The organism is Hyphomicrobiales bacterium (assembly GCA_039973685.1).
Taxonomy (GTDB): Bacteria; Pseudomonadota; Alphaproteobacteria; order Rhizobiales; family JACESI01; genus JACESI01.
In genome coordinates, this window is the sequence record JBDWKL010000011.1 from 1 (window position 1) to 57,671 (window position 57,671).

The 57,671-nt window shown below is 48.6% G+C and carries 50 protein-coding genes (1 of these 50 running past the window's edge); 26 read left to right on the top strand and 24 right to left on the bottom strand.

From position 1 onward, the window contains the following. The coding region (locus tag ABJO30_01830) for a sigma-54 dependent transcriptional regulator (GenBank protein MEP3231549.1) at nucleotides 1-1,204 on the top strand (1,204 nt) is incomplete at its 5' end. Here the strand turns inward: ABJO30_01830 and ABJO30_01835 are convergent. Genes ABJO30_01835 through ABJO30_01870 form a run of 8 tightly spaced genes read right to left on the bottom strand, consistent with a single transcriptional unit; the run spans nucleotide 1,148 to nucleotide 12,923 of the window. Continuing rightward, nucleotides 1,148-2,854 carry a hypothetical protein gene (locus ABJO30_01835; protein ID MEP3231550.1) on the bottom strand — a complete coding sequence of 569 codons (1,707 nt, stop codon included), beginning with the start codon at nucleotides 2,852-2,854 and terminating at the stop codon, nucleotides 1,148-1,150. The two genes, ABJO30_01830 and ABJO30_01835, sit on opposite strands and share 57 nt — an antisense overlap. 47 nt (nucleotides 2,855-2,901) lie before the next feature. Continuing rightward, a complete protein-coding gene (locus tag ABJO30_01840) occupies nucleotides 2,902-4,266 on the bottom strand; it encodes a hypothetical protein (protein ID MEP3231551.1) in 1,365 nt (454 codons plus the stop codon). Between the two features lie 26 nt (nucleotides 4,267-4,292). Next, nucleotides 4,293-6,740 carry a hypothetical protein gene (locus ABJO30_01845; GenBank protein ID MEP3231552.1) on the bottom strand — a complete coding sequence of 816 codons (2,448 nt, stop codon included), beginning with the start codon at nucleotides 6,738-6,740 and terminating at the stop codon, nucleotides 4,293-4,295. Continuing rightward, nucleotides 6,737-7,873, bottom strand: a complete 1,137-nt coding sequence (locus ABJO30_01850) for a glycosyltransferase (GenBank protein ID MEP3231553.1) — start codon at nucleotides 7,871-7,873, stop codon at nucleotides 6,737-6,739. Before ABJO30_01850 ends, ABJO30_01845 begins: the two co-directional genes overlap by 4 nt. Then, a complete protein-coding gene (locus ABJO30_01855; protein ID MEP3231554.1) occupies nucleotides 7,873-8,628 on the bottom strand; it encodes an acyltransferase in 756 nt (251 codons plus the stop codon). The genes ABJO30_01850 and ABJO30_01855 overlap by 1 nt, the downstream gene beginning before the upstream one ends. Next, nucleotides 8,625-10,214 (bottom strand): O-antigen ligase family protein, encoded by a 1,590-nt coding sequence (locus ABJO30_01860; protein ID MEP3231555.1) that lies wholly within the window; start codon nucleotides 10,212-10,214, stop codon nucleotides 8,625-8,627. The genes ABJO30_01855 and ABJO30_01860 overlap by 4 nt, the downstream gene beginning before the upstream one ends. Further along, the gene (locus ABJO30_01865; protein ID MEP3231556.1) at nucleotides 10,211-11,674 is read right to left on the bottom strand and encodes a lipopolysaccharide biosynthesis protein; all 1,464 of its coding nucleotides are present in this window, start codon (nucleotides 11,672-11,674) and stop codon (nucleotides 10,211-10,213) included. Before ABJO30_01865 ends, ABJO30_01860 begins: the two co-directional genes overlap by 4 nt. Beyond that, complete coding sequence (locus ABJO30_01870; protein MEP3231557.1) at nucleotides 11,667-12,923, bottom strand: glycosyltransferase; 1,257 nt, start codon at nucleotides 12,921-12,923, stop codon at nucleotides 11,667-11,669. The genes ABJO30_01865 and ABJO30_01870 overlap by 8 nt, the downstream gene beginning before the upstream one ends. Before the next feature lie 135 nt (nucleotides 12,924-13,058). Here ABJO30_01870 and ABJO30_01875 point away from each other — a divergent pair, with 135 nt between their 5' ends. Both ABJO30_01875 and ABJO30_01880 read left to right on the top strand, forming a co-directional pair. Beyond that, nucleotides 13,059-14,006, top strand: coding sequence for a glycosyltransferase family 2 protein (locus ABJO30_01875; protein ID MEP3231558.1), 948 nt, complete (start codon nucleotides 13,059-13,061; stop codon nucleotides 14,004-14,006). A 24-nt stretch (nucleotides 14,007-14,030) separates the two neighbouring features. Beyond that, nucleotides 14,031-15,554, top strand: a complete 1,524-nt coding sequence (locus ABJO30_01880) for a SpoIIE family protein phosphatase (GenBank protein ID MEP3231559.1) — start codon at nucleotides 14,031-14,033, stop codon at nucleotides 15,552-15,554. Between the two features lie 35 nt (nucleotides 15,555-15,589). Here ABJO30_01880 and ABJO30_01885 read toward each other — a convergent pair whose 3' ends face one another. Beyond that, nucleotides 15,590-16,639, bottom strand: coding sequence for a glycosyltransferase family 4 protein (locus ABJO30_01885; protein MEP3231560.1), 1,050 nt, complete (start codon nucleotides 16,637-16,639; stop codon nucleotides 15,590-15,592). Between the two features lie 298 nt (nucleotides 16,640-16,937). Between ABJO30_01885 and ABJO30_01890 the strand changes: the two genes are divergently transcribed. From ABJO30_01890 to ABJO30_01920, 7 genes are all read left to right on the top strand, one after another. Then, nucleotides 16,938-18,206 carry a glycosyltransferase gene (locus tag ABJO30_01890; protein MEP3231561.1) on the top strand — a complete coding sequence of 423 codons (1,269 nt, stop codon included), beginning with the start codon at nucleotides 16,938-16,940 and terminating at the stop codon, nucleotides 18,204-18,206. Between the two features lie 65 nt (nucleotides 18,207-18,271). Next, on the top strand, nucleotides 18,272-19,045 hold the full coding sequence (locus ABJO30_01895) for an FCD domain-containing protein (GenBank protein MEP3231562.1): 774 nt from the start codon (nucleotides 18,272-18,274) through the stop codon (nucleotides 19,043-19,045). Next, complete coding sequence (locus ABJO30_01900) at nucleotides 19,042-19,635, top strand: 2-hydroxychromene-2-carboxylate isomerase (GenBank protein ID MEP3231563.1); 594 nt, start codon at nucleotides 19,042-19,044, stop codon at nucleotides 19,633-19,635. Before ABJO30_01895 ends, ABJO30_01900 begins: the two co-directional genes overlap by 4 nt. A gap of 118 nt (nucleotides 19,636-19,753) precedes the next feature. After that, nucleotides 19,754-20,728: a zinc ABC transporter substrate-binding protein gene (locus ABJO30_01905; GenBank protein MEP3231564.1), complete on the top strand. Its 975-nt coding sequence runs from the start codon at nucleotides 19,754-19,756 to the stop codon at nucleotides 20,726-20,728. A 9-nt stretch (nucleotides 20,729-20,737) separates the two neighbouring features. Then, nucleotides 20,738-21,562, top strand: a complete 825-nt coding sequence (locus tag ABJO30_01910; protein ID MEP3231565.1) for a metal ABC transporter ATP-binding protein — start codon at nucleotides 20,738-20,740, stop codon at nucleotides 21,560-21,562. Between the two features lie 22 nt (nucleotides 21,563-21,584). Next, entirely contained in the window at nucleotides 21,585-22,823 is a 1,239-nt protein-coding gene (locus ABJO30_01915) for a metal ABC transporter permease (protein ID MEP3231566.1), read from the top strand. Beyond that, nucleotides 22,823-23,785, top strand: coding sequence for a metal ABC transporter permease (locus tag ABJO30_01920; GenBank protein MEP3231567.1), 963 nt, complete (start codon nucleotides 22,823-22,825; stop codon nucleotides 23,783-23,785). The genes ABJO30_01915 and ABJO30_01920 overlap by 1 nt, the downstream gene beginning before the upstream one ends. On the opposite strand, the gene ABJO30_01925 is transcribed toward ABJO30_01920, so the two are convergent. Beyond that, nucleotides 23,749-24,255 carry an N-acetyltransferase gene (locus tag ABJO30_01925; GenBank protein ID MEP3231568.1) on the bottom strand — a complete coding sequence of 169 codons (507 nt, stop codon included), beginning with the start codon at nucleotides 24,253-24,255 and terminating at the stop codon, nucleotides 23,749-23,751. The two genes, ABJO30_01920 and ABJO30_01925, sit on opposite strands and share 37 nt — an antisense overlap. 292 nt (nucleotides 24,256-24,547) lie before the next feature. On the opposite strand from ABJO30_01925, the gene ABJO30_01930 reads away from it, so the two are divergent. Then, nucleotides 24,548-25,534, top strand: coding sequence for a glutathione S-transferase family protein (locus tag ABJO30_01930; GenBank protein MEP3231569.1), 987 nt, complete (start codon nucleotides 24,548-24,550; stop codon nucleotides 25,532-25,534). A gap of 68 nt (nucleotides 25,535-25,602) precedes the next feature. Further along, complete coding sequence (locus ABJO30_01935; GenBank protein MEP3231570.1) at nucleotides 25,603-26,280, top strand: hypothetical protein; 678 nt, start codon at nucleotides 25,603-25,605, stop codon at nucleotides 26,278-26,280. Nucleotides 26,281-26,282: 2 nt separating this feature from the next. On the opposite strand, the gene ABJO30_01940 is transcribed toward ABJO30_01935, so the two are convergent. Further along, nucleotides 26,283-26,741, bottom strand: a complete 459-nt coding sequence (locus ABJO30_01940) for an NUDIX domain-containing protein (GenBank protein ID MEP3231571.1) — start codon at nucleotides 26,739-26,741, stop codon at nucleotides 26,283-26,285. 41 nt (nucleotides 26,742-26,782) lie between these two features. Between ABJO30_01940 and ABJO30_01945 the strand changes: the two genes are divergently transcribed. After that, on the top strand, nucleotides 26,783-27,685 hold the full coding sequence (locus ABJO30_01945) for a metallophosphoesterase (GenBank protein MEP3231572.1): 903 nt from the start codon (nucleotides 26,783-26,785) through the stop codon (nucleotides 27,683-27,685). 12 nt (nucleotides 27,686-27,697) lie between these two features. Here the strand turns inward: ABJO30_01945 and ABJO30_01950 are convergent, their stop codons facing one another. Continuing rightward, entirely contained in the window at nucleotides 27,698-28,465 is a 768-nt protein-coding gene (locus ABJO30_01950) for a hypothetical protein (GenBank protein ID MEP3231573.1), read from the bottom strand. 299 nt (nucleotides 28,466-28,764) lie between these two features. On the opposite strand from ABJO30_01950, the gene ABJO30_01955 reads away from it, so the two are divergent. Both ABJO30_01955 and ABJO30_01960 read left to right on the top strand, forming a co-directional pair. Further along, complete coding sequence (locus tag ABJO30_01955; GenBank protein MEP3231574.1) at nucleotides 28,765-29,805, top strand: GTP-binding protein; 1,041 nt, start codon at nucleotides 28,765-28,767, stop codon at nucleotides 29,803-29,805. Next, on the top strand, nucleotides 29,802-30,830 hold the full coding sequence (locus ABJO30_01960; protein ID MEP3231575.1) for a WD40 repeat domain-containing protein: 1,029 nt from the start codon (nucleotides 29,802-29,804) through the stop codon (nucleotides 30,828-30,830). Before ABJO30_01955 ends, ABJO30_01960 begins: the two co-directional genes overlap by 4 nt. Here the strand turns inward: ABJO30_01960 and ABJO30_01965 are convergent. From ABJO30_01965 to ABJO30_01980, 4 genes are read right to left on the bottom strand one after another with little or no spacing between them, the layout of a single operon-like run. After that, on the bottom strand, nucleotides 30,827-32,920 hold the full coding sequence (locus tag ABJO30_01965; GenBank protein MEP3231576.1) for a hypothetical protein: 2,094 nt from the start codon (nucleotides 32,918-32,920) through the stop codon (nucleotides 30,827-30,829). The genes ABJO30_01960 and ABJO30_01965 overlap by 4 nt on opposite strands. Further along, complete coding sequence (locus ABJO30_01970) at nucleotides 32,920-35,736, bottom strand: DUF4159 domain-containing protein (protein MEP3231577.1); 2,817 nt, start codon at nucleotides 35,734-35,736, stop codon at nucleotides 32,920-32,922. Before ABJO30_01970 ends, ABJO30_01965 begins: the two co-directional genes overlap by 1 nt. Next, entirely contained in the window at nucleotides 35,736-36,647 is a 912-nt protein-coding gene (locus ABJO30_01975; protein MEP3231578.1) for a DUF58 domain-containing protein, read from the bottom strand. The genes ABJO30_01970 and ABJO30_01975 overlap by 1 nt, the downstream gene beginning before the upstream one ends. Next, nucleotides 36,647-37,663: a MoxR family ATPase gene (locus tag ABJO30_01980; GenBank protein ID MEP3231579.1), complete on the bottom strand. Its 1,017-nt coding sequence runs from the start codon at nucleotides 37,661-37,663 to the stop codon at nucleotides 36,647-36,649. Before ABJO30_01980 ends, ABJO30_01975 begins: the two co-directional genes overlap by 1 nt. 293 nt (nucleotides 37,664-37,956) lie before the next feature. Between ABJO30_01980 and ABJO30_01985 the strand changes: the two genes are divergently transcribed. The 3 genes from ABJO30_01985 to ABJO30_01995 are packed head-to-tail and all read left to right on the top strand — an operon-like array spanning nucleotide 37,957 to nucleotide 40,449. After that, a complete protein-coding gene (locus tag ABJO30_01985; GenBank protein ID MEP3231580.1) occupies nucleotides 37,957-38,547 on the top strand; it encodes a DUF1285 domain-containing protein in 591 nt (196 codons plus the stop codon). Between the two features lie 6 nt (nucleotides 38,548-38,553). Next, a complete protein-coding gene (locus tag ABJO30_01990) occupies nucleotides 38,554-39,216 on the top strand; it encodes a CoA pyrophosphatase (GenBank protein MEP3231581.1) in 663 nt (220 codons plus the stop codon). Nucleotides 39,217-39,219: 3 nt separating this feature from the next. Beyond that, nucleotides 39,220-40,449 (top strand): CCA tRNA nucleotidyltransferase, encoded by a 1,230-nt coding sequence (locus tag ABJO30_01995; GenBank protein ID MEP3231582.1) that lies wholly within the window; start codon nucleotides 39,220-39,222, stop codon nucleotides 40,447-40,449. Here ABJO30_01995 and ABJO30_02000 read toward each other — a convergent pair. The 5 genes from ABJO30_02000 to ABJO30_02020 form a co-directional block, all read right to left on the bottom strand. Then, nucleotides 40,446-41,828, bottom strand: coding sequence for a cytochrome P450 (locus tag ABJO30_02000; protein MEP3231583.1), 1,383 nt, complete (start codon nucleotides 41,826-41,828; stop codon nucleotides 40,446-40,448). The genes ABJO30_01995 and ABJO30_02000 overlap by 4 nt on opposite strands. Nucleotides 41,829-41,835: 7 nt before the next feature. Next, nucleotides 41,836-43,068 (bottom strand): hypothetical protein, encoded by a 1,233-nt coding sequence (locus ABJO30_02005; GenBank protein MEP3231584.1) that lies wholly within the window; start codon nucleotides 43,066-43,068, stop codon nucleotides 41,836-41,838. A gap of 39 nt (nucleotides 43,069-43,107) precedes the next feature. Next, the gene (gene hemF / locus ABJO30_02010) at nucleotides 43,108-44,019 is read right to left on the bottom strand and encodes an oxygen-dependent coproporphyrinogen oxidase (GenBank protein ID MEP3231585.1); all 912 of its coding nucleotides are present in this window, start codon (nucleotides 44,017-44,019) and stop codon (nucleotides 43,108-43,110) included. A gap of 88 nt (nucleotides 44,020-44,107) precedes the next feature. Next, nucleotides 44,108-44,587, bottom strand: coding sequence for a tRNA (cytidine(34)-2'-O)-methyltransferase (locus ABJO30_02015; protein ID MEP3231586.1), 480 nt, complete (start codon nucleotides 44,585-44,587; stop codon nucleotides 44,108-44,110). Continuing rightward, nucleotides 44,575-45,261, bottom strand: a complete 687-nt coding sequence (locus ABJO30_02020; GenBank protein MEP3231587.1) for an RluA family pseudouridine synthase — start codon at nucleotides 45,259-45,261, stop codon at nucleotides 44,575-44,577. The genes ABJO30_02015 and ABJO30_02020 overlap by 13 nt, the downstream gene beginning before the upstream one ends. 128 nt (nucleotides 45,262-45,389) lie before the next feature. Between ABJO30_02020 and ABJO30_02025 the strand changes: the two genes are divergently transcribed. After that, nucleotides 45,390-47,234, top strand: coding sequence for an ABC transporter ATP-binding protein (locus ABJO30_02025; protein ID MEP3231588.1), 1,845 nt, complete (start codon nucleotides 45,390-45,392; stop codon nucleotides 47,232-47,234). Nucleotides 47,235-47,327: 93 nt separating this feature from the next. On the opposite strand, the gene ABJO30_02030 is transcribed toward ABJO30_02025, so the two are convergent. Next, nucleotides 47,328-47,537: a cold-shock protein gene (locus ABJO30_02030; protein ID MEP3231589.1), complete on the bottom strand. Its 210-nt coding sequence runs from the start codon at nucleotides 47,535-47,537 to the stop codon at nucleotides 47,328-47,330. 621 nt (nucleotides 47,538-48,158) lie between these two features. Here ABJO30_02030 and ABJO30_02035 point away from each other — a divergent pair. Continuing rightward, nucleotides 48,159-49,073 (top strand): hypothetical protein, encoded by a 915-nt coding sequence (locus ABJO30_02035; GenBank protein MEP3231590.1) that lies wholly within the window; start codon nucleotides 48,159-48,161, stop codon nucleotides 49,071-49,073. A 69-nt stretch (nucleotides 49,074-49,142) separates the two neighbouring features. Here the strand turns inward: ABJO30_02035 and ABJO30_02040 are convergent, their stop codons facing one another. Then, the gene (locus ABJO30_02040; protein MEP3231591.1) at nucleotides 49,143-50,447 is read right to left on the bottom strand and encodes a mechanosensitive ion channel domain-containing protein; all 1,305 of its coding nucleotides are present in this window, start codon (nucleotides 50,445-50,447) and stop codon (nucleotides 49,143-49,145) included. 74 nt (nucleotides 50,448-50,521) lie between these two features. Here ABJO30_02040 and ABJO30_02045 point away from each other — a divergent pair, with 74 nt between their 5' ends. From ABJO30_02045 to ABJO30_02070, 6 genes are all read left to right on the top strand, one after another. Then, complete coding sequence (locus ABJO30_02045) at nucleotides 50,522-52,396, top strand: ABC transporter ATP-binding protein (protein MEP3231592.1); 1,875 nt, start codon at nucleotides 50,522-50,524, stop codon at nucleotides 52,394-52,396. 224 nt (nucleotides 52,397-52,620) lie between these two features. Next, nucleotides 52,621-53,187 (top strand): ubiquinol-cytochrome c reductase iron-sulfur subunit, encoded by a 567-nt coding sequence (gene petA / locus ABJO30_02050; protein ID MEP3231593.1) that lies wholly within the window; start codon nucleotides 52,621-52,623, stop codon nucleotides 53,185-53,187. Nucleotides 53,188-53,207: 20 nt separating this feature from the next. Beyond that, the gene (locus ABJO30_02055; GenBank protein MEP3231594.1) at nucleotides 53,208-54,482 is read left to right on the top strand and encodes a cytochrome b/b6; all 1,275 of its coding nucleotides are present in this window, start codon (nucleotides 53,208-53,210) and stop codon (nucleotides 54,480-54,482) included. 46 nt (nucleotides 54,483-54,528) lie between these two features. Beyond that, nucleotides 54,529-55,374, top strand: a complete 846-nt coding sequence (locus tag ABJO30_02060; protein MEP3231595.1) for a cytochrome c1 — start codon at nucleotides 54,529-54,531, stop codon at nucleotides 55,372-55,374. A 165-nt stretch (nucleotides 55,375-55,539) separates the two neighbouring features. Further along, nucleotides 55,540-56,784, top strand: coding sequence for an acyltransferase (locus tag ABJO30_02065; protein ID MEP3231596.1), 1,245 nt, complete (start codon nucleotides 55,540-55,542; stop codon nucleotides 56,782-56,784). Nucleotides 56,785-56,978: 194 nt separating this feature from the next. After that, complete coding sequence (locus ABJO30_02070) at nucleotides 56,979-57,524, top strand: adenine phosphoribosyltransferase (GenBank protein ID MEP3231597.1); 546 nt, start codon at nucleotides 56,979-56,981, stop codon at nucleotides 57,522-57,524. Here the strand turns inward: ABJO30_02070 and ABJO30_02075 are convergent. After that, nucleotides 57,521-57,671: the end of a hypothetical protein gene (locus ABJO30_02075; protein ID MEP3231598.1), read on the bottom strand. Its footprint extends 347 nt past the window's final position; only the last 151 of its 498 coding nucleotides appear in the window; its start codon lies beyond the right edge, outside the window — the gene reads right to left on this strand; the stop codon is at nucleotides 57,521-57,523. The genes ABJO30_02070 and ABJO30_02075 overlap by 4 nt on opposite strands.

A 57,671-nucleotide genomic window follows, 5' to 3' on the forward strand; every position in this document is an offset into this window, starting at 1 on the left:
GGGTAAAGAGCTTTGCGCTGAGGCATTGCATAAGCTCTCGCCGCGCAAAAATGGGCCGCATGTCACATTGAACTGTGCAGCTATCCCGCGTGATTTGCTTGAAAGTGAAATTTTTGGTCATGTGAAGGGCGCCTTTACGGGTGCCACTCGTGATCGCAAGGGTGCAGCCATGCGCGCCAATGGCGGTACGTTGTTCCTTGATGAGATTTGCGAGATGGATTTGTCTTTGCAATCGAAGCTTTTGCGCTTCTTGCAAGAGCGGACCATCCAGCGTGTGGGTGATGATGTTATCCATGCCAGCGATGTGCGTATTGTATGCGCGACGAACCGTGATCCGATGGCCGAAGTTCGGGCAGGGCGGTTCCGCGAAGATTTGTTTTACCGCCTCCATGTTGTGCCATTGATATTACCGCCACTGCGTGACCGTGGTGACGATGTAATGCTGATTTCAGAATATTTCTTGCAACAATTTTCTGAAGAAGACGGCAAAGAATTTACTGGCTTTGATGAAGAAGCACGACAAGCGCTTATGGCTTATGGATGGCCTGGCAATGTGAGGCAATTGCAAAATGTAATTCGCAATATTGTTGTTATGAACGCGGGAGGCTTAGTGTCTCGTGTCATGTTGCCTGCAGAATTATCAACGCTTGGCCAATCAGCTGGTCCATCTGCGGCGCATCTAAGCAATCCAATGTTGCAAACTGATGTTTATGCAAGTGCAGAAACTCAGGTATGGCCTTCCCATATTGCGCCAACGGGTTTGCCTTCTGGCGGTTTGCCTCCAGCTGACCTACCAATGCACATGCCGCCGCAACCAATGTCAGCGAACTATGATCACGCGGCACCCGCCCCAACTAACAATCATTTTGGAACGGGAAATCCTGTTGCAGATCAATTGATTGGTAACGCTTACCCAGCGCAAGCTTCAAGTGCTGCACCAGTTGATCATCATGCGCCACAGCCTTCGTTGCCGGTTGAAATGCCTTCGACGTCACCTTCAGTTGTAAAAACACGAGAAGACATAAAGGCGTTGGATAGCGTGATCAGAGAAACCATCGAAGAAGCAATTTCCATCTGTGATGGATCGGTACCAAAAGCTGCAAGGGCGCTTGATGTTAGTCCGTCGACACTTTATCGACGGTTACAATCATGGGCGGCCGCTGACGCCAAACTTCGCGAACGCAACGGTGATCAAGCGGCTTAGCGCAGGGATAACAATCTTCCATATTGTTGCGATGGTTTTCTCAACAATTGGTAGAGTGACGTCCAAGAACTTCTTCGAAAAGATGAACCCATGTGTCAGCAACCATGTTGCTTTTTCTCGCTTGGTTCCCATGCCCCTGCCGATGGTATTGGGGCGCATGGCTGGCCCAGCCGGATCTATGGCGCCGTCTGTTGTTGAAGAACTAACATCATCCAGTTGGATATAAGATACCCTCGACAATAATGGCAGTTCCAAACGATGCGCAAGTTCACGAGCAGAACGCACGGTCGGGTCCAGTATTTCAGTAATTGTTGCAAGGCCAATACCCATCACAATGCCACCGATGATACCACCAAGGATGAAGATGATCCGTCCTGGTGTGTCTGGTGAATGTGGATCTTGAGGTGCATCAATAATTTTCACCCGCTCTGGTGCTTCAAAACGACCAAGTGCGCCGGTAACACGCGCCATTTCATAGCGCTGCATTAGTTTTTCATGGAGTTGTTGCGCAATGCGAATATTGCGTTCCAACGCTTGCATTTTGCGCTCGATAGGACCGAAGCGTGCAATGCCATTGTTGAGCTGTTTGATTTTGATGCTGATTTGCTCGACCTCTTTTTCGAGCGCTGTTTTGTTCGATTGCGCATCTTGAAGGCGAAGCATTTGTGAGACCAAGAATGGGCTTTGACCATTTTCGTCGAAGCCGCCTGATTGGCCCATTGCAATGTTGAATAAGCGATCCAACTCATCGTCAGAAACTTCTGTCGATACGCTCAAAAGTTGAGAACGTTCTGCGCGAAGTCGTGCAAGTTTCGTCTCTGCGTTGCGAACCTTTGAATGGTTATCAGTATAACGCGCTTGTAACGAGACAAGCTCGCTTGAAAGGCTGACGATTTTTTCTTCGAGGTTACCAATCAACGGATTGGTGCCTGATAATCGTTTTCGAAGATCTTGCAGGGAACGTTTAGCCGCTGACAATTCAATGACTTTTGTATCGTAAAGGTCTTGCAGTGTGGTCAAACGTCCAATGTTGGATTGATAAATTTCCGGCAGATTTGCTGCGTTTTCAACCTTAAATGACACAAGCCGCGCCTCAGCTTGTTGGAGCTGTTCAGCGCGTCCAATCATTTGCGCACGAAGGAATTTTTCGCTGCCTTCAACAGAAGAACGTTCCGGCGCTACGATGCGCTCGATGAAGTGTTTTGCGACCGCTGATAGGCGGTTTGCCAAGCCTTCGCTTTTCGGCCCTGTGATGGTCAGCTTGATAACTTCCTTACCAATAAGCCGAGAATTGATGGAGCTTGCAAGCTCACGCACTTTTTTTAATTTTTCACGCGGTGTTGTGTTTTCATCAAATTCACCAAGATCGGTCAAAACGTCACTTAAGACGTGCTCACTTTTCAACAACGCTTTTAGCGGCGCCATTCGTTCTTTCAAATTCGGACTAAGCGCGAAATCTTCAAGGAACGGGTTCAATGCAGCCGGTTCTTGAATCAAGATCGACATGCCAGTGGAATAGCTTTTGCTGACTTTATCAGACGCAAAATAGGCAATCGGTGGCAATAACAGCATAGGGATCACAAGCAAATACCTGCGTCTCCATGCTGCATTGAGCACCAAATATATGATGTCACCTAAGTTGCGGATCAAGAGTTCAATTCCTTACGCTTTTGCGTTTTTCTAGTTTCGTGTTCTGGTTAGCTTTTGACACTCAGCCTGATCGTGTTTGGCTGAAGCTCCGGTTTTATTTGTTGGTCTGCCGCTCTTATGGCGGGTGATTGGTTGGCAAGTGATTTGAGACGAGCTTGCGCTTTCGCGAGCCGCTCAAATGTGTTGCCTTCATTGCCAAGTCCAGCTTCAATTTTGAGCGGCTTACCTTTGTGAGCTGCTAAAAATTGTGAGAACTGATCTCGTTGTGACGCTGACAAATTCGTTGCACCTGAGGCCAAAACCAAGGTGGTCGTTGTTGGCGTTGCAGGTTGTGTGCGTGAAACAAGGGCGCGGGCACGTTCAAGAAGCGCATTATTGGATGCCTTCTCAGTCGTTGCTCTTGTACTGTTTGCTTTGTTTCTCGCATTTAATGCTTTTGAACGCGCCAATACCTCAGACGGGTCTATTTTAGGCGTATCAATTCTTGGCTGTGTCGCTACTGATTGCGGGTTTTGCTTTGCAATGCGCTGGGCTGCTTTAAACACAGTCGAAGCATCTTGCTCATAGGTTGCTTCGCGCGAAGCTTCTTGCAATTGACGCTCATAATCGCGTTCGTTGGAGATGCGCGACCTTGTTTTGTTCAAGTACTGGGAAAAACGAACATCTGCTGATGCATCACCACGCAAAACTGCTTCAGTTTCTGCGCCATTGTTGCCGAAATCATCGTCGAAACCATCAATTGGGAGGCCGGCCAAATCGTCCGGGCCAGTTTCTACCCAACCTTTTGCAATTTCAGCATTAGTCAGCCCACCGTCACCGGCACGCTGATTGTTCGAGGTGACACGCAAATTGTTACGTGTTTTTGTTTTTGTTTTACGTACTGGTTGTTCGCTTGCATTATCGAATTTTTCGCGGATTGCGTCTGCTTGTTTTGCAAAACGCGACGCGCTTGGATCAGTCTGCGCTTTCGACTTTTTGACAGTCGAAACGCTCGCTGTGCTAATTGTATCGACACTGGACGTTTTTGCGAGAACCGTATTTGGCTCAGCCGTTTGCTCTTCTAAAAATGCAGCGATTGCATCCTTGTCTGTCTTCAGATTAAGAGAGGCCGTTTCAACTGGCTGGAAAACTGGAGATGGGTTCTTTTTCTTTCTCTTGAAGATTGAAGCGAATTTGCCACGGGTTTTGGCAACAATGGTCTGGCCGCCATTGTCTTCTTCCTCTTCGCGAGCAGATGTAAGGATATCGTTGACCGATACTTTCTTGTCTTTCGCATCTTCTGCTGTAATTGAGGCACGCAAGCTCGCAGGGACCAAAGATAGGCCCGACGACGAACACGCACTCATCACGCCAAGCATGATGAGTAACGCGACCGTCGTTGCGGTTCTTTTTGTGTTTCTGGTTGTCGCCATTTTCATGACCCTGTTTTTCGTCTTTTTTATTTGTTGCTACTTACATTCAAGTTCAATGCCAGTTTTGCGATTGCAATTCGCAACGATTTTAGCTCTTGGTTGCTAATTCCAGTAATTAATTCCCAATCACCACGATGCTTTTTGCGAATTGAGGTCGCAAGTTTGATCGCTTCTGGGCTTGTTTGCATTGAGAGCCAAAGAAGATGGCGCTGATCTGCCAATCCATTTGCCATATCGAGGAAGAACTCATGGACATCTGGTTGTTTGGCACAAAGGGTTGGCATTGGCGGGAACATAGATACATCGCCTTCACGCCCATCTGTTGGATCAAAAGGATGACCGAGTGGTAACCGTGCATGCCATTGCAAATATCTATCCGCACCCGTTGTCCAAAGCCAAAGACCTGCTGTTAGGCGTGGTTGGCCTGTATTGTATAGCCAAGGCTTAATATTGCGTTTTTTCAACCACTTAATGTCTTTTTTATCGATACCAAAGCCTTGGTTGATAATCGCAACGTCGAAGAAATGGAGATACTCATAATCCTTCGGGTTGTTTAAGTGTCCTGCTAATTTTGCCTCAGGAGCAGCCTTTTTAACGGCGGCGACCCATTGAGGCATGTCGCGTGCTGATTGAGATGCTGCGTTGCCTGGTTCGTCCGCCATGCTCCAAACGGGAGCGGGCAGGCCGTTCTCTTTTAAGGCTTTTAAAGCGCGCGCCATTGCTTGTGCGCCTTTTTCGATACCGAGCTGATGATACAGGCCAAACGATGCATTATAGGCAAGCCAAGGCGAACTCGTTGCATTTTGCAAAGCTTGTTGCGTATCGCGAATAAAAGCGGGCTTACCATTGATGTGAGGGATGTGCAGAGAGGGAGAATTTCCTCGAATGCCAAACTTTGAGAGGAAGGCAAGGTCGCAAGCATTTTGTTCTGCGTTATCTTTTGCCAAATCGCGATGCCAGCTTAAATGTGGCGCATGCAACATATAAAAACCTGCATCAGAGGCTACTTTTGGTAGCGTAATTGGCGGAACGATCAAAGAAAGCGGTAGCTCTTGAACACGCGTGCCAGATTTTACGGTCAAAACGCCTTTATGTGTTCCTACTGGAAGCATGTCGGTTGGTTGCAACCAAAATGAATAACGACGCGGTGTATTGGCGTAAAGCGGGAAGGTTTCAACATCCGATCTGAGTTGGGTCGAACGCGGGGTGAAAAGATTGCCACCTGTTCTAATCCGTTCCAATCGGCGTTGACCGGCCCAAACCATTGGATCGATCATCCCTTCAAGACTGTTATTTTCCCAAGAAATTTTGAATGTTGGTGCTGAAGCTTCTTGCGCGCTACTAACTGACAAGGAAAGGCTTGTGCCTGTTTCGTTTGTCATTGCGAGTTCGAGCGGCTTGAAACGAACAATTTTGTTCAAGTTGATGTCGCGGTCCGCAGTTTGTAGCTCACCAATTGTCGGATCAACTTTCCACTTGTTGTTGAACCAAGTTTTACGGCGTTGCTCGATAGCGGCTAGTGCTTTTGAATCTGGTTTTTCAATCAATGCAGCAGAAATATAAAGGGCGTTTCTTCCTGCTCCTGCAAATTCGATATCAATTTTATTGTCTTTGCCAACATCAACGTCGAAGCTTAAGCGTCCTCCGCGGTGTTTGCCGTACATGTTCCAAATATCGTTGTCTTTTCCCACTTCACGATCGCGTCCAGACATATAAATTGTTTGGTTCCATTCGCGCGGCGTGTATGTCTCGTGACGAACGATCTTGCCATTCACTTTAATGCGTCGATTGGTGAAGCCGCGAAGCTCTTGCCATGCACTGGTCTCTTCTGTCCAAATTGTTAGGCGTTGTTTGCCACTTGGTGCGGGAAGCGTGATCCGCTCTACACCGTTGACCCCACTTGAAAGCAGAGGATCGGAGCCAGGCCGGAGTATTTCGAGCAGGTTTTTGCCGCCGAGCATGGAGCTTGAGGCTGAAACTCTTTTAAAGCCTTCAAAAACCGGACTATCGCTTTTGCCAAAACTGAAACCGACTGCATTGTCAGGCAATGTGATTGCTTCTTCGATGGCGTAATGTTCAATAACAGTACGGTCCGTGTCTGTTGGCTCAAAAAGAATGATGTTATGGATGCTATTCACATCTATCGGTCGTTTACCCGTGGTCTTCAGACCCGTGAGTGGAAGTCGTATTGAAAATGGGCCAGGCGGAAGTGTGCGGCCCATATTGTAGCGGCTTGAATAATTGCGAGACTTTGCATCATCAATGCGTAAAGCGATTGTGACGTTTTCATCACCTAATACGTTACCACGGATCACGATCACGCCTTCACGTGAGGCTTCCGTTTTCAGAACGGAACCCGCACGAATTGGTAGACTGCCGCTTCTGAATTTATGGAATACTTCGCCAGCAAACACTGTCGTTGCAGACAGTGTCACAAGAGCGGCAGCTATGATTGATGATGCTTGTTTTCTCATAGTGTAGCAATAACGCTCTCAATTTTTGCAGCTTGTGCATCCCAGCTTTCACCAGCGACAAATTCGCGGCGAAGATGATTATGCTTCTTGTCGTGAAGAGCCATTTCGATCGCTTTTGGAAAGTCGACATCATCTTCTGCAACGCGAACCAATTGCTCATAACGCTTCAACGCTTTGAAACGAGTGGAGGCAATTGGCGTACCTGCTGCGAAATATTCGCGTAGTTTTAGCGGGTTGCTGGCATCCATGTCTGGCCCTTGGCGGAAGGGTAGCAAAGAGACATCCCAATTTTGGACATAGCCTGCAAGAACGCTGTGATCGCGTTCGCCTAAGAAGATAACATTTGAGCAAGCCTGAAGGCGTGAGCAATCTGTTTGAACGGGGCCGATCATCACGAAATACCAATGCGGCATTTTCTCCGCAGCATCTGCTATTGCATCAACGTGGATACGGTCGCCAATAGTGCCAAAGAAGCCTGCAACAGGTCTATCATCTGGCATGTCATGTGGGCGAGGGGCTGGTGTGCCGAAGATGTCATGGTCAACACCATGTTCGATCAAAATCGTCTTCTCGCGAGGGAATTTCTCAAGGAGGTGATCTGACGATGCGATCACGAGGTCAGCGCGTTCTACAAGACGTTTTTCAGCTTCTAAAACAGGCTTGTGATCAACACCTTGCCAAGCACCAAAATCATCGCCGCAATAATAAATGACACTGCGTTCATCGAGCGTATTACATGCGACTTCTGCTGTTGGAAGTGAGCACCAAAGCAACGGCTTTTTGATATTTTCAACATTCATCTCACGACGAATTTGGCGGCCCAAGGCAATGCGGTTAAAGGCTGATGCTGCGGGATTGCCCGGCCATGGGATCGCAACGGGAGAAAGCACGCGCATATTGTCAGGCACAACATTGCGGTTTTCAAGAACAGGTTCTTGAACGCGCTTACTAAACATCGAGTTCGCTTTTTCAAACAAACGGTGCATGTCTTCACGGTTTAAACGTGGACGACGCATGCCAATTGAGTTGACCCAAAGCACACTACGATCGCCAGAGAGGCGACGGACAAGGTGCTGAGTTGAACTTGGGTGACGTCCCCAATCTTCACCGAATACGACCATATCATGGATCATTATTTTTCTTCCTTTTGGTCTGCCAATTCGGCTTTTGTTTCGTTTGGAAATAGCGGGCGAATAACGCGGGCAGGGACACCACCAGCCAATACGTTCGCAGGCAGGTCTTTGGTGACGACTGAGTTTGTTGCAACCACAGTACCGCGACCGATCGTGACGCCTGCTGTTACGGCAACACCCATGCCAAGCCATGCGCCTTCTTCGATGATGATGTCGCCGACTTGATCGTCGGTATCTGCATCACCACGCGCTCTTGCGACAGGATCAAGTGGATGACCTGGGAAGCCAGATAAAAGATTGCGCCCGCCCATGCGCACATCGTCTTCAAGGACAATTTTGCTGCCCACAGCAATATGCGTTTGCCAGCCAATGCCGACATTGTTGCCAATGATAAGTTCTGGTTGCTTGTCGCCATTGACGCGCGCCAATAGTGAGCATTGTGTTGAAAGGCGGCAACGCTCACCCATGCTGAGTTTAAGCGGGCCAGCCATGTAAGGCATGCCTTTGCCAAACAGGTGCAGCTCTTTCGCGGGCTTTGTCATTTGAGACAAAAATAGCGGCTTGAACCATAGGGCCATGACGACGGTATTGATGCCGTCGCGGACGCCGCAATGTAGCATATAGAGAGGTTTGTGAATTGCTGGGATACTTGGCATGGATGCACGACGCACAGCCCAACCAGTTTTATAAATCAATTTGGCAAGCGGCGTGTCGCCAGCTTTCACCCATTGTCTGAATGAGAGAGCTAAACTCATTTCTGTCTCCTAGCTTTCGAGCCAATATCGAGGTCTGGATCCCAACGAACCCGTTCCAAGTGTTGGTTTGATTTTTCCCACAAATTCTTCGCGCGTGAGCTGATGCTAACTTCTGCTGGCGGTGGTCTGTCGTAGTAGCCGTCGTCTGCTTTTTCTTGTGTTTCAATAATGAAGGTGCGGCTGTATTTCGACAGGGCAACGCAAAGGGCTAACAAGAGGTAGAGGGACCATGTATGTGCCTGCGTCAAAAACGTGCCGGATACGCAGAAACCTGCGAGACCTGCAAGGACGGCCAATGTGGCTGTACGGATACTCTCGTCAGCACGACGATAGGTGTAAAGCTTGTACATTTTGAGCAAGCGCCACGTCATGAGGAAGATCATGCAAAGGAGGAAGAAGAACGCGATAAATCCGTTTTCTGAAAGAGCACCAAACCAAGTTGAGTGCACCACGTGTGGCTTGCCGTCGCCGTTAACGCGAAGATAAACGAAATAGTTGGAATAAAAGTTCTGCCAACCAACACCAAAGATTGGGTTGTTGACGGCCATATTCCAAGCTGTGTCCCATGTATCAAGACGGGCTTGTGCAGAGGCATCAACGCCTTCTTCCGCAGCACCACCAGATTTCCGGTTGTTAATGCCCATCATTGCGAAAAGACCGATGGCTGCGATGCCGCCAATGCCGCCTAGAATAACTTTGGATTTGATGTAACGTTCGCCGATAACGCCCAAAACGGCCAAAAGCCCAAGTAAGCCACCGCGGCTTTGTGTTGCAACAATCGCCCAGATCATTGTCAAAGAAGCGAACCCACCAAAGAATTTTAGCAAATAAGATTTTGGCACCATGATGAGCGAAAGGGCGAAGGACAGCGGGAATAAGAGACGCAGAGACAAGTCATTTGGGTCACCCAGTGGCGAGCGCAAGTGACGTGCAATGGTAACCCGTGAGCCTTCTACAAGGCCGATACCCATGAGTTTGTTATAGACGGCAACAACGCCAACAATAACACCAGCAACAACGAAGAACTTGATCGCAGCCATGAATTGCTTTGGTTCACGGATGCTCCATGCAATTGCGAAAGTCATGATGATGATTTTCACATAGGTATCGAGGAAGAATTGCTTAGATGCACCAAAGTTTGTGGCAAAGAACATGCCGAGCAATGACCAGCCTGCAAAGAGTGCGAATGGTGTTAGCTCATGTTCCCAATAAACTCTGATTTTGCGGCTGAGGAATAGATTGTAACAAAGCACGCCAAGCACTGCGAGAGAGAGTAAAAGAGGAACGCGCAACGGTCTGATGGGTGGGTAGACTTCGTGAAAACGGAAGAATGCAAAGCCCACAAACAACAGACACGTAAAGAAAGCAAACCGGAAAATGAGGATGCCAGCGAAAGGCAAGAATGCAATGACGACCGTTAGAAATGGCTTTACGAATGCTGGCACGCCCAGTGGAATAAACCAAACAACAGCTGCCAATAAACTGCAGGCAACTGCCAGCAACATATGACGATGTTTCCGCGTGTTTAAATCACGCGGTTCAGCAAGTTTGCTACCAAATGGGATCTGGTCGTATAGCGTGCTCATTCTGCAGCTTCTCCAGACGGTTTTTCAGCGGCATCAAATTGTTTTGGTGCATATCCTGGACGCGGTAAGTTTACGCGGATAAGGCCGAGCATTACTGCTGTGATGGCTAATAAAACGACGCCAGTGATTGCCCAACCAATAACAGCAATGCTTGAAAGGACACTTGGCGAGAACCAAATAAATGTCGTTGTCATGATTGCCAATATCCCGGTACGAAGGAACGGATATGGGATTGGTGCTGAGTGATGACCGATGGTGACGAACAAAACCAAACGCAGTGCTTGTGCTGCAATTGTCGCTGCGATCGCGCCGACGATGCCATAGTCTGGAACGAACAACCAGTAGCCAGTTAGAGCAACAGCTGCACATGTGCCGTTGATCAAGAGCACCAAGAAAGCGTGCTTCTTGCGGTAAACGCCAACATTCAAAAGCGTGTTGCTTTCATGCAGAACGGCGATGCCGATGAGCCAAGGCAGATAAAGCGTTGCGTGCATGTATTCCGCTGGCATTGTCCAGTGAATGAAAAGAGGGCCGATTAAGCTGATGATCGTTGCGCTGACTAAAAGGACCGTGAAGCCCATGCCGATAGTTTCAGCAGAGCGTTGTAGGCCGTTTGGTTCTTCTAAAACGCGGAAGCGCTGCGGGTTCCACCACAATAAAAATGGTTGCATCAAAAGAGGCGCTGCCAATGCAAGCTTGGTAGCCACTGCATAATGGGCAAGGTCATGGGCTGGAACGTGGCCAACAAGGAACCAACGATCAAGGGCGCCAAGCACGAACATTGCTAAAGCGCCACCAAGCAAAGGCAAACCATAAACACACGTCCGCTTGAAAGCTGCCACTTTGAATGTAACGCCGGTTTCTTTGATCATAATGGTCAAAACCACGATCGAAATGAGAATATCTACGGCGGCATTTGTGTAAAGGATTGCTTCGATCCCATATCCTGCCCATGCAGCACCGATGGTTGTGACTGCTTGAAGAACGCCGCGCGTTCCTGTGTAGAGCAAAAACATCAAGGGTTGGTCTTTGAGGCGCACCCACGCAAGCGGCAAAGCGATCAAGCCAGAAAGGGTCGCTGCAAAGAAGCCTGCACGAATGGCACCTTCTTCGAACACGATTGGCAATGAGTTCAAGAATGCAGGCACCAAAAACTGAACCGCGATACCCAGCGCTAATGCAAGTAGGAGAGCTGTACCGATAATTTCTGAAGCGACAGTATTTCTTTGACCCGTGTCTTTCTCAAGCGAGGTGAAACGGATCAATGTGTCGGCGAGGCCCATCGCAAATACGAGACCTAAAAACTCAATAAAGCTTGCAGCCACGTCGAGGCGACTAAACTCGGAAGGTGCGATAAAATTCGCAAGCAAAGGTATAGAGATGATGCTGAAGCCTTTTGTCACGACAATGCTCGCAACGTATGGCCAACCAGCTGGCAGTTTATTGAGTAGTCTAAGCATTCTTGTATGCCCTTCTGGGTACATCGTCTTTCTGGACGACGTGATCTTCGTCATTCTTGACGTAATCTTCCTCAGCATGAACCGTGCCAAGTGTCTCAATCAGGCCAGAAAGAGTTCTGGCTTGGCTTTCAATAGTGAAATGTTGTTGGATGCGATTGCGTGCCCGCTTTCCAAGTTCAATACGTTCTATTTCATTAAGGACAGATAATTGCTTCATCGCTTCGGAGAGCTGACGAATATTCCCAGGTTCAACAAGAAGCCCAGTGCCTTCGGAGATTGTGTCTTTTATGCCCATGAAACGAGTTGAGAGCACTGGAAGGCCCATTGCCATTGCTTCTTTCACAACCAGGGGACCCGTATCTTTCTGGCCATCTGCTGCTTGCTTGAATGGAAGGACAGCGCCTTGATAGAACGGGGCTTCTCGTGCAATCCAATCAGGTGATTTTGCGCCCAAAAAGCGAATTTTCGTGTCAAGAAGACCATAATCTTTCGCACGTTTTTTCAGCGGGTGGGCTAGCGGTCCATCACCAACAATATCGATGTCTGCACAGTGATCGCCAAGTCGGTAAGCCGCTTCAATAAGATCTTCGACGCCTTTTGAAGCTGATAGTCGGCCCAAATATAACAACCGGCCGTTGGTTTTCAGCGTTTCTGCTGGACGGAATTGTTCTGTGCTGGTGCCACAAGGAACCATTGCCAACTGCGATGCTGGGCCAATCATGGCAAATTCTTCGACCATGTCGTTGCACACGCCGATTGAAAGATCAGCTTTTTGAAGTTTAAGTTCTAAATCTTCACGGTCGCGATTAACGTCAGTTCCGTGACTTGTGAATGAGACAGTGGCACCCATCCATCTAGCCGCGACAATGGCGTGGCTAGCAGCACCACCTGCAAAATGAGCATGGAGGTGATCGCAGCCATGCTGACGGGCAATTGCTACAATCTTCAGTGCGTTGCCCAACAAAGAATAACGGGGCAAAGACTGTTGGTTCAAAAGGTATGACATGGACCGCACAGCCCCAATGCCAGGACGTTTGAACTCATCAACGGCGCGTTGACTTGGAACGTTTTCCAAAAATGTTGAGTGGACAGCCGTCAAAAGGTCTTGCGGATTGGCAGGCCCAATTGTTCGTTTCAACACGATCGGAACGATTTTGTGCCCACGCTCTTGCATAGCTCTCAATTCATTGCCGACGAACGTCTGCGATAAAACTGGGAATTGGCCCAAAATATAACCGATTGTCTTCATTTGATGTTAGTCCATTTCCGTCATGGTGAACCCAATCAACAGGCTCATGCTCACGTGGGTAGAGCAAAGTTGATGCCAACAATTTCAAAACAGCTCAAAAAAATGCTGTTTGTCCGGTAGGTTTAGGGGACAGAGATGACAAAACCGATTTGTAGTGTGGTAATTCCAACGCGCGATTGCGTGGACTATTTGAAACAGTCCATTCCAACGATTTATCTGCAGAAACTTGATAATGTAGAAATTATTATCGTTGATGACGGATCGACAGATGGATCGCATGAGTATTTAGCTGAATGCCAGAAGAACGATGAAAACTTCGTTGTATTACAAACAGATGGCATTGGTCCCGGTCGTGCGCGCAACCACGCAATTGAGCAGGCAAACTCTGATTTAATTGCATTTTTGGATGCAGATGATCTGTGGACTGAAGGAAAACTTGCGCGTCAATTGGCCTTCCATGATGCCCATCCAAATGCGAGTTTATCGTTTACTGACTACGCGCATTTTCGTCCTGGTGAACCTTTATCTGGATCATCGTTCGATTATTGGGGCCGTAATTTTTTAAAGCCTGACCAAACGGGCTATGAAGCAATTGATCATCCTGAAGCTGTTTTGTTGCAACATAATATTGTTGGGACTGCAACTGTGGTTGCAAAACGCGAATCTTTGCAAAATGCAAACGGTTTTGCGACGGATTTGCAATCTGCAACCGATTGGGACATGTGGATGAAGCTTGCAGGCATGGGTGAGGTTGGCGTTTCGCCTGAAATCGGTATGCATTATCTCATGCGCCCTGGCTCAATTACGCAAAATCGTCAAAATCGAATAGATGCAATCGACTTCATTATAGACCGTTATAGAGCGCGTACAGAGCCTGAAATGATCAAAGCTGTTCGTCTTGCAGAAGCAAATTTAGCCGTCGCACGAGCGGAATATGATTATGAGCGCGGACGCGGTTGGGACAGTCTTCGACATTATTTTGAAGCGATTTCTAAGAACCCAAGCAAGCGTTCTATTTGGGCCGCTGGTTACTCAGTTGCGTGTGGTGTTCAAAACACCCTTGGTATCAAAAAGGCTGCTTAAGGCAAAACGTGTCGAGACCAAACAATGCAATTATTTAATGAAAAATGTCCTGCAACACTAAAGGACATTTCATTGGTGAGACGCTCTATGCGTCGCGCGCTTAGTGAAATTAGAATGTCTGATGAGTTGGTTGGTGACCTCCAGCTGATTGTCTCTGAGATTGCTGTAAACACAATTGAGCATGCAACCACACCACCGACGGAACTTGAATTTCGAGTGCGCATTCGTGGCGCAGAGATCGGCATCGAGATAATCGATAATGGGTCGTCTTTTGAGAATTTTGACGATAAATTTGGTGTTTTTGCACCTGAATTACAGGAAGTTAAAGGGCTGAATACCGCACTGGTTGCTTCTGGCCGCGGGATTGAGCTAGTTCGCGATTTTGCCGATGATATTGTTTATCAACCCGGTCCGCCGAACCATTTTATCGCATGGCGTCGCCTGTCGAAACGACAACCAACAGTCTTGATTGTTGAAGATGAGCAGGTTCTCGCAGAGATGTATGCGCTTGGTCTTTATCCGACTTATCGCACGATTATCGTCGACACCATTGAAGAAGCCTTGGCGACCCTTGAACATACGACGATCGATATTGTTGTTGCAGATTATCATCTGACCGATGGCACAGGGCGCATTTTAGCAGAGACAATGGAGACAGATCCCCATCGTCTGCCTGTGCCTGTGATTATGATTACAGGCGACAACAATGTTACGCTTAAGCAAGAGATGCTTGAGATCGGTGTTGAGGCAGCTTTGCAAAAACCTGTTTCAAAACAAGATCTTGAAGGGCATATTCGTTTAGCGTTGCGGCGAGCAGAACGCCGTCGTACTTCGCATTTTCGCCATTTCGGTGCAGCGGCTGCAAAACTTTTGACGTTGAAAATTCCTGAAAAAGTTGGCGGATTTGCACTTGGCCACCATACCAATGTTGCTGACCTTGGCAGTGGTGATGCGATGCTGCACCTAACCAGCAGTGACCGTGACCGTGTGGTTTTGATGGATGTTATGGGGCATGGTTTGGGTGCTCATTCGGCGGCCATCGCTTTAGCGGCGATTGCCCGCGCTATTCATTCGCAACGCCGCGATGTTGCACCAAACTTGTTCTTGCGTGAACTCTCAAACGCTTTGTTTGCCGATTTGACTTTGGGGCAGCTGATTTCAACGATGCTGGTGCTTGATCTAAAGGAAAATGGTGAGGTGGAAGTTTCTTCCGCCGGTCATCCAAACCCTGTTGTGGTTCGAAAAGATGGTATCGAGCAGATTGATGTGACAGGGCCACTGCTAGGGTTCGCCCCCAATGTGGATTATGATTGTCGGAAGTTTTCCCTAAAAGAAGGGGAGCGATTGGTGTCATTTACAGATGGGCTTGATCCAATGAGCTTGTCAGCAGGTGAAGAACTGCCAGAGTGGATGTCGAATGCATTGATGGAAAGCCTACCAAGCCCCTTTGAAAGAGGCATGGAAGAATTACTCACTAAAGTAAGGGCTGCAGTCGGGCCTGAACCCGACGATGATTGGACGATCTTAGCGCTTGAGAAAAGCGCTTAGGTCAATTGTCGATCTTCGCGAAAAACTGAACTTTTCTAAGCGGCTATTTTTTCTTTAAAGCCTGATCGCTGATAAATATCGATCATGGTTTTAAGGCGTGCTTGAACAGAGAAATTCTCAGCAATATGAGCACGACAATTGTCAAACATGACTTGGCGTTTTTCTGCCGTCATTTCTGCCCATTCCATCATGTAGTCTGCTGCTTCATCAAGCTGATTAGGCTCAAACAACCACCCATTTACACCGTGCGTTATAACATCTGGCAATGCGCCAAGTTTTGGCGCGACCACTGGAATGCCGTGCGACATGGCTTCAAGTACTGCAAGCGGCAGTCCCTCGGCTCGCGATGGCAAAACTAAGAGGTCAAGTGTTGGCCATATATTGGTCATGTCTATTTTAAGACCATGTAGATTGATATCGGCTTCGGATCGTTGTTTGATTTCTTCAAACATTGGTCCATCACCATAGGCGTGCCACTCAACATTTTGGAAAGCAGGCGCAACACGTAGCATTTCCGATAGTGCGCAAAAATTATCAGGCGCCTTTTCATGGCTGAACCGACCGACAAAGCCTGCCCGAAGTCGATTGCGGGTGGGGTCGGTTGCTTTTTCTGGCATATCAATGAAGTTATGAACCAGCTCTGTTGATTTTGGCAAACGGTCGCGGATTGGTTCGCTGACAGCAATTGCTGGAGCGAGGAACGAACTCATTTCATCCAGCGTTTGATACACTGAAACTGGGAATTGGCCGCGCTCACCAGAATGAAAAGTTGAAACAACCGGCGTCTTTGTCAACCGACAAGTCGCGCGCCCCAAAATACCTGCTTTGTAGCCATGGGTATGAACAAGCGAAGGGTTGGACATTTTGAGGTTCTTTACAAGATCACCAATCGTGCCTTTTAAAACTCTGAATGGAATCTGTGCAGCTTTCAGCTGATCAAACCAAGGGTTGTGTCCATAACTTGCAAACAGGATCACTTCACAATCGATATCGAGACGACGAAGACCGCGCGCCAACATTTCAATGTGTCGCTCAATGCCACCAATCGCACTGGAATCGATGAGTTGCCAAATCGGGCCAGCCATAACCACCTCATAATACTGAATGCATTTCCCTCGTATCCCAGAGATCACCACCGAAGGGCTAACAAATCCTAACGATGGCCGCAGGGCCGCATAAGAAACAGCAAATTGAGCGTTCTATCGATTTATATGGTGAATGAATGGTTTCAATGTTCAGGATTAGAAGATTGGAGAGAGGAGTAAATACCCACTTAACCTATTGTTTACCATAGAAAAAATTTCTCTTGTAAATGTCGGGTGCCCATGAAGTATTAACCTACGTAGATTATTCTGCTGTTTAGGATTCAACAGGTTTTTCATTATGTTCCAGCCGAATAAGTCGCCCGGTTCGCTCCCCGAGTTAGAACGCCCTTTGGTGATCATCCATTGTGTTCGATCAATTGTTGGTGGCATTTTTAAGCATATTTCAGACTTGGTAAAACATCAGTCCGATGAAGGTCATCATGTTGGTTTGATCTACGATTCATCGACAGTTGGCGCTTTTGAAGAAGAACGTTTGGAAGAATTGAAGCCCTACATGACATTAGGGGCGATAAAGCTTCCTATGGGTCGCAATGTTTCGTTGAAAGATATAACCGTTACGAAAACGGTTCATGGCCTTTTGAAAACAATCAACGTTGATGTGCTTCACTGCCATGGTGCAAAAGGCGGCGTCTACGGGCGTATTGCTGCAAGTTTCATAAACCGAGATCGTAAACGAGCTGGCGAACCTAAATTGGTGACGATCTATTCGCCTCATGGTGGCAGCCTTCATTATTCCCAACGATCTTTGACGGGGCAAATCTACTTCGGTGTTGAGCGCTTAATGGAGCGCTTCACGAATGAATTTATTTTTGTTGCAGGCTATGAGGTGGAAACCTACAGCCGCAAAATTGGTAAGCTGCGCCAGCCGTGGTCAATCGCTTATAATGGCCTTGCCGCTGATGAATTCGCTGTGGTTAAGCCATCAAAGCGTGCTGTGGATTTTGTCTACGCAGGACACATGCGAGATTTGAAAGGTGCAGATCTATTTATTGATGCAATCGAGATTGCTAATGCGCGTTCTCAGCAACCTGTTCATGCTCTCATGATTGGTGAGGGTGAAGATTTGCCTCGCTATAAAGAAGACGTGAAACGGCGTGAATTAACGGATCGCATCCAGTTTTTGCCACCAATGCCAATTCGTGATGTGTTTAAACGTACGCACAATTTGGTGGTGCCGTCACGGGCAGAAGCGCTACCTTATATTGTTGTTGAGGCATTGGGCGCGCGCGTGCCGACCCTTGCAACCAGTGTTGGCGGCATTCCTGAAATTTATGGTTCTTATGGCCATTATCTTTTGCCGCCCGGTGATGCCAACCTTTTTGCGACTGCTATGCTGGATCGCCTATCGCGGCCAGAAAAGGCCAGTGACCTGGCAGGTAGCCTTCGCCAAGTTGTGAAGCAGAAATTCACGGTTGAAGGCATGTGTAAGAAGGTCGACAAAGTGTATTTGCGAAACCTTGCTAAAGTCCATCTTCCTGAAGTTGACCCTAGTGGCTTTTTCAATGAGGACGAGGATATTCAATCTGCTGTTTACGCAAATTCGTAATATTCTACTATGAACCAATTGTCTCAGCCGCCATTGGCACTATACTGTCGATGCGGAGACAATAGATGATCAACGATCCACTTTTATCAAATGAACCTATTATCAGTAAAGGCAAGCGTCGCACGCGTGAGCCTGTTGTTGCTGAATTGCTGACGCGTATTGCGCGTGGTGATATAGCTGTTGGCGGTCTGATGCCGACAGAGCAAGAGTTGGTCGTCGAATTTGGCATGAGCCGAACGGTTATTCGCGAAGTTATTCAAGATCTTATCGGTTTTGGCATGATCCAAACCAGACCACGAGTGGGCGCGAGAGTGCAGCCTGTGGAGCAGTGGGATCGGTTTAATCCATTGGTGCTGAAAGCGCTTTTGGAACATGACTTGAATGCGGATCTTTATGAATCGCTACGTGAAGCACGTTGGTTGATCGAACCTGAAGTTGCGGCGATGGCAGCAGCAAGGGCGACGGCGGAACAGGTTGCTCAGATAGGTACAGCTTTTGAAAAGCTTGCCGATACTGTGCATCCAGATAAAGCCGTAACACCAGAACAACGCATGGCGGCCGACATCGCGCTTCACCGCGCGATATTGGGTGCGTGTGGTAATTGGGTTTTTGAGCGGTTTGGTCCTTTGTTTGATGCTTCCATCATGGCGCGTATGGCGCTGGCACAACAAGCACCACGCACCGATCCGCCTTTGGCGCTTGAAAAACACAGACGAATTGTTGATGCGATCAAAGCGCGCAATCCAAGTGAAGCACGGCGCGCGACACTCAGCGTATTGTCGCTTTCAAAACCCGCGTTCGCTGATTATTTCGAGGACGAGGAAAGCGCGTCTGCATGAGGTCGTCTATTGAATTTTGGTTCGATTTTGCCTCGACCTATTCTTATTTGACAGCCATGCGAATTGAAGAACTGGCAACAGATTTTGATGTCGATGTGTGTTGGAAACCATTTCTTCTAGGGCCCATTTTTGCAAAGCAAGGCTGGGCAAATTCACCCTTCAATATTTATCCGGCAAAGGGCCGGTACATGGTTCAAGACATGCAACGTCTATGTAATGACCGTGGATTGCCATTTAAAATGCCGCCGTCTTTTCCTGCGCGAAGCATAACCGCAAATAGGCTGGGTCTTGTGGCTCTGGATCAACCTTGGGGTGTTGAATTTGCGAAGGCTGTTTTCAAGACGCAGTTTGGAGAAGGGCGCGATATTGGTGATGACGATGTGCTTCGTTCGCTTCTCACAGATCTTGGACAAGATGCAGATAGCATGTTTGAAAAAGCGCTTTTTTCTGAGAATAAAGAGCGATTGAAGCAACAAACGGCGGAGGCGGAATTAAAGGGCATATTCGGTGCTCCCGCATTTGTGATCGAAGGTGATGAGTTGTTTTGGGGCGATGACAGACTGATAAATGCTATTAAATCAATTGCTTAATCCATATTTCTGCATTTAGGACCAATTTCACATTCGTTGGATGTTTGACTGTATTTTCTTGCTATTGCGAATTATTCGCATTATATTTGCGAATGAGTTGCAATAGCGAAAGTTGAGTATGCAGATTTTTTCCTCTGTTGTCCGTAAAGTCGGGTTGTTGATCAGCCTTGTTTTTGCTGTTGCTACATTCTCATCCAACGCATTTGCAGCGCCGATTAAAGCAGTAGTCACTGTTGGCATGGTTGCTGATATTGTGACGACTGTGGGTGGGGAAGATGTTGAAGTCACTACGTTGATGGGATCAGGCGTTGATCCGCATTCCTATCGCCAGACCCGCAGCGACGTTAGTCTTCTTGCCAGCGCTGATATTATTTTCGCCAATGGTTTGCACCTTGAAGCGCAGCTTGATGAGCTGTTGCACAAGTTGAGCAAACGCAAGCATGTGGTTTTGGTCTCCGATGAATTGCCAGCAGATGATCTAATTGAAGCCGAAGGGTTTTCAGGTCGCTATGATCCGCATGTGTGGATGGATCCAAGCCTTTGGCAAAAGACCGTTGCGATTGTGCGTGATGCTTTGATCAAGGCGGCACCCAATCACACAGTAGGTTTTGAAAAACGCGCCAAAGCGCTGGGTTCAGATATTACGCGCTTTGCAGGTTCTGTTTCTACAATGATGAAAACAGTGCCAGATGAAAAGCGCGTGCTGATTACCGCCCATGATGCATTCAGCTATTTTGGTCGCGCATTTAATGTTGAAGTGATTGGCATTCAGGGCCTTTCAACAGACAGCGAAGCGGGCCTCAACCGCATTGAGAGCATGGTAAAAACTTTGGTTGATCGCAAAATCGAAGCCGTGTTCGTTGAAAGTTCTGTCTCTAAACAAAACATCAAAGCCTTGATAGAAGGCGCTGCAGCACAAGGTCACAAAGTGGCTATTGGCGGCACGCTTTACTCTGACGCGATGGGTGTTGATGGAACCTTTGAAGGCACATATCTGGGCATGATTGACCACAATGCGACAACGATTACACGGGCGCTGGGTGGCGTAGCACCTGATCGTGGCATCACCGGCCAACTGACACCATCGAGCTAGGAAGTATTTATGTCTAACACTGCTCTTAAGACTGTTTTTGATGGATCACGCGAAAGCGCCGCTAACGCCGTGGATGATGCATTTTCTGTATCAGACCTCACAGTTGCCTATGATCGTAAGCCCGTTTTATGGGATATTTCATTTGCTGCCCGATCTGGTGTGATTACCGCAATCGTTGGGCCGAATGGTGCTGGTAAATCAACATTACTGAAAGCAGCACTTGGTCTCATCCCATCGGTGACAGGCCAGACTAAAGTGTCCAATCAAAGCCTCGCTCAAGCACGCGCCAAGGTCGCCTATATGCCTCAACGTGCTGCTGTTGATTGGGACTTTCCAGCATCTGCCCTTGATGTGGTGATGATGGGCCTATACGGGACACTCGGTTTCTTGCGTTGGCCTGGCCGCAAAGAACGGGCGAAAGCGCGCAAATGTCTTGAGATGGTTGATATGGGCGCCTTTGAAAAACGCCAAATTGGTCAACTATCCGGCGGACAACAACAACGTGTTTTCATGGCGCGCGCTTTGGCGCAAGAGGCGGATGTCTATTTGATGGACGAACCTTTTGCGGGCGTTGATGCGGCGACCGAAACCATTATTTTACGCACGCTCAAAAAGCTCGCAGCCGATGGTAAGTGCGTCGTCGTCGTGCACCATGATCTTGATACTGTGCGCACCATGTTTGATGATGTTTTGCTGCTCAACAAGCAAGTCGTCGCAAGCGGTCCAATTGAGGATGTGATGAGCGATGATGCGGTTCGTAAAACCTATTCAGGTCGGTTGAGCATTCACCAAGAAGGCCCAATTGGTGGTGCGGCAGTAACACCGCATCTTTAGCGTTTGAGGAAAGGACGGCTTTATGAGCGAGTTCCTTTCAGCTCTGTTTTTAGCCCTTAGTTTGCAAGCAGGATACAACACCTCCTTGGTGTTAGTCGGCTCCGCCATTTTGGGCGCGGGGGCGGGCGCTATTGGTGTGTTCGTCCTGCTTCGAAAACGTGCGCTTGTGAGTGACGCTATCAGTCACGCTACTCTTCCCGGTATTGCGCTCGCTTTTCTGTTTGGAACATGGGCCTTTGGTGATGGGCGCTCTTTGTGGTTGTTGCTCTTGGGCGCAACTTTGAGCGCTGGCATTGGGGTGTTGGCGGTTGAATGGATGACGCGGCGAACACGCCTTACTGAAGATACGGCAATTGGCACGGTGCTCTCCACCTTCTTTGCCCTTGGCATTGTTTTGTTGACGTTTATCCAGTCGCTCGATGTTGGCGGGCAGGCGGGTTTGTCTGATTTTATCCTCGGCTCAACCGCTGGCCTTTTGCGGGCCGATGCGATGCTCATTGCGGTGACGGCAAGTTTGGTGAGTTTGGTTTTGATCACCCGCATTAAACAGTTTTCGCTGCTTTGTTTCGATCCGCTCTTTGCCCATGCGCAGGGTATGAAGGTCGCAAACTTAGATCGCCTCTTGCTGCTCTTACTCCTTGCCATCGTTGTGATTGGTTTGAAAACCGCAGGCCTTGTCCTCGTGATTGCGCTTACCATCATCCCGCCTGTCGCAGCTCGTTTTTGGACGGATCGGGTTGGCCCGATGTTGTTGGTGTCTGCTGCGATTGGCGGCATTGGTGCTTATTTTGGTGCAGCGTTCTCCTCAATTGCGGCTGATTTGCCAACAGGTGGTTTGATCGTGCTCACGTTGTTTGCCGTGTTCTTGGTGTCCATGCTGGTCGCGCCAAGTCGCGGGGTGTTCGGCTCTACACTCAAGCATTTCTTCTTTCAGCGCACGATCCACGAACGCCAAGGGCTTCTTGCGGTCTCTCGCGGTGAGCCGATTTTTGATCCACTCACAAGACGGCTTTTGATCAAGCGTGGATATTTGCGGGCAGATGGTGCGCCGACGAATGAAGGCACAATGGCCGCGCAAAAAATGGCGCGTGATCAAGCTTTGTGGAATGCTTATCGCCGTGCTTATCCAACCGAAGCGATGATGCTGGATGACTGGTCTTTAAGGCCGATTGATGATGTGCTCCCGAAAGATTTGGTCCAGTCGCTTTCGCCTGAACTTGCGCCTGTTTCGATTTCCAAATCGAGAGGAGGGCGCGCGTGATGATTGAGTTTTTGCAGCTAGATTTCCCGTCCATCCTGCTTGGAACACTGGCCGCCTTATCGTGCGGGTTGCTCGGCAATTTCCTCGTTCTTCGCAAGCAAGCTTTGATGGGGGACACAATCAGTCATGTGGTGTTGCCCGGCATTGTTGCAGGCTTCTTGCTGACGGGTGTTTCTGCTACGTGGCCGATGATGCTTGGCGCAATGATTGCCGCTCTGTTTGCCGTTGCGATGATTGAAGTGATACGCCGTGCGGGCCGCATTGAGACGGGTGCTGCCATGGGTGTGATCTTCACCACCATGTTTGCAGCAGGCGTTGTGATGTTAGAGCAGAGCGGCGCGCGTGGTGTGCATCTTGATGTGGAGCACGCGCTTTACGGCAATCTTGAAAGCGCGATCTGGCTTGATGCTTTTGGTATTTCAGACCTATGGAACCCCGCCGCCCTTGCGACTTTACCCGAAGCGATTTGGCGAATATTAGGCGTGACGGTTCTCGTTATCCTCTTTATCCTCGCGTTTTACAAAGAACTGATGATCACCAGTTTTGATGTAGCCCACGCGGATAGCCTCGGTATTTCTTCATCTAAGTTCGGTATTGCCTTAGTGTTCATGACAGCTTTAGCAGCAGTTGCAGCTTTCGCAGCGGTTGGCTCGATTTTGGTGATCGCCATGTTCATCTGCCCCGCAGCGACCGCCCGCATGTTGACTGACAGGCTTTCAACGCAGCTTTGGATTAGTGCATTCGTGTCCATCATCAGTGGCATTTTGGGCTATCTGCTAGCAGCATTTGGGCTTGGGTGGCTTGGCTATGACAATAGTGTTTCTGCAGCTGGAATGATCGCGCTTGTTGCGGGATTGTTGCAAGTCTTTGCCATGATATTCGCGCCGCGTTATGGCATGCTCTTCAACCGAGCAACCAGTACCGATCAGCTTGAAGATGATACGCCGCGCATGACGCCTTGATAACCTTCACGGTTAGAAAGCGCTTCAGGCCATGCGACCAACAGTCTTGCATAATCAACAGGGCCGGGCATTTTTATGCTATGTGGTGCGCGTTCAAAACCGAGCGGTGCATAGTAAGGTGCATCACCCACCAAAATGACGGGAAGCGCATGTTTTTCATGGACAGCTTCGCAGGTTTTTTGCACCAAGGCTTTACCAATGCCAGCGCCTTGTTTTGGATCAGCCACGCAGAGGGGGCCGAGCAAATAGGCTTCTTCCTCGCCGATTATCACTTTGGTCAATCTGACCGATCCGGCAACGGTTTCATCTTCAATCGCCACAAAACAAAAATCAGGGTCAGCAAGAATGCCTTCGCGCACTCTAAAGGCTGTACGCGCGAAGCGACCTGGGCCGAATACCGTTTCGTGGATGGCTTCAATCGCGGCCAAATGGTCAAAGGTTTCGTGTGTGATGGAGAAAGAACAAGTCATGGAAGCGCCGTAAAATTCAAGTGTTAGAAGCTTCCAAGGGAGGGGTGATCTTTTTTGTTACCCTTTGCGGAAGCATGCGAAAGCGGATGCAGGGAAGGTGCATCGGCGTCGGTTTCGCAAGGGTCGTCGCAAGAAAGGCATTTAAATCAGTCCACTCGTGTTGTGGCGGCTTTGCTATCACGCTTCTGTTTGGTCGTAAAGCGGTAAACAGTCTGTTTGGTTACTTCAGTTCCGCGTGCATCGTGTCATAGTGAGGGCAAGTGAGTGCAAAACGACAAAGGGAATGCGCATTATGGGGCTGTTGGTTGAAGGCGTTTGGCATGAAGAATGGTACGACACCAAAACGACGAATGGGAAGTTCGTGCGTAAGGACAGTACGTTTCGAAACTGGGTAACGCATGATGGTAAGGCAGGGCCAAGTGGTGTTGGCGGCTTTAAAGCGGGAGCAGGGCGCTATCATCTTTATGTTTCCCATGCCTGCCCTTGGGCGCACCGTGCGATGATTTTTCGCTCGTTGTTCGGGTTAGAGGAGATGATCTCGATTTCTGTGGTTGATCATTTGATGCGCGATAAAGGTTGGGAGTTTTCGGATAACGAAGGCGCAATTCCCGACCCCTTGTTCGGTGCGAAAGTGATGGCTGATATCTATGTGAAAGCGGACCCTAAATTTACAGGTCGTGTGACGGTTCCTGTGTTGTGGGACAAGGAAACGAGCACGATTGTCTCTAATGAATCGTCGGAAATTATTCGCATGATCAATGATGGCTTTCGCGATCTATCAGCCCTTAAGCACGACTTTTATCCTGCTTCGATGCGCGGTGAAATTGATGCAGTGAATGAGCGCGTTTATCACGACATCAATAATGGCGTTTATAAATCTGGTTTCGCGACCACCCAACAAGCCTATGAAGACGCCGTAACGAGGCTTTTTGACGCCTTGGATTTTGTGGAAAACCTACTTGGTAAGCAAGATTATCTCGCTGGTGATGTTTTAACCGAGGCTGACTGGCGGCTTTTTACAACGCTGGTGCGGTTTGATCCCGTCTATGTTGGGCACTTTAAATGCAACCTTAAAAGCATTGCAGATTATCCTAATCTTTCCAATTATTTACGGGCGCTTTATCAGGTGGATGGTGTTGCTGGAACGGTCAATATGGACCACATCAAACGGCACTATTATGAAAGCCATGCGACGGTGAACCCGACAGGGATCGTTCCCAAAGGGCCAGAAATGGACTTGTTATCCCCGCATAATCGCCCTGTGATAACTCTTGTGTGATCAAGCTTTATGCCCGAAACTGGCAAAAATCGGGTAGATTAACTGGCAAAATCGAGGAGGAATGTTTGATGTTGACGAGATTGTTGATTGTTGGTGCAGCTTTGCTATCGCTCACAATTGGTGCCCATGCCCAAAAAGTTGAACCGATTGAGCGGCAGGAAAACCCGAACAGCATCCAAGAACAACGGGTTAAAGAACTTGAGGGGCTGCGGGAAGAAATCGCCTTGGCTCACCACAAAGATAAGCTTGTTGAACGCGAACGCCTTTATAAAATTTTGAAGACTGCAAAGAGCGAAGCTGGTGGCCGATATGTGGCTGATTCAATCTGGCGTAATTGGATGGATAGCGCGCCAAATTCTGAGGTCGCTGATCTGGTTGCCCAAGCAATGGAACGTCGTCGCTGGTATGATTATGAAGGTGCTTTGAAAATCCTCAATGTGGTGGTTGAAAAAGCCCCTGATTATTCTGAGGGCTATAATCAACGTGCGTATATTTTGTTCTTGCAGGAAAAATTTGATCAATCGCTTGAAGATACAGACAAAGCCATTGAGCTTGAGCCAAAACACTTTGCTGCATTATCTGGGAAAGCGCGGATTTTGTTCCATCAAGGTCGCCATGTTCTTGCGCAAAAAACCTTGCAGGTAGCCGTTGATGTTCATCCTTGGATTTATGAGCGTTTCCTACTTGTTCAAACGCCTAAACCGGGATCAGAACCAGCTGAAAATAAACGCGGCGACGAGCTTTAGATCTACCAATACTCATTGTACGGGCCGCCTGCCTGCAGTTCTGCAAGGCGGCGTTTTGTGGCGTCCGTTGTGCCATCAGGCAGCTCGTCTAACGGGAAGAATTCTGCAGCAATAATTTCGTGGTTGGGTAAGTTGGGCTTGTTGTCTTGCCGCCAATGAGGGCAGTGATAAAGCGCTACATGATCGCGTTTTGACGCGCGGCGGTTTTGATAAATGCCCAGCATTTCGGCTTTACCATCAAGTGTTACGCCTGCTTCTTCCATCAATTCTTTTTCAAGCGCTTGATAAAAGGTTTCGCCCCACTCAATTCCGCCACCTGGCAAATACCAACCGGGAATATAAGTGTGCTTGACCAAGAGCACCGAGCCGTCTTCTTTTTGCACAATTGCCCGCACGCCAAGTGTGTGCGAACGGCGGACGAGGTGGACGTAATGCATAATGCGTGCGATGAGAGACTTCATAACCTCATCTTGCCTGACATATTGAGCGAAATCCAGCGACCGTGACTTTTACCCTCGCCCATTTTTCCGATCCGCATATCGGCCCCCTGCCTCAACCGACCTTTGGTGAGTTGTTGTCGAAACGCATTACTGGCTATTTGAATTATCGCCGAAACCGCAAAGCGTCCATGACGTCTGGGTCGCTTGATCTTTTGTTGGCGGATTTGAAAGCTCAAAATCCTGACCACATAGCGCTAACAGGAGATGTAGTGAACATCGCGTTGGAGCGAGAGTTTGTGCAGGCGGCTGATTGGCTTGAAGCTGTCGGGCCTGCCGATCATGTGTCGCTCATTCCAGGAAACCATGACGCCTATGTGCCGAGTGCTTTGGCGATGGCGAAGAAACATTGGGGGCCTTATTTCCTTGGTGATGAGGCGGTTTCTGACCGTATAGAATTTCCCTATGTTAGGAAGCGCGGTGTGGTGAAGATCATCGCCCTTTCAACGGGTGTGCCAACCGCACCGTTTATGGCGACGGGGCGATTGGGGCGGGAGCAAATTTCAAAAGCGGAAACGTTGTTGAAGGCCGCTGCAGAAGAAGATTGTTTTCGGGTTGTGATGATCCATCATCCGCCCTTTGTTGAAGAAGGCCGTTGGTATAAACGTCTGACCGACTATGAAGCCTTTAATGAAATGATTGCGCGCGCTGGGGCTGAGCTTGTTTTGCACGGGCACACGCATCGACGCAATGTTATGTATTTGGATGGGCCGACAGGTAATGTGCCTGTCGTCGGTGTTCCGTCTGCTGCCAGCGGATTAGAGGGCAAGCATGAACCGGGGCGTTATAATCTTTATAAAATTGACGCGGTTGATGGTGCCGAAGACCGCAACAAATGGCGCTGCGAACAAATCGAACGTGGTATCACGTCAAATGGCATCGAAGAGCTTGCTCGTCGGGTGCTTTAGACAGCATCCGCGTTATACAAATGTCTTTACCCAATCGATTGTGTTTATAACAAAGCTGGTGATTGCTTCGCGATTCCATGCATAAATCAAAAGCCCAAGTGCGCCCACTATCGTACCGATAATAAACCATATGAAGTTGCGCAATGGGCTTGGTTTAACCACAACAATTGGCTTTTCGCGACGGTTTGATTTTTGAGTAGGGGCATCTAAATCGTCGACTTCATCGAGTGACGCAGATTGAATAACATTTGCTTTTTGAGCGTGGTTTGCATCACTTAGAGCAAGTTTGAACAATTCTGAATCTTCAGTATTTTCGTCCTGCTTGCTGCCATCCATCAAAGTGGTTGGTTGCTTCGGCTTTGGTTTTGTCGATTGTTCGAGTGAGGTTTTTGATCGTTCCCATTCCGCCAATCGTTCAGCGATATAGTGTACGGTTGCTTCCCCGACAGTTTTGCGATCGTCACTTTCACAAAGCAACACGCGGCCTGCTCGGGTTTCTTTGAGCATGCGATAATTGCCGGTTTCATCCGCTAAAGTGACGAAGGTTGTCGCATCGACCCAAAGTCGCGCAGGTTCCTTGCCAGAAATTCTGAAATCGAAAAAATGGGCATCATAAGGAATGTCATTGATGACATCGGCGAGATCATCACGTAGCGCCAGCAGCGCATCGCGTTTTAGCTGGGCAAATTCAACCTTTGAATTTGCCTCACGCTCTCGCACAAGCCGCATGGTCTCTTCCAAACGACCCGCTGATTGATCTTTTGATGAACTCGATTTCATTTACTGAATTGATGAAACGCTCGAAGCCCAATGGGGCGTCTCATATCTCCTCTAATTATTGTGCCAATCTTAGCGTGAAAGCTCAAGTTGTATCGGGTTAATTGCTTAATGGCGAATCTTGTCGCGGTCTTATTTGTTGCACGGTTGGGCGCTATTCTGTTTCGTCAAAATAACATGCTGGTCTAAATAACAAGCGTCGTTAGACAAGTGATCGTGTAATGGTGATGTGATGGCCATTGCGTTTTGACTGTTCTCACGCCATATCAAGGCCGACGAAAGCAAAAGGATATGAATGCACGATGAGTGATGAGCGCGCACAAACATCACCTGCCACTGTACCTGTTACAGTTTTGACCGGTTATTTGGGGGCGGGTAAGACCACTTTGTTGAACCGGATACTGACTGAAGACCACGGCAAGAAATACGCGGTCATCGTCAATGAGTTTGGTGAGATCGGTATCGATAATGATTTGGTTGTTGATACGGACGAAGAAATTTTTGAGATGAACAATGGCTGTGTGTGTTGCACGGTTCGTGGTGATTTAATCCGAATTTTGAATGGCTTGATGAAACGGGTCGGTGGCTTTGATGGCATCTTGATCGAGACAACAGGGTTGGCTGATCCGGCACCTGTTGCACAAACCTTCTTTATGGACGACGACGTAAGAGCCAAAACGCATCTTGATGCTGTTGTCACCGTTGTCGATGGCAAACACATTGCTGAGCGTTTAAAAGATGCGCCTGAAGCGCGCGAGCAGATTGCTTTTGGTGATGTGATCTTGGTCAATAAAACTGATTTGTTGAGTGACGATGAACTGACCGACATTGAGCGGTCTGTCCGTGCGGTCAATCCTTATGCTGTCCTTCATCGGACTGTAAAAAGTGATATTGCGCTTGATAAAATTTTGGACCGTGGTGCGTTTGATCTTGGTCGGATTTTGGAAATTGAACCGTCCTTTTTGACAGAGGATCATAGCCATCATGATCATGGGCACGACCACGGTCATAGCCACGAGCACCATCATCACGGTCGCCATGCAAATGATATGGGCAGCGTTTCGCTTCGCACAGACAAGATGCTCAATCCAAGCGTGTTCTTTCCGTGGGTTAATAGCATCGTTGATACGCTCGGCCCTGACATTTTACGCACCAAAGGCATTTTGGCGTTCAAGGATGATGATGACCGTTATGTCCTTCAAGGCGTGCATATGATCATTGAAGGCGATAGCCAGCGGCCTTGGCGCAATGATGAAAAACGCGAGAGCCGTCTTGTTTTCATTGGCCGTAATTTGAATGCCCAAGAACTAGAAGCAGGCTTTATGGCCTGTGTTGCTTCATGAGTTGGGGTTCAACAACACCGCTGGTTGAAAAAAGTGGCTGGCTAGAAAATGGCGATGTTCATGTAACCGCCGTGAATGCGCTTGATCAAGGTTTTGGTTTTTCCTTTGGCGACGGCTCGGTTTTGTTCGTGAATGGGAATGGCGAGAAACACAAATTTGCAAGCCATGAAGGGGCAATCTTATGTGCTGCTTCTCTTGGTGATCGTCTTGTTACGGCGGGCGATGATGGGCGGGTTGTTGTGACTGCACCTGATGGAACGCAGACGGTAATTTTCGAACAGTTCGGACGTTTCTTTGATCAGCTTGCAACCTCCTCATGGGGTGGGATTGCTTTTGCTGATGGGCGCAAGATTTTTGTGGTTATGCCAGACCCTGCAAAACCAAGCGTGACGATCGAGCGTCGATACCAAGCTTCTGGTTCGGTCGGTGGATTGTGTTTTGGGCCGAAGGGTAGAAAGCTTGCTGCAAGCCGAAACAATGGCGCGAGCGTTTATTGGGTCGGCACAGATCGCGATGCACCCGATGAATATGAATGGCTTGGTGCGCATGGCCCGATAACATGGTCGCCGCGCGGCGATTTCGTTGTTACATCCATGCAAGAAAACGCACTTCACGTTTGGCGGGCAGACAATGAAAAACATGGTCGAATGGGCGGTTATCCAACCCGTATTAAGTCCATGTCTTGGAACCCAAAAGGCACGGCTTTAGCAACCTCGGGTTCTAATAGTGTGGTGATTTGGCCCTTTGCAACCAAGGATGGTCCCATTGGTCAAGGTGCTGTTCAATGGCCATTAAACTCTGACGTTGCTTTGTCTCAGCTCAGTTGGCACTCCACAAAAGACATGATTTTGACAGGTAATTATGAAGGTGATGTCACTTTGGTTCGCGAAGATGGTGCGCTTGTACCTGTGGCAAAAGAGCTTGGTAGTGTTGTGACATCAGTTGCGTTTTCAAAGGATGGTAAGAGCCTTGCCTTTGGCACAGATGAAGGTGCCTACGGTGTGGTGGCGTGCGCTGATCTTTAGCGGCCTTCGCGGTACCACATTGTAGCAAACGCGCCGAGCAAGAGCGCAAGGCCAAGCAGGCCTGCAAAAAGTGGCAGACGGTTCACGCCTTTCAAAATTGACGCATCGGTCATTTTTAAACCAAGCCAATCACGCCCGCCCAAGGAGCGGTTATCGCTAGCGCCTTTGAGCGCTAAGACGCGCGGGATACGATCAGCCGCGCGAATAACCCGCCCACCAGTTTCAGCGACAAGCGGCGCTATCAACTCAGATGTCGACACTACATCCAAAAATTCTTTTGGGTTTGGTGGGCCAATATGGGCAAGTGTTTTTAGATCTCCATCGACGATTTCATAAAGACCGGGCGAGGGGGCTTCAAGCGTTCCTTGGCGTAGTCCTTCGTCAACATCCTGCATGGCAAGGTTGATCGTTTCGCCTGTTGGCGTTGTTATTTGAACGGTAGGATTAGTGCTCGTGTTTGCATCGTCCACTTTAGGATCGGCCATTGTTTGACGTTCGATTACCAAGTCATCGCCCTTGGAAAATCCGCGTAGAGCTTCTTCTTCAAGGTCTGGTTCTTTCATCAACCAGTGAGAAAGGCGACGCAGCAATTGAACATGAGGGCCACCGCCTTCAAAACCACGCGCCCAAAGCCATGCATGGTCCGATAGCATCAAAGCAACGCGACCTTCTTCTTCGCGGTTCAAAATAAGGATCGGGCGCCCATCTTCGCCTTCGATCACCACATTGCCGCGTGGGTTTTCAACATCAACACTTCTAAACCAACGGCTCCATTTGGGCGGGTTGGATTTAGCGCCTTCCAAATTTCTCGTGACTGGATGGCGAAAACCTTCCTTCGTGACCTTGGGATGGAAAGGGTCTTCAAAAACGCTGCCGATTGGTTCGGCGGGCAGAACGGGAGCGAGCGGTGTTTGATAGATCGAGGTGCTGTCTGCATAGTCGGGGCCTGCCGCAATCAAAATGGCACCGCCCTCTTGCACATAGCGAGCAATGTTATCGAAATAGAGGATAGGCAAAACGCCGCGACGTTTATAGCGGTCGAAGATGATCAGGTCGAATTCGTTGATTTTGACTGAGAACAATTCCCGCGTTGGAAAGGCAATCAGTGAGAGCTGGTTGATCGGCGTGCCGTCTTGTTTTTCTGGTGGGCGCAAAATGGTGAAGTGGACGAGATCGACTGTGGCATCTGATTTCAGTAAATTGCGCCACGTGCGTTCGCCAGGGTGTGGCTCACCGGAAACCAACAGCACGCGTAAATTCTCGCGGATACCTTCGATGGTTTGAATGGCGTTATTGTTGATGGTGGTCAATTCGCCTTCAAGTTCATCGACTGTAATTTCCAAAATGTTCTGACCGCCGCGCTCAATGTTGATTGCAAGCTCGATGTCTTGGCCAATTGGTACGGTTTCCGTGGCTGATTGTTCGCCGTTTAATTGGATCGTGACACGGGCGGTTGATACGTTGGCGTTCGGTGTTGCTTCAACGCGAAATTTGATGATTTTGTCTTCGTTCACGATGCCAAAACGTGGCGCTTCGGTGAGGACGAGGCGAAGGTCAAATTCTTCGTCTTCGCCTGTCAAAACAGTATGAAGCGGGGCATCGAAGCCGAGCGATTCACGCTTGTTTGGTGTGTCGTGAACTTGACCATCTGAGATGACAATAGCGCCTGCAATCCGGTCTGGTGGCACATCAGAAAGGCCGCGTTCGAGTTCGCCAAATAGGGCCGTCCCTGCCCGTGATTTGTCGAGGCCATCGGTTTCGATAATGCGAGTTTCAAGGTTCTTGATTAGAGCAAGGCGCGCTTTGAGCGCTTCAACGACTTCATCAGTTTGCGCTTTGCGGTTGCCGAGCCTTTGGCTATCAGAGCGGTCAACAACCACGGCAGCAACGCTTGTCAGCGGTTCGCGGTCTTCTTGAACGAACTCTGGATTAAGCAGCGCCAATAGACCAAAGCTGAGCGCCAAAACACGGATTAATGCGCCACGGGTGCGGGTGAATAATAACAGGCACCCAAGCACCAAAGCGGCGACAGCTAAGGCTGCGATGAAGGGCCAATCGAGCAGGGGAGCAAAATCAAGACGCCAGTTCATTATTGCCCCAACCGTTCGAGCAAGGCAGGGATATGCACTTGGTCTGCTTTGTAATTGCCAGTGAGCGTATACATCACAATGTTGACGCCGGTTCTAAATGCATAAACGCGCTGTTGCGGATCATCGGGCGATGTTGGAAGCAAGGGATTGGCGTTTTCGTCGGTTGCCCAAGCGCCTGCGAAATCGTTCGCGGTAATCAAAATGGACGATACGCCATCTGCCTGCGAGCGGGTTCCTTCGTTGCCTTTGTTCTGATCATCAATTGCTTCCACCCAAAGCGGGCTACCGATCCAACGACCGGGGAAATCTTGAAGCAAATAGAAGGCGCGCGTTAAAACGTGGTTTGCTGGAACAGGCTCCAGAGGAGGTACGTCTAGGCTTGCGACGATTTCGCGAAGTTTGCCGTTTGCAGCCGAGTTCGCGCCGATGCCGCGTTCTATCTGGTCACGTGTATCAAAGATGACGGTGCCACCTTGCTTCATAAAGGCATCAACCCGCGCCATGGTCGCGGCATCAGGGGTAGCAGCTGTTTCTGTCACCGGCCAATAAATCAGCGGGAAGAATGTGAGCTCATCTTTGGAAAGATCAAGGCCAATCGGTGGGCCAGGTTCTAGGGCTGTACGAAGGGAAATGTAATTGGTGAGACCGCGAAGGCCAGCACGACTAATCTCATCAACGGCAGTCTCGCCCGTTATCACATAAGCAAGACGTGTGGTCAGCGTGACATCAAAAGGAATACCGTTCTCGCCGTCCCCATCTTGGGCGTGAGCATTATCGGCGTTGAGGGTTATGCTAGACGCGGCGATAATCACAAAAGCACTGGCGGCAGTCACGCGCATACGTTTTGTGACATTGCGAGTGAACAAGCCAGCCATTGCGGCGACCACTGCTGCATCGATGAGCAATAAGATCATAACGAGGGTGAATAAAGCTGGACGTAAATCAGTAGCAATATCGCCGTTTATTTCAGTGATGGTGGCGTCGGGCAAAAGCTCTGCTGGTTGCAAGGCTTCAAAGAGTGTTTCTTGTCCCATCAAATTGAACGCAATCAAGCTTTCTGCTTTGCCGTAGAAGCCGGGCGGTGTTTTGCTTGTAGGTGTCACGTCGTCAATTTCATTGAGGGCGATTGGTTCAGCTGTCTCTAACGGTGAACCCAAGCGGCCATCGGCACCGAGCGTTTGGAAAGGCGGGAAGGCTTGCGCTTCATCCGCGTCTCCGTTTTGCACGGCGGAGGCGGGCACGGATGAGAACGCAACGAGCTTCACCAGCATATCAACAAAGGCACCAGAGATTGGAAGGTTTGACCATGTGGCATCGGCGGTGACATGGAAGAGAACCAACCAACCATCGCCAATACGTTCAGCCGTTACAAGCGGGGTGCCATCGGCAAGCTCTGCCCATGTTTTCTCCAGCAGATCAAAATCTGGCTCTGCAAGAACTTGGCGTGTTACTTCGATGTCGTCTGGAAGGTCCATGCCAGCAAAGGGACTGTTTTGCGAGAAGCGCGCGAGTTTTTGCGGTTCTTCCCACGTGAGCGATCCGCCTAGATTGCGTTCCCCTTCGCGAAGGCGCACAGGCGTGAGCGTGTCTTTCGTTGCCGCAAGGCGAGGCCCTGCAAAGCGCACGACCGTGCCGCCTTTAGACATGAATTTGCGAAGCCGATCGGTTTCACGGTCTGGCAAGGTGCCGACATCTGCCATCACTAGCAAAGAGACCCCTGATTGCAGGAGAGACGGCACGGCTTCAGCCAGATTGGGTGTTGCCGCTTCGCGCACATCGGCGAACGGTGTCAACGCGCGATTGATGTAGTAAAGCGGGGAGAGCAAAGGCTGGTCTTTATCTGTGGAGCTACCCGTTAAAAGCCCAACGGTGCGGAGGCGCGTGCGGTCATCAATAAGGTGCACCGCGCCTGCATTGGCAATTGGTGTGCCGTTATCGTTGATGAGGCTTAGGCGAACGATTTCGTTGCGCAGTTCAATCGGTAGCTCAATCTTGCCAAGGCCAGAGAGCGCATCATCTTCAAAGATCACAGGAACATCGGCAAGCGACACGTTATTTTCATCAAGCGCCCGCAGTGTGATTGGGCCCGTTTCTGCACCCAATCGCTTCACCGCAACATCAAGGGTTGCCGCGCCATTAAGCGCTTGGGTGATTGTTTGGCGCGACGCTTCATCATGGCGAATAGTCACATTTTCAAAACCGCTCAAAGCATCGGCAAGCGCTGTGTCATTTTCATTGGCAAGGGGGCTTGCAAGCCAAATCACGTCTGCCTCACCAAGATTGTCTTTGGCGCGCAAAATTCGGTCTGCTGCGACACCGCGCAATTCTGGGAATGGAAGGGCTGATTGGGCGGATATCTTTTCTAAAGCGATCTGCGCATCATCAAGACGAACGTCTGCATTGTCTGGCTCAGTGGTCATCACGAGGGCAGCAGGGCGACCGTTACGGGCGGCTGTTTCAAGGATGCCTTTGGCTGTGTCTGCTCGTTCTTGCCAATCTTCAGCTGATGTCCAACCGTTGTCGACCACGAGCAACAACGGGTTATCACTATTTCCATTGGTTGAATTGGGTGACCACAAAGGGCCTGCAACCGCGAAAATTGCTATGGCTGCCAAAGCAAGACGCAACAACGTCAGCCACCACGGGCTTGCATGTGGTGTGTCTTCTTTTTTGGTCAGTTCTGCCAAAAGTCGTGTCGGCGGGAAATCTTGTAATTGTGGGCGCGGTGGAACCAGACGCAGCAACCACCAAATCGCAGGCAATAATACCAGCGCGAGTAAAACCCAAGGGGAAGCAAATAGCATAGGGCCGAACATTAAATGCGCCCTCCAGCTAAACGGTTATAAAGGGTCAATACAGCTTCACTTGCAGGTCGGTCGGTGTGGTGAACCAAGAAGGTCCAATCAAGCCGATTGCACAAGTCTTTTACGGCAGAGCGACGGCTTTCCAATCGTTCGCGATATTCTTCGCGGTAGGATTGTGCGCGGCTTGCGGTGACCTTCATGCCGCTTTCAGGATCTTGAAATTCTACCCGTCCTTGATAGGGGAAAGCTTCTTCCACAGGATCGAGTATTTGTACCACATGGCCTCTGGTGCCCGCGCGTGCGATTTGTTGGAGGAAGGTTTCAAGATCAGCGATTGGGTCTAAGAAATCGCCGAATAAAATAACTTCAGAAAAGCGATTGATACCGTCGGGTGCAGGCATGCCTTGATCTGATTTTAAGGTGCCAGCGCGAGCAATGCGCTCTGCGTATATCTCGGCAGCATTGCGTCTCGTGGTGGCGCGTGAATGACCCAAAAGGCCTGTGCGCTCACCGCCTGATGCTAAAAGTTCAGTCATGGCGAGGGTTAAAACAATGGCGCGGGCGCGTTTTGTGATGCCTGACAGCGAAGAGCCAAATTGCATGCTCTTGGTAAGGTCAAGCCATAGCCAAGCGGTTTGAGCGGCTTCCCATTCGCGGTCTTTGATGAAAATGGTGTCGTCACGGGCAGACCGTCGCCAATCAATTGCGGAAGCATTTTCACCTTCAACAAAAGGGCGGAACTGCCAAAAACTTTCACCCGGCCCAGCCATGCGGCGACCATGCCAGCCTGTCATAATGGTGCGGGCAACACGGCGTGCTTCTAGCAATAGATCAGGCAAGCTTTCAGCCGCCTTTTCAGCATCGGATAAAAGCCGAAAAGGTTCGTCTGCTACCGTTTCTAAAGTGCCGTTGGCGTGTACCATTAGCCAATCTTGCCTTTCAGGGAAGCGATCACATCACGGATGGTGATGCCATCAGCACGGGCGGAGAATGAAAGCGCCATACGGTGTTGAAGCACAGGCTCTGCTAAGGCCAGCACATCGTCGATGGATGGCGCAAGGCGGCCTTGCAACAAAGCGCGGGCGCGAACAGTAAGCATCAGGGCTTGTGAAGCACGTGGCCCCGGTCCCCATGCAATGTGCTTGGTCATTTCATCCGTTGAATTCTCATCAGGGCGGGCGGAGCGAACCAATTCCAAAATCGCATCAATAACGCTTTCGCCTACTGGCATTTGGCGCACAAGCAATTGAAATTCGCGCAGCTCTTTCGCGCTCAAGATTGGTTTTGCTACAGCCGTCTCAGCACCTGTTGTTTCAAGCAGAATACGGCGTTCAGCATCAAGCTCTGGGTAAAGCACATCAATCTGCATTAAGAAGCGGTCAAGCTGTGCTTCTGGTAGCGGGTAAGTGCCTTCTTGTTCCAGCGGGTTTTGCGTGGCGAGCACATGGAATGGTTCATCGAGGTCATAGCGCTTGCCTGCAACCGTCACATGATATTCCTGCATGGCCTGCAATAGCGCTGATTGTGTACGTGGGCTGGCGCGGTTGATTTCGTCAGCCATGAGAAGCTGGGTGAAAATTGGACCTTTCAAAAAGCGAAAACTACGTTTCCCCTTCTCGTCTTGTTCCATCACTTCAGAACCTAAAATATCAGAAGGCATCAAATCAGGCGTGAACTGGACACGTCCGGCATCCAAACCTAAGACGGTGCCCATGGTTTCAACAAGCAGCGTTTTTGCAAGACCTGGTACGCCGACGAGAAGGCCGTGACCACCAGAAAGGATGGTCGTCATTGCTCTTTCAACGACGGTTTCTTGGCCATAAATCACGCTGCTTATAGCTTCGCGGGCTTCGTTGATGCGGGCAGCGGCGTTGTCAGCAGCTTTAACAATCGCTTCCTGATTGATATCCTTTGAAGGTTTCGTATCTACGGCACTCATTCAGAAAGCTCCTGTCTGCATATTATGATCATTCATCATAGCGCTTGTTGCGCTGTTGAGGTGGCAGTTTCTAATCTTTTCAACAACCCTCTAACTGTATGTGGAGCTATTAGGACAAAAGTCCATCAAAAAAACCATCCATTTTAGCTTTGCATCAATCAATTTCTTGACATTAAAATGTTTGCAAACCTCATCGTGATCAGCTCCAATGTTGCGGAATTGAAAACATTTGCTACATACCCTTTGTAATGGCTAAAGAATTGACAGATATCGCGGACATTGATGACGGAAAGATGGCGGGCGGCTTAGAGGCTTTAATGGCCCGTGCTAAGTACGCTGGTGCTGGTCTGCCACCCGTTGAAAAATGGAACCCGCCGTTTTGTGGTGATCTGGATATGCGCATCGCTGCCAACGGGCTTTGGTATTACATGGGAACGCCGATTGGTCGTGAGGCGTTGGTGCGCTTGTTTTCTACCGTTTTGCGCAAAGATGAAGACGGTAAGACATATTTGGTAACGCCGGTTGAGAAGATCGGTATCACCGTTGATGACGCGCCTTTCTTTGCCGTTGAATTGAATGCCCACATTGAGGCAGGCGAACAGGTTTTGACACTACGCACCACGGTTGGTGATGTGATTGAGGTCAATGAAGACCATCCTCTTCGTTTTGAAGATGAAGATGTGACAGGTGGCATAAAGCCCTATGTCCATGTGCGTGGTCGTTTAGACGCCTTACTCGCGCGGCCTTTGCTTTATCAACTTGTGGATTTGGGTGAAACAAAACCTGTTGACGATGTTGATATGTTCGGCATTTCCAGCCGCGGTATATTCTACGCGATTATGCGCCAAGATGAACTTGACCGTCTGGCGGCTGAAAGCGACTGATCCACTATGTTTTCATCAGATCAAGACTTTCTGGAACGGGCAAAGCGTTACCTTCATCAAGACCCGTCAAAGCTTGAAGATAAGGGTGACTTGATCTTGAACGAGGGCGTGCGGAAAATGCATCCGACGTTTCGTGAAGCAGCAATTTTGTTTTCTGTTATTGAGCGCCCCGACGGTTTGACCACTTTGCTCAACATGCGTCCAGCTCACCTTAAAGACCATGGCGGCCAGATTGGTTTTCCAGGTGGTAAGGTGGAAGACGAAGACACCGGCCCTATATCCACGGTACGCCGTGAGGCGATGGAAGAGGTCGGCATTGCTACCACTAAAATTGAACCAATTGGTTTTCTAGATGCCTATGTTACCGGCTCTGGATTTCGCATAGTGCCAGCTCTTTGTCATGTGAAAATGGATGAACCCATGCGTCTTGATCCCAATGAGGTGGATGCAGCATTTGAGGTGCCGTTTTCGTTTTTGATGAATCTGAATAATGAAGAACATGGGTTTATTGAATATAAGAATAAGCCGCGTTTTTATTATGAATATAACTACCATGATGGTACGCAGGATTGGCGTATTTGGGGTGTGACCGCAGGTATTATTCGCCAATTATATGAAACAATCTATCCGGAGTTTCCGGTGGATCAACCTTACTTGGAAAACCGATAGATTATGGATGAACTCATCAAACCGCATCTCGTAAACCGCTCATGGCTTGAAGACGTGCCCTTGAAGCAATTGATGTCTGTACTCAATGTTGATGGCGAAGAAACGCGCATCATTGGTGGCGCTGTGCGTGATGCGTTACTGGGCGAGGTGATTGGCGACATTGATCTTGCAACCACTGCTGTGCCTGAAAAAGTACGAGAGCTTTGCGAAGCGGCGGGCTTTAAGGCGGTTGATACGGGCCTTGATCACGGCACGCTGACGATTGTGGTTGATGGTGTGAATTTTGAAGTAACAACGCTTCGAAAAGATGTTGAAACCGATGGGCGTCATGCCACGGTGATTTTTGGTCGCGACTGGGTTGAAGATGCAGCGCGGCGTGATTTCACTATGAACGCACTGTCGATTGACCATGAGGGTGAGATACACGACCCTATTGGCGGTTATCCAGATTTGGTGAACCGTGAGGTGAAATTTATCGGTGAACCACAAAAGCGTATCGAAGAAGATTATCTGCGCTCATTACGCTTCTTCCGCTTTTTTGCTTGGTATGGCGTTGGACGTCCTGATCGTGATGCGTTGCGGGCTGTTGTGCGCACAAAGGCGGGCTTGGAAACTTTGTCTGTTGAACGTGTTTGGTCTGAACTTAAAAAGATGCTGCTTGCACGAACACCAGAGCGCGCCATTTTGTGGATGCGCACGACGGAAGTATTTGCAACGATATTGCCTGAAAATTGGGGGCTCGATCAGTTTCATTGGTTGATCAATTTAGAAGGTGAACTGAATTGGTCGCCTGATCCTTTGCAACGATTGCAAGCCATGTTGCGCCCTTCAGAAGACGTAATTCACGCGGTTGCTGATCGATTGAAGTTTTCTAATGATGAGCGCACGCGCTTGATTGATTGGAGCGAAGAATCTGGCAAGGCTACGGGTTATGTCGACCTCACTGTTGTTGATCTTGCCAAGGTGCTTTATCGCGGCAAACGTCTTGCTGTTCGTGACGCGCTTGTTCATGAGTTTGCAAAACGCTTCAATAAAGAAGAAGCGGGCGCGGACCGGATTCCAGCTTTGCTTGAATTTATCGATAGCTGGGAAAAGCCAGAATTTCCGGTAAGCGGTGAAGACCTTATTAAGGCCGGATATGCGCCTGGGCCTGATCTTGGCAATAAGCTGAAAGAAATTGAAGACGCGTGGATTGAAAGCGGCTTTACGCTTAGTCGTGACGATTTGCTCTAGTCGCGAAATTCGAGTTTCATTTCCAATCGATCTTTGGGTCTCAACGTAAGGCGTGAGACGGGTGTTATTTTGTCCAAGTCAATTGGCGTCAGTTTATAGCGCCGCGCAATTGTTCCAAGGACAAGCGCCGATTCAGCATTAGCGAAGGCGGCACCCGTGCATACCCTTTGGCCAACACTGAAAGGTATCCAAGTACCATTCGGTGCTCCACCCGTACGGTCTTTGATAAAACGGGATGGATCAAAGTGATCTGGATTTCCCCAGTATTCTCGGTGCCGTTGTACGATCCAAGGAGCGATTATGATCATGTCATCCGGCTTGATATCAAAGCCACGCATTTTATCTTTTTTGAGCGCGTAGCGAGTGATGAACGCAACAGGTGGGTAGAGGCGCAGGGCTTCTTTGAAAACCGCGGAGGTAAATTTCATTCGACCAACGGCTTCATATGGTATTTCTTCGTCACCTGCTTGAGCTAAAACCTCGTCACGAAGCGCCGTCCAATCTTGCGGTGATTGCGAAAGACACAGCAAGCCCCAAGTAAGCGCACTTGCAGATGTTTCATGCCCGGCCAAAAAGAAGAACGCTATCTGGTTTATGATTTCTTCGCGCGTAAAGCCATCCCCCGTCTCAGGATCGCGGCACTCGACGATAATCTGGCAAATGTCATCTTCCTTTACATTGCTCGACAGCCGATCGTCTACAATAGACGCAATGATGGCTCTAATTTTCGAGCAGGCTTCCATGCCACGCTTCGGGATTTTCTGCTTGGAATGGGCCGCCGCCCGAAACACTGCTTTCCCAGTCATGTGGGGTAGGGATTCTTGGTAGATGGTGAACTCACGAAAGATCGTATTTGCGTCGCTATCTTCAATTGGTTTTGAGAACATTGTGCGAAAAATTACATCGGCTGTTACGTAAGCCATTTCTTCATCTAAATTGATGACGCCGCCGACCTTTTGATCAAGCGTTTCGATGTAATCCCGAATTGAGTCTTGCATACTGGCATAGGCAACCTTTAGCCGTAGCTTTGCAAAGACCTGATTAATCATCCGGCTTTGTCGTTTCCACTTGTCGCCGCTTACAGTGAAAATACTGTCCCCAAGCAGCGGCATAAGAGAATCGGTTACTAGATCGCTTTTGGGATAATCATCCACTTTGTCGATCATGACATGACGGATCATATTGGGGTCATTCACTATATAAATTGATCGCTTGGAGGTAAAAGGCGCGGTCCCCATGAAAATTTTGAACGCTTTTTCTGGGATGTATTGCAGAATGTCATTCTTGCCCGACACGAAGATGCGCCACAGAATTTGTTTCCAATCTGCTGGTTCGGGTGCAGGGGGGCGATAAAGAGATTTGCTGCGATCAGTTGACATTATCTTGCTAGCTATCTGGTTGAATTCGTTTGTTCGCGTTCAAATTGTTTGCAAGCGACTGGGGGTGAGTGATGATGTAGAAAAAATCGTAAGAACCCGCAACATCATTGGCAGTTAAATACTGAAAGTGCATGCGCAAAGGGTTGTATTTAAACTGGTCGAGCTTTTTAGCCGAAAAAACCTCCCCGAATACTGCAGAACGAACTTGGTAACGCGCTGGCAGCGGCGTGCTTAAATTAAAACCATAATCTTGATCTAGTCGAATATGTGGGATGCTGAAGGGGTCTTGCGGGGCAAAATATTCGATCCAGTTTGCATCGTTGTCTTCAAGAAGTTGAACGGTGAGCGCTCTGAAATACTCGTTCTTTCTATAAGTCGTTGTGTAGGGAAGCAGCGAGCCGAATGTGGCGTGTATAATTTCATAATCGGCGAAATTCTCTCCGGACCGTCTTGCATCTAAAACGGTTTTAAAGGCTGGAAGCGAATGAAAACAACCACATGAATGGCCGATCACAAGAACCTCATCGGGTTTTTCTTGGTTGATAATTTCGATGGCTTCTTGAGAGAAGGTGGCGATTTGTTTTTCAAGTTCTGTAATTTTATTCGCCGTCAATCTGCATTGATATATCAAGCTATCAGCCAGATGTGGTTCATACAGTGTCTTAAAGAACCGACCCAGCCTCGCGACTGATAGGAAGATAAGAAGTCCTATAGAGCCGCCCAATGCATAACTGGAACCTTGGCTTAATTGTAAAAAACTGATCAAGCTTGCGGCAGCAATAAGCAGAATAAGCGCCAGCAGAAAGCGGGCGATCAAACCAAATAAGGGCACTGAAAAAACAATGCCTGCTCTGATTTGGCGTTTGAAAAGTGGTGGTAAAACACCGTTTATAAAAAATCGAAAATACCAATAGAGATAGTTTGGAAAGCGGGTGAAATCTGACCGGGCAGCTTCGCGCTCAACTTCTTGCTGAGTGTCAGAAATATAATATTGAGTGAGCGTTTTGCCTTCTGGCCAATCAGCTTCCAATGTAAAGGAACTGAAGTGGCTGTTTGGCCGCTCGTTTTTGTCGAGCGGACTGATGCTCATTGGAACATTAAACCGCCGCGCATAATAACGATGCTGTTGGCGCATCATCAAATGATAGCGGCTAGGGCCCGCTATATCGAGGCCTGTAAAGAACAAAACAAGACGCTTTTGCACTTTCGGCTCGTCGATTTGGTCATTCGAATTGGGCAAAACGGTTCTCAGGCTGTCGAATTTTGTTTCATCATTCTTTTACGGCCATTTCACCTCTGGCGGAAGACTGGAGAGAATTGATGAGACGTTACCACCAGTCTTGAGACCAAAAATTGTGCCGCGATCATAAAGCAGATTGTATTCCACATAGCGACCCCGTCGGATCAGTTGTTCTTCGCGATCTTCGTCTGTCCAAGGCGTTTCCATATTTTTGCGGACAAGCTTTGGGTAGATATCAAGGAAGCCAAGGCCTACGTCTTTGGTGAGGTTCAAATCATTATCCCAGTCACCTGAATTATGGCGGTCATAAAAGATGCCGCCCACGCCACGCGGTTCATCGCGGTGGGGGAGATAGAAATATTCATCGCACCACTTTTTGATCTTTTCATAAGAAATGATGTCAGAGTGCGGCGTGACGGCTTTTTCCATAGCGGCATGAAAATCTATCGTGTCTTCGTGCTCTTGGTTGCGGCGTCTGTCGAGTACAGGCGTTAGGTCTGCGCCGCCGCCGAACCATTGTTTCGTGGTCACGACCATGCGGGTGTTCATGTGAACGGCTGGAATGTTTGGATTCCACAAATGAGCAATCAACGAGATGCCTGAGGCCCAAAAGCGCGGGTCTTCTTCAGCACCTGGAATTTGTTTGCGAAACTCTGGTGAGAATTCCCCATGAACAGAGGAGCAATGAACGCCGACTTTCTCAAACAGGCGCCCATGCATCATGGACATCACGCCGCCACCGCCCTTTGCGCCTGTGTGGTCTGTGCGATCCCATGGCGTGCGATTGAATGTTGCAGGTTCTACGCCCTCTTTGCCAAGGGACACTTCGCGTTCAAGCGTCTCAAACTCAGCGCAAATTTGGTCGCGCAAGTTTTGAAACCAGCTTTCGGCTTCTTTTTTCTTGTCTTCAATGTCTGCAGGGAGAGGCTGTGGTGTTGTCGTATCAGACATAGATTGTTTCCTGAAAATGCATCTTGGTTCGTTTTATCAGAGATGTCGCGCTTCACCATAGGAAAAATCGTGACATGCAGTTATTGCGCTATCCGATTTGCCGCAGCGCTTCACCTGCGACCATGGCAACGGAACAGGCAAGATTGAGAGAGCGCATGTTTTCGACCATGGGGATAGTGAGTTGCTCATCCACAAGCTCATGCACGCTTTCAGGCACGCCGGAACTCTCGCGACCAAATAACAAAATATCGTTTTCATTATAGGTGAGATCTGCATAGCTCTTGTCGGTTTTTGTTGTGAGCAAGACCAAGCGCTTTTGTTCCTTTATGCGCCATTCGCAAAAGGCATCAAACGAGACGTGCCGCTGCATGGCCGCGATTTCTAAGTAGTCCATGCCAGCGCGCTTTAGACCCGTATCCGACAAGACAAATCCGGTCGGCTCAATGATGTGAACTTTCACTCCTAAACAAGCCCCCATGCGCAGGATCGTTCCTGTATTTTGCGGGATGTCTGGTTGATAAAGCGCGATGCTGAGTTGGCTTGTTGAACGGGGTTTCAAAACGGGCATTCACTTTCAAATTTGATACGGGCGCCGCCGATGGGATGGTGAAATTCTAGCATTTCTGCATGAAGGCTAAGGCGATCGGAGGCGTTTAAGGCTTGCTCGTGAGCATAGAGATTGTCGCCTAAAATCGGATGGCCAAGCGATAGCATGTGAACGCGCAATTGGTGAGAACGTCCGGTCTTCGGGAAAAGCTGAACGCGGGTTTTATTTTCATCACGCGCGAGTACCTTCCAGCTTGTTTGTGCGGATTTTCCTTGCTCAAAGTCCACCATCTGCTTCGGGCGGTTTGGCCAATCGCAAATGAGCGGCAGATCAACCTCGCCAGTTTCATTTTCCAGTTGCCCCCAAACATCCGCCACATATCGCTTATCAACATGACGTCGTTCAAATTGCAGGCCGAGATGGCGGTGGGTGTCTGCATCAAGCGCCAAAACGATGAGGCCAGAGGTATCCATATCCAAGCGATGGACAATGCGTGCTTTGGGGTGTTCAGCTTGCACACGACTTTCTAAGCAATCTTTATGGTGGTCTGCTTTGCCTGGTACGGTGAGCAGGCCCGACGGTTTATCCAAGACCAGCAACTGCTCATCCACATGCACATAGCAAAGCGGGCCCGTCGGTGGTCGGTAGACCAGTGGGGCTGGTGCGGTGCTGCTGATTGCGGTTTTTTCATTCATCGTTGAATATTCTTGAATTGCTCTTGGGGCCTCATGCCCCTACAAAGACGGAGCATTCAGATTGCTGCCTATTTAATGGGTATCCAGCCAACAAGAAAGCTCTTCTTTTGCTAAAACCAAGCCGCCTCATGGAATATTTTGAAGGGTTGAATGATCCCTTCGCCGATGATGGTGTGCAAACACCGCCAACTGGCTATGTGGCGTTTTGTTGGTTTTATGCAAAACCGATGTGGCCACTCTTGCTGTTTATGTCGTGCTTGACCGCTGTGGTGGCTGTGCTTGAGGTGATGATTTTCACTTTTATGGGTGATCTCGTCACCCTGCTTACTAATTCGGAACGGGCAAGCTTTTTTGATCAGCATGGTGACACTCTACTTTTCATGACGGTGGTGCTGCTTGTTATTTTACCAGCGGTTGATTGGGTGCGGGAACTCATCTTGCATCAAAGCATTATGGGTAATTTCCCGATGGGTGTGCGTTGGCGCGGGCATCGCTATTTGCTGCGCCAAAGCATGTCGTTTTATCAAAATGACTTCGCGGGCCGCATTGCCAATAAGCTGATGCAGACATCGCTTGCGGTGCGTGATGTGTTGATGAAGGTGGGCGATGTTTTCGTCTTTGTCGGCGTTTATTTCTTTGGTGCTGTGGCTGTTGCCTTTGCAGCAGATTGGCGGCTTGTTTTGCCGTTTGTCGGTTGGTTCGTTGGTTATGCGATTTTGCTACGGATATTTATTCCGCAACTTCGCGACATTGCACAAGACCAAGCCGATGCGCGCTCCGTTATGACGGGGCATGTGGTGGATGCTTATTCGAATATTCAAACGGTCAAACTGTTTTCCCATGCTGACCGCGAAGAGCGCTATGCCAAGCGTTCTATGATCGGTTTTATGAATGCTGTCCATGCACAAATGCGTAAAGTGACATGGCTCAACTTCTCGCTAGCTCTTCTTAACAACGGTGCGTTTTTTGCCGTTGCTGCGGTTTCTATTTGGGCGTGGCGAGTGGAGGTTGTGTCGATTGGCGATATTGCTGTTGCTATGGGCTTGGTGCTCCGCCTGCAAGGTATGTCGCACTGGATCTTGTGGGAGATGGCCGGCATTTTCGAAAATATAGGTACGGTTAAAGATGGCATCAATACACTCGCACTCACCCGCATCGTGCGCGATGAAGAAGACGCCTCGACATTGGTGATTGATAAAGGTGCCATCAGCTTCAGCGATGTGTCCTTTCAATATGGCAAAACCAAAAGCGTTATTCGCGATCTTTCAATTGATGTGGCATCTGGCCAAAAGGTTGGGCTTGTGGGTGCGTCGGGCGCGGGTAAATCAACGCTCGTTAATTTGCTGCTGCGTCTTTATGACGTTGAAGCGGGTATCGTGAAAATTGACGGGCAGGATATTGCCAAGGTCACTCAAGAAAGCCTGCGCTCGCAAATTGGCATGGTGAGCCAAGACACATCCCTGCTTCACCGCACCATCCGAGAAAACATTGCTTATGGTCGCGAAGGGGCAAGCGAAGATGAGATTATCGCAGCGGCAAAACAAGCAAAAGCGTGGAGTTATATTCCTGAGCTTGAAGACGTAAAAGGTGGCAAGGGGCTAGATGCACTTGTGGGCGAGCGGGGCGTCAATCTTTCTGGTGGTCAACGCCAACGCATCGCCATTGCCCGCGTGCTTTTGAAAAATGCGCCAATCCTGGTTTTGGATGAAGCCACTTCCGCGCTCGATAGCGAAGTAGAAGCAGCGATCCAAGAACAGCTTTATGATTTGATGGAAGGCAAAACTGTGATTGCGATTGCTCACCGACTTTCCACAATCGCCGCCATGGACCGGCTTATCGTCTTAGATGAAGGTCGTGTTATCGAAGACGGCACCCATGATGAGCTCGTCAAGGCTGGTGGTCGCTATGCTCAACTATGGGAGCGGCAATCTGGTGGGTTTTTGTATGAAGCGGATAAGGGCGCGGCGGAGTAGGTGGCGCTCATAAAAAAACGGCAGAGCTAAAAAGCGCCGCCGTTTAATCTTAATCAAGTAGATTGTTTAATCTAAAAGCGAATCAAACGCTGATTAAACGATTTCTAGCTTGCTAACAGCAGTTTTGCCGCTGCGTGAATCGATTTCAGTTTCAAAAGAAACTTTTTGACCTTCTGAAAGGCCGTCAACGCCTGAGCGTTCCAAAGCAGTCGCGTGTACGAATACGTCCTGCGCGCCGTCTTCAGGTTGAATGAAGCCAAAACCTTTTTGGCTGTTATAGAATTTTACTGTACCTGTGGTCATTGAAATTACCTTTCATCAATGAATTACATTTCGGGATGGCTCGCGATGTTCACGTCCATTTTTTTATTCGACAAATTTAGAAGAGCTCGGAAAATGTTCATCCATTCACTGATGGGCAAAGAATACATAGAGATTCATTAAGTTTCGACAAAATTCAAATAAACACTAATTCGACAAATGGCAAGGTAAAATAGTAAATACACGACAAAAAGAAGCTGTTTGGCCCTAAATAGGTTAAATATCTTAGGTGAAGATTGAGAGATTGAAGGGGGCGGGTTTGCCGTCATTGTTGATGCTCGCCTGTTTGATACAGATATTGTGCTAACCTATGACCTGCTATGAGCGTGAAATTTTGTTTTCCTAACAAGCTCGTTTGGAATTCGTTTCGGCCGATATTCAACCCATACCTCAACATTCTTAGAACTGAATTATTCAGTCTGCCTGGGTTGTACGCGTTTTATTGAGGTGATGATGTGATGGGATTTATATGAACTGAAAGGTGGTGCGCTACGAAATAGTGATAAAAAAATTTAATGTATTTGTATTTGAATTTAAATTTTACAAAAAAATAATTTTATATCCGTATTTTTGATAAATAATTTTTTTCTGGAGTGATTTTTTATGATTTATACTTACATAATATTTTTTATTCACTTGCTAATATATATGGCGTTTCTTTTTTTGGGACAAGCGGTGGATTTCTATGAAATCGTCGCGGTATCAGGCGATGTTTATCGTTTAGAGACGCCTAAAAGTTATCTTATTTGTTTCGTTCTCATTTATCTAGGGTGTACGGGCTCTGAGTCTATAATTCGTTACGCATGGAACAGTGTGAGCTCAATTAACGGGGTAACAATTTGGGAAACCAACGTCCTCGGTTACCTTACTTTGACCATTGGACCTGTTGTTGCTTTCTGTTTGTTTCTGAACGAATATAGTAACATTCCATATTACTTAGCTATCTCTTCTATCTGCGCCATACCTGCTATGGCATTTAAGGCGGTTGGATCCATCTTTGACCCAATTCTGCAAGAAGCCGTATCACAAGGGGGAACGCGCCATAACACACATAAATCAGAGGCTATTTCATTCTGGAGACGAGGGGTGGCCTTTTTTTGTGCTGGCTTAGCCTTGGTCGTATTTATCGTCTTGGTGCTGGTCGGTGTAATTGCTTTCTTTTCTACTGAAGAACTACAAGGTATAGCTTCGGTGTTTTATGTTGAGTTGATTATCTCTCTGGTAGTCTTAGTTTTAATGATTTCTATTTCAGGTGACACAATCCTTTGGATTGGTCGGTTAATCTGTAAATTTATTCAAACTGAGACTGCTACGACTTCCGCAACAGCAGCCGTCGCATTTTATTTTGGTATGGGTGTGTTTGGAGGCGTAATCGTCTTGTTGTTAGTTTATGAGCCGGTGATATTTAATAAGCCGATGTATCTTGACGCGATTTTGTTCGTTTACAGTTATTTGATATTCATGATTTCGCTCATTCCTGCAGCCTACATATTGGGAAAAGCTTGGCCCAGTGAGTAGTGCTAATGGCTATTATTTATATAGCATTCATCGAGCGATTTTCGAATGTTTGAATAAGAAAACCTGATCTTATTTTTCCCCAATAATCCGCACTTCTCTTTGCGGGAACGGGATGCTGATTTTGTTGTCTCGTAGCGTGCGCCAGATGATGAACAGCACGTCGGATGAGAACTTGTTTTTACCGTCATCAATGCCATCGGCCCAAAACTCCACACCAAACCGAATACCGCTGTCATCAAAGGAGCGTAGTTCTACGTCAGCAGGTTCTGGATCATCCAATACTTGTGGGTGCTTTGAAACAGCTTCGACGATTAACTCGGGCAAAGGGTCAATGTCTGTGTCATAGGCGACTGTAAATTCTACTTCATAACGCTGGCGCGGATCGTCGCGGGTCCAGTTGACGAAGGTTGTGGTGATGAATTTCTCATTCGGCAACATGATCTCTTTGCCGTCATAAGTCTCCAGCGTGGTGGAGCGCATGTTGATCTCTTTCAAGATGCCAGATCTGCCATCTTCCATCTCTATGAAATCACCCGGCGATAGGGATCGCTCAAACAGGATGATCATGCCCGAGATGAAGTTTGCAGCGATTTGTTGCAAGCCGAAACCAAGACCCACACCAACAGCACCACCCAGAACGGCAAGCGCTGTAAGGTCAACGCCCAAAAGCTGTAAGAACACGATGCCGATGATGATGAAGAGCGCGATTTCAAACAGTTTTCCCACCAGCGATTTCATGCTGAGGTCGAGGCTGTCTTGTTTTTGAATGACGCCTTGTCCGGCTTTGTTGGAATGGCGACCAAGCCAGAACAAGATACCGCCAAAAATCGCTGCCTTGATCATGAAGAGGGCGGAGATGCGAATATTGCCAAGTTCAAGGGCGACCGTATCGAGCCATGCAGTAAACGCGTCGAACTGACCAAACACCATGAGGAGTGCGGATGGTAGGACGACGATTTGAATAATACGTTGCAAGCCACCAGCAGGAATGAAGAGCTTGATGGTTGCATTAAGGGCTAAAACAACGGCCAAACTTTGCGCTAGCTTTGCCAACCAAGAGGTGCCGATTGTCGCATCCAAAATGGCGACTGCAACGGCAAGAGCTGCGATGAGTAGGAGAGGCTGTAACAGGTCCCGTACCATGTAGGCCCATCTCAAAATGAAATAAAGTCGGCCATCCTTGTCAGGTTCAGTGGTTAGGAAAGAGACCCGCTTTTTTATGGTCGCAGATAGTATTTTTGCGATGAACCAAGCGCCAATAATTGCCCCGATTTGTGCATAGAATGCTGGCGATTGCAGCCAGACGAGGACCACTGCCCAGATTTCGAGAGCTTGCGCTTTATAAGGTTCGATAAATTCCATAATAGGTTGCATTTCTTTCTCGTGAAACTTTGACGCTAGTTTCAACAGTCGCTGGCAGTTTTGCAAGAACCTTTTATAGTTGCTCCATGTTGAATCGGTTTTTCCAATATTTTGAAGGCTGGGTTGATCCATTCAAAGCGGGTGAGGGAGCGCCTCCGCAAGGTTTTTTTGCCTATGTCTGGCATTTCATCCGGCAAACACCGCTTATTTTTGCTTTAGCGCTCATTTTGGGTGGGGCGCACGGTTATATTGAGATCGTGATGTTTCAATATGTGGGCGAGATCGTTGATCTGCTCGCGACGGCGAATATTGAGAGTATTTTTGAAGATTATGCCTCGACCTTTTTATGGATGATGTTCTTTGTCGCTGTTATCCGCGTTGGCTTCATGATTTTTGGCACAATTTTGGATGAACAAGTCATTGTGCCAGGTTTCTTTAATATGGTGCGATGGCAGAATCATTCGCATGTGATGGGGCAGACGCTTTCGTTCTTTAACAACGACTTTGCAGGACGTATCGCGACACAGGTGACGCAAAGCGGGCAATCTTTAGGTGATTTCCTAATCAGCCTGTTGCAGATGATTTGGCTGTTTCTGATTTATGTAACCGGTTCACTCGTCTTGTTCGGTGAATTGAACTTTTTGCTGGTCGGCGTGCTTTTGGTTTGGTGCGTTGTTTATATCAGCATCTTAGTGTTTTTCGTGCCACGCATCAGGCGTTCAGCCAAACGGTTTTCAGAGCTGCAAGCGCGCGTCAATGGGCGCTTTGTTGATATTTATTCTAACATGTCATTGGTCAAAATTGATGGTGTCGCCTCGCGTGAAGATGAAGGCGTGCGTCAGGCGATTTCGTTGTTTACTGATGCCATAAGAACATACACCCGCCACATCACCACTATGCGGTTTTCGCTGCATATCATCAATGCGGCGATGGTGATTGGTATTGCTTATTGTGCGCTCTCGCTTTGGCGTGGACAACAAATGAGCGTTGGTGAAGTTGCTTTCGCGCTCGGCCTTATGATGCGCCTCACGATTTTAGCGACCCGCATGTTGGGGCAGTTTAATGCACTGTTTCGGGCGGTGGGCACGATCCAAAATTCGATGGATACGATCACTAAGCCGATTGCACTCACAGATAAGCCCAACGCTCCATCGTTACCTAAGGTGGTGGGCAATGTTTCATTTAATAACGTGCATTTTCGCTATGAGCAGAATGATCGCCCCGAAGTGGTGGAGGGCGTTTCCTTTGCCATTAAAGCAGGCGAGCGGATCGGTATTGTTGGGCCATCGGGTGCTGGCAAGACGACGCTGTTTAATTTGCTCCTTCGCTTTTATGATCTGGGACAAGGTGAGATCGCGATTGATGGCCATGACATTTCCAGCGTCACGCAACGTTCTCTTCGGGGGCAAATTGGCGTTGTGGGGCAAGAAACGGCGCTGCTTAATCGGTCAATCTTTGAAAACATCGCTTATGCGCGCCCGCAAGCAAGCCTTGATGACGTGGTAAAGGCGGCAAAACAGGCAGAAGCAGACTGGTTTATTGAGGGGCTTGAGGATGGGCAGGGGCGAACGGGTTATGATGCCCATGTGGGCGAGCGTGGTGTGAAGCTTTCTGGTGGTCAGCGCCAACGTATCGCAATGGCGCGGGTGATCTTGAAGGACGCGCCAATATTGCTGCTTGATGAGGCAACTTCGGCGCTCGATTCAGAAACGGAAGCCGCTATTCGTGAGAACCTCAAAGAAATCATGCAAGGTAAAACCGTGCTGGCCATTGCACACCGACTTTCTACGATTGCGGCGATGGATCGTTTGCTGGTGATGGATGAGGGGCGAATCATTGAAAGTGGTACCCACAAAGAGCTGATTGCAGCTGATGGACTGTATGCGCGATTATGGGCAAGACAGAATGGTGCATTCATTGATGTTGATAATCATACAAATTCGTCTTTAGTCGCGCATTAATCTGTGAATTAACTGAGACAAATCGCGTGTTCGGGCGTTTATCGTACACAAATTCCCCTCCAAACCTTATGAGTACTAGACAAACTCGTAAAACCGCGATTAAAAGGTCGCGATTTAGCGCGCTTGGAGATTTTGATGTTGGAGTCAATTTGTCGCGCGAATAATAACTACATGGTTACACTTTTTGCTCTATTAAGTAGGGCAGTAGGTACAACAACGAGGATTTGACCTTGTCTGAAGAATATCAAGATCCAACCCGCCGCGACTTTTTGTATGTCGCAACCGGTGCGTTTGGCGTCGTTGGCGCTGCAAGCGTCGCATGGCCGTTTATCGATCAGATGAACCCAGACGCTTCGGCGCTGGCTTTGTCGACAACTGAAGTCGATATTTCATCCCTTGAACCTGGCATGTCCATGCGCATTATGTGGCGCGGTAAGCCCGTTTTCATTCGTAACCGTACGGATGAAGAAGTGGCTGAGGCAAAAGCTGTTGATGTAGCGACATTGCCTGACCAAGATTCACGTACACCTGCTGGTGGTGAAGCAACAGACGTTGCCCGCTCAGCTGGTGAAGGCCGTGAAAGCCTGATCGTTATGGTTGGTGTTTGTACGCACCTTGGCTGTATCCCACTTGGCGTTGAGAACAATGGTGGCGACTTCGGTGGTTGGTTCTGCCCATGTCACGGTTCTCACTACGACACCGCCGGACGAATTCGCAAAGGCCCAGCACCGGAAAATCTTCCAGTGCCGCCATTCGAATTCCTGTCTGACAACGTCATTAAAATCGGTTAAGGGGAAAATCTATGTCAGGAATGGAACATCACGGACATTATGAGCCTGCAACCGGTGTAGAGAAGTGGATCGACAAACGCCTTCCGCTTCCACGGTTGATGTATGATAGCTTCGTCTCATATCCCGTCCCACGCAACTTGAACTATATGTACACCTTCGGTGGCATTTTGATGATCATGTTGGTGGTTCAAATCATCACCGGTATCGTGCTTGCAATGCACTATACTGCGAATACTGCAATTTCTTTCGGTGCTGTTGAGCACATCATGCGTGATGTGAACTACGGCTGGTTGCTTCGTTATATGCACATGAATGGTGCGTCGATGTTCTTCATCGCCGTTTACCTGCATATTTTCCGTGGTCTTTACTACGGTTCATACAAAGAGCCTCGCGAACTTCTATGGATCCTCGGCGTTGTCATCTTCCTTATGATGATGGGTACAGCGTTTATGGGTTACGTTCTTCCTTGGGGACAGATGTCTTTCTGGGGTGCGACAGTGATTACCAACCTGTTCTCGGCCTTACCTCTCGTGGGTGAACCGATTGTGACATGGTTATGGGGTGGCTTCTCCGTTGATAATGCGACGTTGAACCGTTTCTTCTCACTGCATTATCTATTGCCATTCATGATCCTCGGCGTGGTTATCCTCCACGTTTGGGCGCTGCATGTAACAGGTCAAACAAACCCAACTGGTATTGAAGTGAAGAAGAAGCAAGACACCTTGCCATTCACACCATTTGCCACTGTTAAAGACGCCTTCGCTTTGATGTGCTTCTTCATCGTGTTTGGTTGGTTCTTGTTCTATATGCCGAACTTCCTTGGTCACCCAGACAACTACATTCCGGCTGACCCGTTGGTGACACCTGCGCACATCGTTCCTGAGTGGTACTTCCTACCGTTCTACGCGATCTTGCGTGCCATTACTTTTGACATCGGCCCGATCGATTCAAAACTTGGCGGTGTTATTGCGATGTTTGGTTCGATTGCTGTGCTCTTCATCTTGCCTTGGCTGGATACATCAAAAGTGCGCTCAACAAAGTATCGTCCGATCTACAAATGGTTCTTCTGGATATTCGTAATCGATACCGTTCTTCTTGGATGGCTTGGTTCACGACCTGCAGAGCAGCCGTATATTATCATCGCGCAAATGGCGACACTCTACTACTTCGCTCATTTCATCATCGTTCTACCGCTTTTGGGTCTTTATGAGACGCCAAATGAGCAGCCTGCTTCAATCTCTGAAGCAGTCCTTGGTAAAGATGGTGACGCGGCTTCCGCTGAGTCTAAAGGTTAAGGGGCGCGCTATGACACTTTTTAAATCAAAGTCAGGAACGTCTAAAATGACTTTTAAACTCTTCCGCCTTCCGCTTATTGCAGCAGCCTTCGTTGGTCTCGCCGCAACAGGTGCACACGCTGCAGGTGGCCATCATATTAAGCAACCTGCTTACCAAGATTGGTCGTTTGCTGGACCGTTCGGTCATTATGACCGTGGTGCTTTGCAGCGCGGTTTCAAAATCTATCAGGAAGTTTGTTCTGCTTGTCACTCAATCGGCTTGGTGAACTTTCGCAACTTGATGGAAAAAGGTGGCCCTGAGTTTTCTGAAGCTGAAGTAAAACAGCTTGCAGAAGATTGGTCGACAACAGTCATCGATGCGCTTCCAGATGAAGATGGTGAGCCGATTGAACGTCAGCCAAAACTGTCTGACAAAATTCCGGGTCCTTGGGCAAACAAGCAACAAGCACAAGCGTCAAACGGTGGTGCTTACCCACCAGACTTCTCGCTAATTGCAAAAGCACGCGCAGTTGAACGTGGTTTCCCGAACTTCGTGTTCGATATCTTCACGCAATACCAAGAGCAGGGGCCGGATTACATCCACGCGCTTTTGACTGGTTATGCGTCTGATGAAGCCAATGATGCGGGTACATATGACAATCCGTATTACATTGGTGGTCCAGCTCTCGCGATGGCACCGCCTCTGTCAGAAGGTCTTGTGACTTATGACGACGGTACGCCTGAAACGCTCGACCAATACGCAAAAGACATCACGCATTTCTTGATGTGGGCAGCAGAGCCTAAGCTTGAACAGCGTAAGTCTCTAGGCTTTAAAGCGATGATCTTCATGATCCTTTTCGCAGGCCTTCTATACGGCACAAAACGCCGCGTTTATGCGAGTGTGAAGCACTAATCAACGCTTCAAAATAACAAATTAAAGGCGCTCCTTTGGGGCGCCTTTTTTGTTGCGTGCTGTTTCCATATTCCCATTTTATTACCGTTCATTAAGCATACCGCTTTGCGTGGAATTAACGCCCTTTTGTTATGCTTTTGAGTAGTTTGGATTGGTGGGATGGTGATGAAGTCAACAAGACCGATAGATTTTGAACCGCGTAAGCATTTTTTGGCGCTTGATTCATGGCGCGGTATTTGCGCTTGCTTGGTCGTGTTTTTGCACGTGAGTGCCTTTAGTCACGCCTACTTCTCACCGATCACACGCAATGCTGGATTGTTCGTTGATTTCTTCTTCGTGCTTTCGGGCTTCGTGATTGCAGCCAATTATCATGCGCGCTTCCAGCAAGGTCATTCGCTTGGCAAGTTTATGTTCTTGCGGATAGGGCGGCTTTATCCGATCCATCTTGTGATGTTGATTGCGTATATTGTTTTTGAATTCGCCTTTGCTGACATGATCAGCGCGGTTAACGCCAATGCCCGTCAGCCGTTCACAGGTGCGATGTCGCTTGAAGCGATTTGGGTGAACCTCTTCATGCTTCAAGGTGTCGGCGTACTTGATTACGCGTCTTGGAACTTCCCAAGCTGGAGCGTTTCAACAGAGCTTCTTGCGTATTTCTTGTTTGCGCTTGGTGCGATCTATTTACGCAAATCATTATGGGCAATCTTGGCGTTGCTCGTGATCATTCCGCCGTTTTGGATTTATGGCATGGCGGATGGATTGTTGGACAATCGTTTCATGGGCCTTGCACGTTGTCTTGCAGGCTTCAGCGCGGGTGTTTTGTGCCTTCATGCTTACCGCACTGCTGAGCATCGTTTGCAGCGCTGGAGCGTTGCCTTTGCAACCTTGATGGAAGCCTGTGCTGTCTCTTGGGTGCTTGTCTATCTTAACAACGCAGAAGGCGCTTTGACCTATGCGTTGCCGATCCCGTTCTTCTTTATCTCTGTGCTTGTCTTCGCTAATCAACGCGGTTTGATTAGCCGTATGTTGATGGTGCGCCCTTTGGTGCTTATCGGCACACTGTCCTTCTCGATCTATATGATCCACGCTTTCGTCACAGCACGTTTGCTCAATGCTATGCAATTGGTCGCAGGCAAATTGAACCTTGATATTTTCACCTTCTATGTGAAAGACGACGGCACCCAAATTCGCATGGTTGGTAAAGAACTATGGCAGGGTGATCTTGTATATGCTGCCATGTTGATTGTGGTCATCGGTGCCAGTTTCTTCACTTATCAATTTGTTGAAAAACCATCACGTGACTGGTTCCGCAAGATTGCTGATCGCATTTGGCATGGTGGTTTAACATCGCACAAAATCGCGGATGATTACGCCAAAAAAGAACCCGCCACCAAAATGGCAGCGGGTTAGACGCTCAAAGCTCAGGGTGGTGACCAGCGTCAAGTTGGGTGCTTAAGCACCAACTAATCTTGTTATTTTGACGAGATAGGCTGGGTGAGGCCCGAATCTAGCGTCCTGTGTCAAAGGATGACTTGCAGTTTTGTCTGTGACGTGGTGATAAGAAGCCGGAAAAATGGCAATTACCGGTTTCAGGTTCAAACTTCATGACAGCTGCTAACAATTTTGATTTGAAAGACTTCATTCGGACAATCCCTGATTATCCAAAACCAGGTATTCAGTTTCGTGATGTGACGACATTGATCGCTGACCCTGTTGGGTTGCGCGCATCTGTTGATATGCTGTTGCGCCCTTTTATCACGGCAGACATCGACTATGTTGCTGGCATTGAAGCGCGCGGGTTTATCTTAGGCGGCGCTGTTGCTCATGAACTTGGCCGTGGTTTCATACCAATCCGTAAAAAGGGCAAATTGCCGGGTGAGACGATTGGGCAGGACTACCAGCTTGAATATGGAATGGACCGCATTGAGATACACAGCGACGCCATCAAAAAGGGCGACCGCGTTCTCATTATCGATGATTTGATTGCGACAGGCGGCACAGCCGAAGCTGCGATTGAGCTTGTGCGCCGTGCAGGTGGTGAAGTTGTGGCCGCCGCCTTTATCGTAGATTTGCCGGATATTGGTGGTCGCGCGAAGCTTGAAGCGATGGGCGTTGATGTGCACGTGCTAGTGGAATTTGAAGGCGACTAAACCTGAAGGTCGCGCAGACCGTTTTGTAAGTCGCCTAAAATTTCAAGACGAAGGCCAATTGATGCATCGCTCGATTGAAGCAAGCGGTTTGTCTCCACTGCAAACTCGAGCACTTGTGCGAGCGCTTGCGTGTCTGTGAGATCGCCA

Bases quoted from the DNA above. Each gene is read 5' to 3' on its own strand.
- ABJO30_01910 (MEP3231565.1), top strand. From the start codon at position 20,738: ATGTCTAACACTGCTCTTAAGACTGTTTTTGATGGATCACGCGAAAGC.
- ABJO30_01950 (MEP3231573.1), bottom strand. From the start codon at position 28,465: ATGAAATCGAGTTCATCAAAAGATCAATCAGCGGGTCGTTTGGAAGAG.
- ABJO30_01905 (MEP3231564.1), top strand. From the start codon at position 19,754: ATGCAGATTTTTTCCTCTGTTGTCCGTAAAGTCGGGTTGTTGATCAGC.
- ABJO30_01975 (MEP3231578.1), bottom strand. From the start codon at position 36,647: ATGGTACACGCCAACGGCACTTTAGAAACGGTAGCAGACGAACCTTTT.
- ABJO30_01900 (MEP3231563.1), top strand. From the start codon at position 19,042: ATGAGGTCGTCTATTGAATTTTGGTTCGATTTTGCCTCGACCTATTCT.
- ABJO30_02055 (MEP3231594.1), top strand. From the start codon at position 53,208: ATGGAACATCACGGACATTATGAGCCTGCAACCGGTGTAGAGAAGTGG.
- ABJO30_01930 (MEP3231569.1), top strand. From the start codon at position 24,548: ATGGGGCTGTTGGTTGAAGGCGTTTGGCATGAAGAATGGTACGACACC.
- ABJO30_02020 (MEP3231587.1), bottom strand. From the start codon at position 45,261: ATGAATGAAAAAACCGCAATCAGCAGCACCGCACCAGCCCCACTGGTC.
- ABJO30_02060 (MEP3231595.1), top strand. From the start codon at position 54,529: ATGACTTTTAAACTCTTCCGCCTTCCGCTTATTGCAGCAGCCTTCGTT.
- ABJO30_01860 (MEP3231555.1), bottom strand. From the start codon at position 10,214: ATGAGCACGCTATACGACCAGATCCCATTTGGTAGCAAACTTGCTGAA.
- ABJO30_02040 (MEP3231591.1), bottom strand. From the start codon at position 50,447: ATGCAACCTATTATGGAATTTATCGAACCTTATAAAGCGCAAGCTCTC.
- ABJO30_01935 (MEP3231570.1), top strand. From the start codon at position 25,603: ATGTTGACGAGATTGTTGATTGTTGGTGCAGCTTTGCTATCGCTCACA.
- ABJO30_02065 (MEP3231596.1), top strand. From the start codon at position 55,540: ATGAAGTCAACAAGACCGATAGATTTTGAACCGCGTAAGCATTTTTTG.
- ABJO30_01915 (MEP3231566.1), top strand. From the start codon at position 21,585: ATGAGCGAGTTCCTTTCAGCTCTGTTTTTAGCCCTTAGTTTGCAAGCA.
- ABJO30_01845 (MEP3231552.1), bottom strand. From the start codon at position 6,740: ATGAGAAAACAAGCATCATCAATCATAGCTGCCGCTCTTGTGACACTG.
- ABJO30_01965 (MEP3231576.1), bottom strand. From the start codon at position 32,920: ATGAACTGGCGTCTTGATTTTGCTCCCCTGCTCGATTGGCCCTTCATC.
- ABJO30_02070 (MEP3231597.1), top strand. From the start codon at position 56,979: ATGACAGCTGCTAACAATTTTGATTTGAAAGACTTCATTCGGACAATC.
- ABJO30_01955 (MEP3231574.1), top strand. From the start codon at position 28,765: ATGAGTGATGAGCGCGCACAAACATCACCTGCCACTGTACCTGTTACA.
- ABJO30_01940 (MEP3231571.1), bottom strand. From the start codon at position 26,741: ATGAAGTCTCTCATCGCACGCATTATGCATTACGTCCACCTCGTCCGC.
- ABJO30_01890 (MEP3231561.1), top strand. From the start codon at position 16,938: ATGTTCCAGCCGAATAAGTCGCCCGGTTCGCTCCCCGAGTTAGAACGC.
- ABJO30_01985 (MEP3231580.1), top strand. From the start codon at position 37,957: ATGGCGGGCGGCTTAGAGGCTTTAATGGCCCGTGCTAAGTACGCTGGT.
- ABJO30_01970 (MEP3231577.1), bottom strand. From the start codon at position 35,736: ATGTTCGGCCCTATGCTATTTGCTTCCCCTTGGGTTTTACTCGCGCTG.
- ABJO30_02025 (MEP3231588.1), top strand. From the start codon at position 45,390: ATGGAATATTTTGAAGGGTTGAATGATCCCTTCGCCGATGATGGTGTG.
- ABJO30_01875 (MEP3231558.1), top strand. From the start codon at position 13,059: ATGACAAAACCGATTTGTAGTGTGGTAATTCCAACGCGCGATTGCGTG.
- ABJO30_02000 (MEP3231583.1), bottom strand. From the start codon at position 41,828: ATGTCAACTGATCGCAGCAAATCTCTTTATCGCCCCCCTGCACCCGAA.
- ABJO30_02045 (MEP3231592.1), top strand. From the start codon at position 50,522: ATGTTGAATCGGTTTTTCCAATATTTTGAAGGCTGGGTTGATCCATTC.
- ABJO30_02015 (MEP3231586.1), bottom strand. From the start codon at position 44,587: ATGCCCGTTTTGAAACCCCGTTCAACAAGCCAACTCAGCATCGCGCTT.
- ABJO30_01980 (MEP3231579.1), bottom strand. From the start codon at position 37,663: ATGAGTGCCGTAGATACGAAACCTTCAAAGGATATCAATCAGGAAGCG.
- ABJO30_02030 (MEP3231589.1), bottom strand. From the start codon at position 47,537: ATGACCACAGGTACAGTAAAATTCTATAACAGCCAAAAAGGTTTTGGC.
- ABJO30_01865 (MEP3231556.1), bottom strand. From the start codon at position 11,674: ATGCTTAGACTACTCAATAAACTGCCAGCTGGTTGGCCATACGTTGCG.
- hemF (MEP3231585.1), bottom strand. From the start codon at position 44,019: ATGTCTGATACGACAACACCACAGCCTCTCCCTGCAGACATTGAAGAC.
- ABJO30_01895 (MEP3231562.1), top strand. From the start codon at position 18,272: ATGATCAACGATCCACTTTTATCAAATGAACCTATTATCAGTAAAGGC.
- ABJO30_01990 (MEP3231581.1), top strand. From the start codon at position 38,554: ATGTTTTCATCAGATCAAGACTTTCTGGAACGGGCAAAGCGTTACCTT.
- ABJO30_01960 (MEP3231575.1), top strand. From the start codon at position 29,802: ATGAGTTGGGGTTCAACAACACCGCTGGTTGAAAAAAGTGGCTGGCTA.
- ABJO30_02035 (MEP3231590.1), top strand. From the start codon at position 48,159: ATGATTTATACTTACATAATATTTTTTATTCACTTGCTAATATATATG.
- ABJO30_01840 (MEP3231551.1), bottom strand. From the start codon at position 4,266: ATGGCGACAACCAGAAACACAAAAAGAACCGCAACGACGGTCGCGTTA.
- ABJO30_01885 (MEP3231560.1), bottom strand. From the start codon at position 16,639: ATGGCTGGCCCGATTTGGCAACTCATCGATTCCAGTGCGATTGGTGGC.
- ABJO30_01870 (MEP3231557.1), bottom strand. From the start codon at position 12,923: ATGAAGACAATCGGTTATATTTTGGGCCAATTCCCAGTTTTATCGCAG.
- ABJO30_01920 (MEP3231567.1), top strand. From the start codon at position 22,823: ATGATTGAGTTTTTGCAGCTAGATTTCCCGTCCATCCTGCTTGGAACA.
- ABJO30_01925 (MEP3231568.1), bottom strand. From the start codon at position 24,255: ATGACTTGTTCTTTCTCCATCACACACGAAACCTTTGACCATTTGGCC.
- ABJO30_01880 (MEP3231559.1), top strand. From the start codon at position 14,031: ATGCAATTATTTAATGAAAAATGTCCTGCAACACTAAAGGACATTTCA.
- ABJO30_01995 (MEP3231582.1), top strand. From the start codon at position 39,220: ATGGATGAACTCATCAAACCGCATCTCGTAAACCGCTCATGGCTTGAA.
- ABJO30_01850 (MEP3231553.1), bottom strand. From the start codon at position 7,873: ATGATCCATGATATGGTCGTATTCGGTGAAGATTGGGGACGTCACCCA.
- ABJO30_01855 (MEP3231554.1), bottom strand. From the start codon at position 8,628: ATGAGTTTAGCTCTCTCATTCAGACAATGGGTGAAAGCTGGCGACACG.